Here is a 56,023-nt window from a genome sequence, read left to right as displayed (position 1 = left end):
GGGAGTTCGCTCCTTCCCCAAAGTGACGCAAGAGTAAGCCGCGTTCCCACCGGATGCACGGTGGGGCGATGCTGTTTTCGTACGTTTTGCGTTCGGCGAGTCGCCGTGCGTGCCTTTGTCTGAGGATGCTAGGTTTTGGGGGATATGACAGGCAAGCAGGCGGGTGAACGAGTCGTATCGGCGATTGCTGGTCGCGGTTCGGCGCAGGGCGTCTCCATGTTCCTGTCCGGCACCGATTCGGCCGAATCGATCTGGCAGACGATTCGCGCGCATCTGCGCGCCGAGTACGGCACCCGCACCTACGATAGCTGGCTGAAACCACTCGCGCTGGTCAGCGTCGATGCCGATACGGTGACGCTGGGTTCACCCACACACTTCACGGCGGACTGGATTCGCAATCACTTCGCCGAGCGGCTGCGGCTGCTTTGGGCGGCACAGTCGGCGACCATCCAGCACGTCCGCATCGTTGTCGAGAACGGTCTCAGGACCGCGATCGCGCCCGAGCTGGAGCAACCCTTGGCCGTCCCTGCGGCCGTGCGTGAGGCGCCGGCATTCGGCGTTGCGCTGGAGCCGCGCTATACGTTCGATAGCTTCGTCGTCGGCAAGGCGAACGAACTCGCCTATAACGCCGCGCGCACGGTTGCCGAGGGTGGGCCGATCGATTTCAACCCGCTGTTCCTCCATGGCACCACCGGGCTCGGCAAAACGCACCTGATGCACGCCATCGGCTGGCAGATCCGCAATTCCATGCCCGGCGCCCGCGTCGTCTACATGTCGGCCGAGAAGTTCATGGTCGAGTTTGTCTCGGCGATGCGCGACAAGGATACGCTGTCGTTCAAGCAGAAGCTGCGCACCGCCGACCTGCTCATGATCGACGACGTGCAGTTCATCGCGGGCAAGGATTCGACGCAGGAAGAGTTCTTCCACACGATGAACGAGATCATCTCGGCGGGGAAACGGCTGGTCATCACCGCCGACCGTTCGCCGCAGAACCTCGAAGGCATCGAGAACCGTATCCTCTCGCGCCTCGCATGGGGCCTTGTCGCCGACATCAACCCCGCCGACTACGAGCTTCGGCTCAGCATCCTTCTCGAAAAGATGAAGCGGATGCCGGGCGCGACCGTGGGCGAGGACGTGATCGACTTCCTCGCGCGGAAGATCACCTCCAACGTGCGCGAACTCGAAGGCGCGCTTAATCGCATCGTCGCTTACTCGACGCTGGTCGGGAAGCCGATCGACCTCGATTTCGCGCGGCAGGTGCTTGCCGACGTCCTGAAGGCGCACGACCGCAAGGTCACGATTGACGAAATTCAGCGCAAGGTGGCGGATTACTACGCGATAAAGCTCAGCGATCTTCTGTCAGCGCGCCGTGCGCGCGAAGTGGCGCGGCCGCGTCAGGTGGCGATGTTCCTCGCCAAGCGCCTGACGCCGCGTTCGCTCCCCGACATCGGCCGCCGCTTCGGCGGGCGCGACCACACCACCGTGATGCACGCCGTGAAGCGCATCGAGGAACTGCGCGCCGACGACAGCGAGCTCGACGCCGACATCACGCGGCTAACGCGCATCATCGACGCTTGAATTCGCATTTAGCCCCTCCCTCTAAGGGAGGGGGCCGTGCCTCAATCCTTCAGGTAGAACTCTACCGTCGTCACCACGCGCACCTTCTGTTCGGGTGATGCATCGGCCGGGCCGCCTGAGTCGCCGTCGCGTGACTGGATCGAGAAATAGCCCTGGCTCGCCGAGCGGATGCCGCCGACGCTCGCGCCAGAATCCTTGGCGAACTGTTCGGCGCCTTTGCGCGCGTCCTTGGTGGCTTCCGCGATCATCGCGGGTTTCACGTCATTGAGCTTGGTGAAGCTGTAGGCGATCGAAGGCCCGCCGTCTTCGAGCGCGACGCCGCGCGCGAGGAGTGTGGCCTGCCCGGCGTGCGCGGTCTTGGCTTCGGCGATCTTCGTGGTGCGCAGGCGGAACTGCTGGCGCACCTGGATCTGGTCGATGCCGTTGTTGTTCCACTGGTTTACGCTGATGCCCGCCGGCTGGATGTCCGTACCGCTGAAACCGTGCTCGCCGAGATAGGCGCGGATCGCGTCCGCGTCGCGGGCGGCATCGGCCTGCACGGCTTCGAAATTATTGCCCGTTGAAAGCGTGCGGATCGTCCACGTCGCGAGGTCGGCGGTCACGTCGCGCTCGGCGAGCCCGCGCATCATAACGGCACGGTCGGCAAGGCGTGCGCGCTTCAGCCCGTCGCCGAGCAGATAGCCGCCGAGGATGACGCCGATCGCCAGCACGGCGGCGGCTATGATGAGTGATGAGTTGCGGTTGGTCGTGTCAGCGGCCATTGTATGCCCCCATAAGCGGTTTCGTCGCATTCTATCGCGTCTTGCCGCTGCACAACAGCTGAACGAAGAAAGGGCTCCATGCCGCGCGCCGATTTCCGGTTCTCGTTCCCCAAGCGCGTCCGCTACGCGGAATGCGATCCGCAGGGTATCGTCTTCAACTCCCGCTATCTCGAATATCTCGATATCGGCATCACCGAGTACTGGCGCGCCACAGGCATCTACGCCTTGTCGGCCACCGGCATGGGGCCGGACTTCCACGTCGCCCGCAACCTTGTCGAATACAAGAAGCCGGTGCTTCTCGATGAGATGATCGACATCTGCCTGCGCTGCCGGCGGATCGGCAGCAGCTCCATCATCGTGGATTTCGAGATTCATGGCGCGGGGGCGGATGATCTGCGTGCGGTCGGCGAGCAGGTGGCGGTGAACGTCGCAGAATCGCGCGGTGCACCCGCGCCGGTGCCGGACTGGGTGGTCCGCTGTTTCGAAGACTATGAAGGGCGCCCGCTCAGGGCGGAAAAGGCAGCCGCATGAAATATCTCCACACCATGGTGCGCGTCAGCGATCTCGAAGCGAGCCTTGCGTTCTACGAGCTTCTCGGACTGCGCGAGATTCGCCGCATGAACCACGAGGCCGGACGCTTCACGCTCATCTTCCTCGCCGCGCCGGGCGACGAGGATGCGCAGGTCGAGCTGACCTTCAACTGGGACCCGGAAGTCTACGCCGGCGGTCGCAACTTCGGCCACCTCGCCTATGAGGTCGATGATATCTACGCGGACTGCCAGCGCATGATGGATGGCGGCATCACCATCAACCGCCCGCCGCGCGATGGCCGCATGGCCTTTGTGCGCTCGCCGGACGGCATCTCGGTCGAACTGCTGCAGAAGGGAGAGGCGAAGGCGCCCGCCGAGCCGTGGGCCTCGATGCCCAACACGGGCGTCTGGTAGATGGCCATGCTCGAGATCGTCCGCATCCCGGTGCTTTCCGACAACTACATCTGGCTCGCGCACGACGCGGCGAGCGGCGAGACGGCGGTGATCGATCCGGCGGTCGCTGAGCCTGTGCTGGCTGAAGCTGCATCGCGCGGTTGGCGGATCACGCAGATCCTGAACACGCACTGGCACCCGGATCACGTCGGCGGCAATGCCGAGATCAAGGCCGCGACTGGCTGCACCGTCACTGGCCCGGTGGGCGAGGCGGCGAAGATCACGGGTATTGATCGTGCTGTCAGCGAAGGCGACTCTGTGGCGATCGGCGGGGCCGAAGGCCGCGTTATCGACGTGCCCGGCCACACGGCGGGGCATATCGCCTACAGCTTCGACGGCGCGCTGTTCTGCGGCGACACGCTGTTCGCGATGGGCTGCGGGCGGCTGTTCGAAGGCACGGCTGCGCAGATGTTCGACAGCCTCGGCAAGCTGATGGCGCTGCCCGATGAGACGGGTGTGTACTGCGCGCACGAGTATACCGAATCGAATGGGCGCTACGCGCTCACCGCCGAGCCTGAGAACACGGCGATCGCCGAGCGTCAGGCGGAGGTTCTCGCGATGCGCGCACGTGGGGAGCCGACCGTGCCCTCCACCATCGGTCTCGAACGTGCGACGAATCCATTCACGCGCGCCCAGGATGTTGCCGAACTCGCGGCGCGGCGCACGGCGAAGGACAATTTCCGATAGAGGACGTGGGTTTCATGAAGCGACTGGCTGGATTTGCGATGGGTGCCGTCATGCTGTCCTCTGCCGGTTTTGCGGCTGAGCCTGTGCTGAAGGATCAGGGAGACCGCGCTTCAGGCGTGCTGCACGCCACGCGCTCCGCCGTGCTTGGCGTGAACGGCATGGCGGCAACCAGCCAGCCGCTCGCAACGCAAGTGGCGCTCGATGTGCTGAAGCAGGGCGGCAGCGCCGTCGATGCGGCCATCGCGGCGAACGCGGCGCTTGGCCTGATGGAGCCGACCGGAAACGGCATCGGCGGCGATCTGTTCGCGATCATCTGGGATCCGAAAACAAACACGCTTCACGGCCTCAACGCTTCGGGCCGCGCGCCTTCAGGGCAAAGCCTCGGCCAACTGAAAGCGCGCATCGCGAAGCTGCCGCGCGCGGTGGGCGACCGGGACGGCACGGTGCCGGATTGGGGTGCGCTCTCGGTAACGGTTCCGGGCGCGGTCGACGGCTGGTTCGAAATGCACGGCAAGTTCGGCAAGCTGCCGATGCAGCGTGTGCTCGCGCCCGCCATCCGTTACGCGCAGCAGGGTTTCCCGGTCACAGAGTTTATCGCCGACGGTTGGGCGCGCGGCATCGCGAACTTCGAGAAACTCGCGAAGGCAGGCGCGATCGAAGAGATCGAGAACATGCGCCGGGTCTACATGCCCGGCGGCGCGGCGCCGAAGGAAGGCGAGGTGTTCAAGAACCCCGATCTCGCGCTGACGCTGATCGAAATCGCCGAAGGCGGTCGCGACGCCTTCTACAAGGGCAGCCTTGCGCAGGCGATGGACCAGTATTTCCGCCGCATCGGCGCGCCTCACCGACTCGCGGATTTCGTCGCGCATCAATCCGAATGGGTCGATCCCGTTTCGGTCAATTATCGCGGCTACGACGTATGGGAACTGCCGCCCAGCGGGCAGGGGATCGCTGCTCTGCAGATGCTGAATATCCTCGAAGGTTACGACCTGAAGGCGATGGGACGTGCATCACCGGATTTCTGGCACGTGTTCGTCGAGGCGAAAAAGCGTGTCTTCGCCGACCGCGCGCGTTTCTATGCGGATTCCGCTTTCGTGAAAATCCCGCTCGCGCAGCTCCTTTCCAAGGACCGCGCGGCAAAGCAGCGCGCGACGATCGACATGGCGCACGCGGCGAAGACCGACATGCCCGGCCTTTCCATCGAAGGCGCGGGCAAAGACACGATCTACATGACGGTCGCCGACAAGGACGGGATGATGGTGAGCCTCATCCAGTCCAACTATCGCGGCATGGGTTCGGGGCTGGTGCCGGACGACGGGCAAGGCCGCACGCTCGGCTTCATGTTCCAGGACCGCGGCGCCCAGTTCAATCTCGATGCGAAGCAAGCCAACGCCTACGCGCCCGGAAAGCGGCCTTTCCACACCATCATCCCGGCGTTCCTCACGAAAGGCGGCAAGCCGCTGATGAGCTTCGGCCTGATGGGCGGCGCCATGCAGCCGCAGGGTCACGCGCAGATCGTGGTGAACATGATCGATTTCGGCATGGGCGTGCAGGCAGCGGGGGACGCGGCGCGCTTCCACCACGACGGCTCCACCGATCCTGAAGGCGGCGCGCCGATGACGGATGGCGGCGTCCTTGAAATCGAATCGGGTGTGCCGCAGTCGGTCGCGGAAGCGCTGCGCGCGCGCGGCCATACCGTGCGCTACACGACCGGGCCGTTCGGCGGCTATCAGGCGATCTGGCGCGATCCGGACACGCACGTCTACTGGGGCGCCTCTGAAATGCGCAAGGACGGGCAGGCGGCGGGCTACTAAACCCCTTGTCGCTCTGCTAGTTTCGGCCTGCGGGGATCAATGGAGATTGAACACATGCGTAGCCTGTTTCTGCTCACAGCGGTCGCTCTTGCGGGATGCGCCGCGAACGATGGCCCGGCGCGTCAGGAGGCGCTTGCGGCTGTCCCCGGCAAGGCTGTCGGCGAACCCGTGACCTGCATCCAGTTGCGCGATGTCGATCGCGTGGAAGCCGTGAACGACTATGTCGCCTTCTTCCACATGCGCGGCAGCCGCATCTACCGGATGGACTTCCCGCAAAGCTGCCGGGGCCTGAAGCACGATGCCTTCCGGCACAGCACATCGATCGCGCAATACTGCCGCGGCGACATCATCACGACGTTCGATACGACCACGAAGATGACGACGGGAAGCTGCGGCCTGTCCTCGTTCACGCCGTGGGAACTGCCGCCGAAGGGCGAGTAGGGTTACTCGGGGTTCCTGAGTAGCGCGGCGTCGGCGGCCTTGCCGGCAGGCGTGCCCGGCGCGGCCCTCACGGCAGCGTTCCACAATGCGCGCGCCTTTGCATAGTCGCCGTCCATCGCTGCCATGTTGCCAGCCTCCACCTGCACGTCGGGGTCGCTTGGCGCGAGGCGCAGTGCGTTGGCGAGCGCCGGGCGTGCATCGGCCAGTCGCTCCTCGCGCCGGGCAAGCACGCCGAGCAGAAGCCATCCCGCAGCCTCGTCCGGCGCCAGGGTGACCGCCTCTTCAAGATCGACGCGGGCGCCGGGGCTGTTGCCCTGCGCTTCACGGGCACGGGCGCGGTCGATCAGCAATTCGCCCTTCGCCTTGCCGCCGCGCCGCGCCGCGAGGACGAGCGCGTTGCTGAGCACAACCTCGGCGCGCGCATATTGTTCGGCGAGCAGCAGCGCGTTGCCTGCCTGCCCGTATAGCTCGGCGGCGGCGGGGTTGCCCTGCGCCTCCGCCACGCGTGCCGCATCCTCGAACGCCCGCGCCGCGTCCGCAGGGCGGTTCGCGCCCATGTAGGCAAGGCCGAGGCAGTGGCGCGCCGGAACGCCGCCGGTGCCGTTCTTCCACTGCGTCGCCGCGTCGATGGCGCCGGGCACGCCTTCGTTCGCAGCGCGCACGCAGTCCGCATACAGCGCCTGTTCGCTTGGCGTCGTGGCGGCATCGGGCGAGGCAGGCAGCGGCGCGACGACCTGCATCAGCATCAGGGCGGCAAGCATCGGCATCTACAGGTCCTCGATCACGCGCAGCAGCAGGGCAATGTCCTGCGGCCGCGACAGGCGGTGGTCGCCGTCCTTCACCAGCAGCGTCTGTACGTCGGCTGAACCGAGCGCCTCGGCAAGCCGGAGCGAGACGGACCATGGCACGTCCGGGTCGGCCTGCCCGTGCAACAGACGGACGGGGCAGGTGAGCGGGATCGGCGTGGCGAGCAGCCGGTTTGCTTCGCCCGAGCGCCAGAAGGCGGCGGTGGTGACATAGGGCTCTTCCGAATAGGCGGATGGCTCTACGAGGTCTTCGCCGCGTGCGAAGGCGGCCTTCTGAGCGTCGGAAAAGCCCCAGTCGGTGAAATCAGGCGCGGCCGCGATGCCGACGAGCGCCGAGATACGCTCCGGGATGGCAAGCGCGACGAGCAGCATCAGCCAGCCCCCCATCGATGAGCCGATCAGCACCAGCGGGCCTTCCGGCGCGGCCGCCGCGATCACGTCGAGCACGTCGTCGCGCCAGCGCGTCAGCGTGCCGTCCTTGAAGGCGCCGCCGCTCGCGCCGCAGCCCGAATAATCGAGCCGCAGGCAGGCACGGCCGTTTTCGGCACACCACGCGTCAACGGCGAGCGCCTTGCCGCCCTCCATGTCTGACATGTAGCCGGGCAGGAACACGAATGTCGGGCCGGTTCCCGTGCGGTGCGCATAGGCAAGCGGAATGCCGCCGCGCGACGTGATCGTGGGCATGGAACTCCTGTCGTCAGTCTTGCCGGTCGGGATCGTTATGGCAGATATCGACGAGCGCGTCCCATTCGTCGCGGGACAGCGCGGGGGTGTAAGCCTCGCCCTTGGCGCCCTTGCGGAACGCGGCGGCACGCCCCTTAGAAATCGGATGCGAGGAGAGGTAGACGAGCATGTCCGCGCCGCCGATCGTGTCCTCGGCCTTCGCCAGCCGTTCGAAAAAGCCTGCGGTCGGCGCGGGCGATATGTGCGCGCGGTTCATCATCGCGATCGATTCGGCGTCGGCGTCGCCCTCCGCATCGCGGCTGTAGCTGAGCGAGAGAAGGCCGTGGACGTTGCCCGCGACATCGCCGCCGAGCGTCGTCAGCACAAGGCCGAGCCCAAGCTCGCGCACCATTGCCTCGGCGACGTCGCGGTTTTCTATGTGCGCGATCTCGTGTGCGAGCACGCCGGAGAATTCCTCGGGGCTCTTTGCCTCTTTCAGCAGCTCGTTGAAGATCACGATATTGCCGCCCGGAAGTGCGGCGGCATTGACGATGGGCAGATCAACGACGCGGACGTTGAGCCCCTTCACATCGGGCGCGAGCCGCCGGGTGAGCGCGTCGAGCGCGGCCTGACCGCCCGGGCCTGTGCAGAACTTGCCGCCGAAATCGCCGACCATCGCATCGCCGTAGCTCTTCATCACGCGGTCAGGCACCAGCGGGGCCAGCCAGTGCGGCAGCTGGTAGACCGCGAACAGCACCGCCGCCGATACCGCAAGGCCGATGGCGCTCGCCCGCCACAGGCCGATGCGGTCGATCCAGCCGCCGTAATGCGCCGCGTTCGGAAGCAGCGCGGCGATCTCGTCGGTAGCGGGTTCGGGAACACCGAGCCGCCAGCCGAGCACATCCTTCCGTCCGTAGACCCGCTCTTCGGGGCGGCTTTCGATGAAGACGAGATCGGCGGGGGCGACGCGCGTGTCGCCGTCCTCCCCCGCAATCTCCAGCGTTCCGTCGCGGGCGCCGAGCGTCACGCTCCGGCGCAACGCGGATTCACCATCATACAACCAAGCGTTCGTCATCCGGCGTCAGATTGCCCCGATGTCGAACGCGTCCGCAAGGCCTTCCGCATCGCTTCTGATGCGCGTGGTGGACTGCGTAAGCGCCGCAAGGTCGACCTCGCCCTGCACTTCGAGGTGCCGAACATAGAACGACCAGTGCCGGTAGCCGAGGTACATGATGCCGAAGCCGAGCGTGAACACCACGAGCGCGATGTTGCCGAGGATCAGCTTCACCCAGTCCATCGTGCGCGCATTGAACGCAAAGCTGAGGTTCCCGAGCGTCATTTCCCCCACCACCTTGCGCATGAACACGGCATAGTAGGCGAGGCTGACGAGCGAGAAGAGGGCGTAAAAGCCGATCACCGCAAGGAAGAACGTTCCCATCATGCCCGCCATAACCCGCGGATCGGGATTTGTGCCTGCCGTGAAGATCGTGCCCATACCGAGCGCGAAGACGAGAATCCCCCACAGAACGGGTGTGGCATAGATGAGCAGATAGCGCCCCATTAGGCCCTGCACGGCAGGTCCATCGCCGGTTTCGAAGGCATGGGGGCCGAAGCTCATCTTGCCCCAGCGCTCCCGCCACAGCTTCACCATCGCCCACGGGACGAGGAGGCCGAACGTTATGAACCCGATGATGTATTTCAGCATGGCCGAACCGGCATAGCTCCAGCCGCCGTCATCACTGCCGCCGCGGATGCCGTGCCAGTAGGTGCGGCTCAGCCGGTAGCGGAGGGCGCGGAACAGGGCGAGGCCTGCCAGATAGAAGATCGCCAGATAGAGGCCGAGGGCGAGGATGGACGCGAGCGCGCCCTGACCGCGCAGGATCAACGCCTGCAGGCCGAATTGGAAGAACAGCAGGATCGGCAGAAAGATCGCCATCACGATCAGGAAGCCGATAAACATCTCTTTTCCGGTGCCCGCCCATTCGAGCCGTTCGTCGATGAACTGCGTGCGGCTCCACAGATATTTACGCTCGCGCGTCTTCGCCCAGAATCGGTAGATTCCGAGCGTGACGATGATGAGCAGCAGGTTGGTGAGCGCAATCGGCAGGAATTCCTGCCAGCGGCCGTGGAAAGTAACGCCATCGGCAAATTCACCGGTTTTCATATCAACCGGAGTCGTCTCGTCCATGAATACAATCCCCCGTATTCGGAAATACTTGATATGCTGCGCTTATTATCAACGTGTGACAAGTGACTCCGCGCCGGGCCACGCCGCAAAGCGCCTGTTGCCAGCATCGCCTGTGAAAAGGCATAAGCCCCGCGTCATTCACTCACGCAAAGTCCAGAAACAGCCATGTCCGAAATGATCCGCCTTACCCTGCCCGATGGTTCCGTGCGCGAGATGCCGCGCGGCACGACGGGCGGCGACGTGGCGCGTTCGATCGGCCCGGGGCTGGCGAAGGCGGCTCTTGCGGCGAAGGTGGACGGTGAGGTGATCGACCTCGAACGGCCCATCGAGCGCGACGCCGCGCTTGCGCTGGTGACGGTGAAGGACGAGGCGGACGCGCTCGAACTCGTGCGCCACGATTTCGCACACATCCTCGCCGAGGCGGTGCAGAACCTGTTCCCGGGCACGCAGATCACCTTCGGTCCGGCGACCGAGGATGGCTTCTACTACGACCTCGCGCCGGTGCGCCCGTTCACCGAGGAAGACCTGCCGACGATCGAGGAGGAGATGCGCCGCATCATCCGCGCCGACCAGCCGCTGCGCCGCGAGGTTTGGGACCGCGACGCGCTGATCGCGCGCTGGAATGAAATGGGCGAGACGTTCAAGGCGCAGTGGGCGGCAGAGCTGCCCGCGGGCGACGAGATCAGCGTCTACTGGTCGGGCGACAAGTGGTTCGACATGTGCCGGGGACCGCACCTCGCCTCCACCGGCAAGCTCGATCCGCAGGCGTTTAAGCTCACCCGCGTTTCGGGCGCCTATTGGCGCGGCGATCAGAAGAACGCGATGCTATCTCGCATCTATGGCACCGCGTGGCTCAACAAGAAGCAGCTCGACGCCCACCTCCACATGCTGGAGGAAGCCGGCAAGCGCGATCACCGCAAGCTGGGGCAGGAGATGGACCTGTTCCACCTGCAGCAGGAGGCGCACGGCAGCGTCTTCTGGCATCCGAAGGGCTATCTCATCTGGCGGCAGCTGGAGGCGTACATGCGCCGCCGCCTTGATGCGGGCGGCTATGAAGAGGTGAAAACCCCTCAGATCATGGACGCGCGCCAGTGGGAGCAGTCCGGCCACTGGGGCAAGTACCGCGAGAACATGTTCGTCATCCCCGACGAGGTGCCGAACACCGAGGACGAAGGCCCGGTGATCTCGCAGGACGCGGACTGGATGGCGCTGAAGCCGATGAACTGCCCGGCGCACGTGCTGATCTTCCGGCAGGGCATCAAGAGCTACCGCGACCTTCCCATCCGCATGGCGGAGTTCGGCTGCTGCCACCGGAACGAGCCGCACGGCGCGCTGCACGGCATCATGCGCGTGCGCCAGTTCACGCAGGACGACGCGCATATCTTCGTGCGCGCCGACCAGCTTGTCAGTGAGGTCGCGAAGTTCGTTGACCTGCTCGACACGGTCTACAAGGATCTCGGCTTCGACAAATACGCGATCAAGCTCGCGCTCCGCCCTGAAAAGCGCTTCGGCAGCGAGGAGATGTGGGACTGGTCTGAGCAGTCCATGCGCGACGCTGTCGCCGCCACTGGGCGCAACACGGCGGAGTTCGGCTGGGAGGAACTCCCGGGCGAGGGCGCCTTCTACGCACCGAAGCTGGAGTTTCACCTGACGGACGCCATCGGCCGCACCTGGCAGGTCGGCACGATCCAGACCGACACCGTGCTTCCAGACCGGCTCGACGCGAGCTACGTGGGCGAGGACGGCGAACGCCACCGCCCGATCATGCTGCACCGCGCGATCCTTGGATCGTTCGAGCGCTTCATCGGCATCCTCATCGAGCATCACGCCGGCCGCTTCCCGCTGTGGCTCGCGCCCGTGCAGGCGGTGGTCGCGACCATTGTCTCGGACGCGGATGGCTATGCCCACGACGTGGTCGAAAAGCTCCGCGCCGCCGGCCTCCGCGCAGAGGCGGACGCGCGCAACGAGAAGATCAACTACAAGGTCCGCGAGCACAGCCTTGCGAAGGTCCCGCACCTCCTCGTCGTCGGCAAGCGCGAGGCGGAGGAAGGCACGGTCGCCGTTCGCACGCTGGGCGAAGAGCGCCAGAAGGTCATGCCGCTCGCCGAGGCGATAGCATGGCTGCAGGCCGAGGCGACGCCGCCCGATTTGCGCTAGCCGCCACGCGGCGCCCGCCCGATGATGCAGAGGGCGGTAGGCGCCTGCGGCGTCAGCAGGATCCGGCGTTCGCGCATCCATGCGACAAGCGGAGGATCCGATTTCCGCAGTGACGTGCCGCTCAGCACTGTTGCAATGGTCTCGGGTGATGCCATGTTTTGCGCCTGCACAGCACACCCCCGCGGTGCCAGTACGAGAACGGACGGGCTGTCCGGGGAGGCGTACGGGAGCGTTTGCGCGGCAGTGTTAAGCGCCAGCATTCGAAGTGTGCTGATGCCGCCCGCAAGCGGTTGCTGAGCATCGGCAATCATCCGCGTTGCAGCGCGATCAAGCGCGAGCAGGTCGAGCGCGGCGTATTGGACGGAGGCTGCGCGCGCCAGGAAGAGCAGAAAAAGCGGAGCGAGGATTGCCCCGGCGGTAAGGACCGGGAGGCGCGCGCACAGTGCGGCGATGTTGATACCCGCTGCCACGCACAAAAGTGTGATACCCGGCAGGAACATGCGCGGCGTCGGGTCGATCCCGAGACCGTAGACGAGAATGACGAAATGACCGAAGGCACCTGCGAAAAGCAGCGGCGTCCAGCGCGGGACCGGCGCCCGAACGAGGCGGACCAGAAGCTGACTGCCGATCGAAATGACCAGCGTGAGCGCGATGGAGGGTGAAAAGAAGAGACTGACGAGACCGTTGACGGTCCAGTGGATGTCCGGTCCGAACCGAACCGGCCATGCCGCGATCAGTGCGGGATTGAAGAAGGGGAAGGCGCCGCGATGCTCTGCGGCGAGCGCTGCCGACGGGATCGCGGTATGGTTGAGTTCCAGCGCCCATCGCAGCAGCGGATCGCCGTGAAAGACGCCATGGAAAGCGGCCTCGGCGAGAATGGGAATCGCCGCCGCTAGTCCCCATTCGACAAAATTGCGCCAAGGCCGGTGGCGCCATGCCGCGAAAGCCCACCCCGCGATAATAAGGGCAATAGGTGCGGCTGCCGTCGCGCGTGCGCCGAACGCGAGGCCCGCGCATAGCCCGCTTGCAACCAGGAGCGGCCCCCGCTCCCCCCGCGAAAGCAATAGCAGCCCGGCACTGAGTACGCTCCAGCCAAGCTCTGCCATGTCGGCGTTCGGCCGCACTGCCCGGTCCACAAAGACAGGCGTGAGAACAAGCATCAAGCAGGCGATAAGGGTGGCAGGCAGGACGGTTATACGCCTCACGGACAGGAAGAGGGTGATCAGCACCACGGAGGTGGCCAGAAGCGAGGGCAGCCCAACCGCGAGATGGCTCTCTCCGAAAAGCGCCGTTGTCGCGGCCAGCGGGCTGACGATCGCATAGCGCGCTGCCCAGTGCGTTTCGGGAAGGCACAGCAAATTGCCCCGGAGGCAGCGGGCAGCGTCTAGATACTGCCAATCATCGCCGCCGCCGCCCCGGAATCCGTGCCAGTTCAGCGCAAGCATTGCCGCCATAACGCCCGCAATGAGGAATGCTGCCGCGATCGTGGGCCACGGTACGGCGACATCTGGATCGGACGATGTCTGAAGGCGTATGCTCGACTGCATGGCTGCCCCTTGCCACGGCGGCATTCTCTTTTTCCTTAAAACGGGCCGAAATTTTTCCGCACGCCTGTTGCAACGGCGCTCTTTTCGAAAGCGCGGGGAGCGACTACATAGGCGCCTTCGATTTTCGCCAATTGTTATGGAGAGACTGCTATTCGACCGCCTCTGACTCGGCGCCCTCCGGTGCCGCAAAACTTTTCGGGCCCTCGCTACAACGAGTTCATCCAGTCCCCGAAAGTCCGTGTCATCGATCACGAAGGTGAAAACCTCGGTGTGATGCTCACAGCAGAAGCGATTGAAGCGGCAGCCGAGGTGGGCCTTGATCTCGTCGAGGTCTCGCCGAATGCCGATCCGCCCGTCGCCAAGTTCCTCGACGTCGGCAAGTACAAGTACGAGGCGCAGAAAAAGGCGAACGCTGCCCGCAAGAACCAGAAGACGCAGGAGATCAAGGAGATCAAGATGCGTCCGAACATCGACGACCACGACTACGAAACCAAGATGAAGGCGGTTCAGCGCTTCATTGAGGAGGGCGACAAGGTCAAGATGACGCTGCGGTTCCGCGGCCGCGAGATGTCGCACCTTCAGCTCGGCATGAAGCTGCTGGAGCGCGTGCAGCTGGATGCGGCCGAATACGCCAAGGTCGAGCAGCATCCGAAGCTCGAAGGCCGCCAGATGCTGATGGTGATCGCGCCCAAGCTGTAAGGGCTGCCCCCTCCTTCAGGGGAGGGGGCGCTCTCGTGTCAGGCTGCGGCCTGCGCCTGTTCCCACGTCGGATAGTCGGTGTAGCCCTCGGTGCCGTTCGTGTACCAGAGCTTGTAGTCTTCGGTCGCGAGTGGGTGCCCGTCCTTGATGCGTAGCGGCAGGTCGGGGTTCGCGATGAACGGACGACCGAAGGCGACGGCGTCAGCCTTGCCGCTCTCGACCATCTCCGCCGCCATCGCGGGCGTGATGTCGTTGTTCAGCACCAACGGACCATCGTAGAGCTTCCGGAATGACGGCGATACGAGCGGCACGTCCGATTTTCCGAACGTGCCTTCGGGGCGCTGCTCGCGGAGTTCGACGAAGGCGAGACCCCGCCCGGCAAGCTGGCGCGCGACGATGTCGAACAGCGTCGCGGGGTCGCTGTCGTCGGTGCCCTGCGTCTCGCCGTTCGGCGAGAAGCGGATCGCCGTGCGGTCGGCGCCGATTTCCGCGATCACGGCATCCAGCACCTCGTTCAGGAAGCGCGTGCGGTTCTCCGGGCTGCCGCCATATTCGTCCTCGCGGGTGTTGGAATTGTCGCGCAGGAACTGGTCGATCAGATAGCCGTTCGCGGCGTGGAGCTGGATACCGTCGAACCCGGCGCGGATCGCGTTGCGGGCAGCGGCGGCATAATCGGAAACGATTCCCGCGATCTCGTCCTTCGTCAGGACGTGCGGGACGACATAGTCCTTCTTGCCTTCATAGGTGTGGGCATAGTGCGGCGCCTGGATCGCACTTGATGAAACCGATTCCATGCCGCTCACCGACGGGTGTACGAGGCGGCCCATGTGCCAGAGTTGGCTCACGATCTTGCTGCCTGCCGCATGTACCGCTGCGGTCACCGGCTTCCAGGCTTCGATCTGCGCTTCCGACCAGATGCCCGGCGCGTTCGGCCAGCCAAGGCCCTGCCGCGAAATGCCCGTCGCTTCGGCGATGATGAGGCCCGCGCCTGAACGCTGGGCGTAGTAGTCCTTCACGAAGGCTTGCGGGACGCCGTCGCGGTCTGCGCGCGCGCGGGTGAGCGGGGCCATCAGAATGCGGTTGTCGGCGCTGATGGCGCCGAACTGAACGGGGTCGAAGAGTGTCGGCATCACGAACCTTCCTGCTTTTGTCATTCCACAGCGTAACTTGGGAACGCGGTATGGCGACGACAAACAAGTTTAGGTATTGCCGCGCCAATGAAAACTCCCCGCTTCGCCTTCCCCCTGTTTCTGACAGGCAGTGCAATGCTGTCGGCGGGGCCGCTGCTCGTACGCCTTGCCGACGTGGGGGTGGTTCAGTCGGCATTCTGGCGGCTCGCCCTTGCCGTGCCGCTGCTCTACGGGCTCGCCCGCGTTGCGGACCGGCAGGCGCCGCTGCTACCGCCCCGGCGGAGTGTGCCTTGGCTGATCCTTGCCGGCTTCTTCTTCGCGGCCGACCTCGTCGCCTGGCATCTCGGCATCGGCTACACGGTGCTCGCGAATGCCACGATCATCGCGAACAGCGCGGCCTTCCTGTTCCCCATCTGGGGCTATTTCGTCATGCGCCGCTGGCCGACGCCGATGGCCGCATTGGCACTGGTGATGGCGGCAATCGGGATCGGGCTTCTGATGGGCCAGTCGGCGAGCCTGTCCGCCGATCATCTTCTCGGCGATCTGCTCTGCTTCGTCGCGGCGATCTTCTACACGGCCTATCTCGTCGTCATCGACCGGGCGCGGGACGGTCTTTCGGCGATGGCGACGCTTGCACCTGTAACGCTGGTGGGTGCGCTGTTCATGCTCCCGCTCGCGCTGCTGGCGCCGGGCGCGTTCTGGCCACAGGACTGGGTGCCGGTGATCCTGCTCGCGCTCGGTAGCCAGGTGATCGGGCAGGGGCTCATCGTTTACGCGTTGCCGCACCTGCAGCCAGTCGCCAGCGGCGTGGGGCTCCTGATCCAACCCGTGTTCGCCGCGGTGTTCGGCTATGTCTGGTTCGCGGAAGTCTTGACGCCGATGGCCGCCACGGGCGTCGCCATCCTGTTCGCGGCGATCATGCTGGTCCGGCGGCCGAGTGCAGCGCAGCCGCCGGTGGAAAAGCGCGTGCCGCCGGTGGGCGGCGGCGCTACGCCGTCTGGAGAGCCGCCGTCCGTCTGAGGGCTTTTGCCTGAAGCACGGCGAACACCAGCACGGCCGCGGCCTGCACGATCACGAACTTCGGTACGCCCGCCGATGTGACGCTCGCTGAACTGTCGCTGGAAACGCTCTTCCCGGCCGACGAAGAAATGCGCGCGGCGCTAGTCGGCCATTGCTGAAGCGGCGGCGCGGATCTCGTCGTCGCTCATCGCCTTGATGTTTGACATGAACATCCACGTGTAGCCGGACGGGTCGATGAAGGTGACGCGGCGCTCGCCATAGAATTGGTCGGCGGGCTCCTCGGCCATGATGCCGCCGGCTTCCAGCGCCTGGTTGGTGAAGGCATCGACATCGTCGACATAGACGCAGAAGCTGACCGGCGAATGATCAAGCGCTTCGGAGCGCGGGCTGCGGATTGGGCTGCCGCCGGTGCCTTCGGGCGCACACATGAAGAGCAGCTGCCCCTTGTAGCGGAACTCGGCGTGGATCGGCATATGGCCGGGGCCGTCAATCACCAGCCCCAGCTCGAAGCCGAACACCTTCTCGTAGTAACGGCGATTGTCCGCCCAGTCGGTGAGCACGAGATAGGGGGTCAGCCACGGCGCATCCTGCGGCTTCGGGTTGAATCGGGTCATCGCTGGCTCCGGCGTTGGGTCTGACCCACATCCTTGCACCGCCTTTGTGACGGATACGCGACACGCAAAAAGAAGCGCCCGCCGGTTTGTTCCGACGGGCGCCTCGTCACCCTCCCCGGTGATCAGGTAAGCTGATCAGGTGCGGCTTACGCCGCGTCCTTCTTGAACTGATCGGCTTCGGTCGATTCGGCGAGCGCCGTGGTCGAGCTTTCGCCGCCCGCGAGCGTCGTGGCGACCATGTCGAAATAGCCGGTGCCGACTTCGCGCTGGTGGCGCGTCGCGGTGTAGCCGTTGGCTTCCGCGGCGAACTCGGCCTGCTGCAGTTCAGAATACGCCGCCATGCCGCGATCCTTGTAGCCGCGCGCCAGCTCGTACATGCCGTAGTTCAGTTGGTGGAAGCCCGCCAGCGTCACGAACTGGTACTTGTAGCCCATGGCGCCCAGCTCGCGCTGGTACTTGGCGATGGTGTCCTTATCGAGGTTCTTTTCCCAGTTGAAGCTCGGCGAGCAGTTGTACGCCAGCATCTTGTTCGGGAACGCCTTCTTGATCGCTTCGGCGAAGCGGCGGGCGTCGTCGAGGTTGGGAACCGAGGTTTCCCACCACAGGAGGTCGGCGTGCTCGGCGAAGGCGAGGCCGCGCTTGATGCAGTGGTCCACACCGGTGCCGTCCTTCAGGCGGAAGAAGCCTTCGGGGGTACGCTCGCCGGTCAGGAACTCGCGGTCGCGCTCGTCGATGTCGCTGGTGATGAGCTTGGCGCTCTCCGCGTCCGTACGGGCGCAGATCACGGTCGGCACGCCGCAGACGTCGGCGGCGAGGCGCGCGGCGTCGAGGTTGCGGATGTGCGCCTGCGTCGGGATCAGCACCTTGCCGCCAAGGTGGCCGCACTTCTTTTCGGAGGCGAGCTGGTCTTCGTAGTGAACGCCCGAGGCGCCCGCCGCGATGTACGCCTTCATGATCTCGAAGCAGTTCAGCGGCCCGCCGAAGCCGGCCTCGGCGTCGGCGACGATCGGCGCGAACCAGTCGCGCTTGGCGCCACCTTCGGAATGCTCGATCTGGTCGGCGCGCATCAGCGCGTTGTTGATCTTGCGGGCAAGCTCAGGGCCGGCGTTCGCGGGGTAGAGCGACTGGTCGGGGTACATCGCGCCCGCCGTGTTGGCGTCGGCGGCGACCTGCCAGCCCGAAAGGTAGATGGCCTTCAGGCCGGCGCGCACCATCTGCATCGCCTGGTTGCCCGAAAGCGCGCCCAGCGAATTGATGTAGGGCTCGGTCTTCAGCAGCTCCCACAGCTTGTTCGCGCCGCGCTCGGCGAGCGTGTAGGCGATCGGGAACGAGCCGCGCAGACGCTCCACATCGGCGGGCGTGTAGGGGCGCTTGATGCCGTCGAAGCGGCCGGCGGGGGCTGAAGGGATCAGCGATTCGAAGGTCGGCTGGGCACTCATCGTGTATGACTCCGTGTTAACCATTCACAGTCTTTTTACATTGCAGTGCGGAAACGGGGCTTCCAATCGGACCTTCCGAATCGCAGTGCCTTGCAAATCTGCTATTGATGCCTTGTCTCGTTTCTCGTACTCGCTTCAAGGGGATCATGTAAAAAACGTGTGTAATTGTCTGTAAATTTCGTGTTTCAAATGTAAAAAAGTAAAAGAGACATACAAATGGCCAGCGTTGCAATCGACACCGCCGAACCGCGGGGAAAGCTCTTCGCCGGCCCCCGTGTGCGCCGTTTGCGCAGCCAGCTCGGTCTCACGCAAACGCGCATGGCCGAGGAGCTCGGCGTCTCGATTTCCTATCTGAATCTCATCGAACGCAACCAGCGCCCGCTGACCGCACAGTTCCTGCTCAAGCTGTCGCATCAGTATAATCTCGATCTCCGTCAGCTCACCGGCGCCGACGACGACCGCCTCGCGCTCGACGTCGCCGAAGCGCTCGCCGACCCGCTGCTGAAGGGCCTCGATGTCGGCCGCGCCGAAGTGCAGGAATTCGTCGCGGCTTCACCCGGCATCGCACAGGCAATCGTGCGGCTGCGAAGCGCACTCCGCGACGCGCGCAGCAACGGTGCGGGCGCCGAAGCGCCGCAAGGGGACGGGCCGCTCGAGCTCGTGCGCGCGTTCATTCAGGACCGCCGCAACCATTTCCCGGAACTCGAAACCCGCGCTGAATCTCTGGCGGACGAACTGCGCCTCGCCGCACCGGATTTCTTCGCGGCCGTGAGCGATCGCCTGCGCGCGCGCCACGGCCTCACCGTGCGCATCCTGCCCGCCGAGGTGATGCCCGAACTGCTCCGCCGCCTCGATCTCCACGGTCGCCAGCTCCAGCTTTCGGAGCTGCTCGACCCGGCCTCGCGCAGCTTTCAGGCGGCCTACCAGCTTGCGCTTTCCGAAAGTCGCGGAGAGATCGACGCGATCGTCGCGCGCGCCGGGATGCCTGATGCGGCGTCCGAGCGGCTGCTCGTGCAGAACCTCGCCAATTATTTCGCCGCTGCGCTGATGATGCCCTACGGCCGCTTCCACACGGCCTGCGAGACGACGGGCTATGATCTCGACCTTCTGCAGGCGCGGTTCAGCGCCGGACTGGAGCAGGTGGCGCACCGGCTGACCACGCTGCAGCGCCCCGGCGCGCGCGGTATCCCCTTCTTTCTCGTCCGCGTCGACCGCGCCGGCAACATCTCCAAGCGGTTCTCGGCAGGAGGCTTTCCGTTCTCGCGCCATGGCGGCAACTGCCCGCTTTGGACGCTGCACAAGGCGTTCGAGCGGCCAGGGCAGATCCTGCGCCAGCTCGTCGAGATGGAGGACGGCACGAAGTACGTGTCGATCGCCCGCACCGTGCGCGCGTATGCACAGCCCTACGGCGGCGTCCGCCCCGAGTACGCGATCGCGCTCGGCTGTGAAGCGCGGCACGCGCACAGCCTCGTCTACGCGCGCGGGCTCGATCTCGGCGGCAGTGAGGCGACACCGATCGGCCTCGGCTGCGAACTGTGCGAACGCCCGCACTGCCGCCAGCGCGCCCGCCCGCCCGCGAACAGCAGCCTCATCATCGATGAAAAGCAGCGCGGCCCAAACCCGGTGCGGTTCGGCCACACGGGCTGAACATGCGCCGAGCCGTAACGGCGGCTTTGCTTTTCAAGACGACGCAGGCTAACCCGCTGGAGCGTCCGCAACTCAGGGGCCAATGAATGCGTATTGCGATGATCGGGACAGGCTATGTTGGCCTCGTTTCCGGTGCCTGTTTTTCCGAGTTCGGCCACAGTGTCACGTGCGTGGATCTCAACGCCGCGGTCATCGAGAGGCTGAAGGCGGGCGAGATCCCGATTTTCGAGCCCGGTCTCGATGATCTCGTCGCGCGCAACGCCAAAGCGGGGCGCCTGACGTTCACGATTGATCTTGTCGAGGGCGTGAAGGATGCCGACGCGGTATTCATCGCGGTCGGCACACCCAGCCGCCGTGGGGACGGGCACGCTGACCTTACGTATGTCTATGCAGCAGCGCGCCAGATCGCGGAGGCAGCACCCGATAGCTGCGTCATCGTCAACAAGTCGACGGTCCCGGTGGGAACGGCGGAGGAAGTGGAGCGCATCGCGCGCGAAGTGGCGCCCGGAAAGGCGATCAGCGTCGCGTCGAACCCAGAATTCCTGCGCGAGGGCTCAGCGATCGAGGATTTCATGCGCCCGGACCGCGTTGTCTGCGGCGTTGCCGACGATCAGGCGCGCGACGTGCTGAAGGCGATATACCGCCCGCTATCCTTGCGCGAAGTGCCAATCCTGTTCACCGAGCGGGCGACTGCCGAAGTCATCAAATACGCAGCGAACGCCTTCCTCGCCGTGAAGATCAGCTTCATCAACGAGATCGCCGACCTCTGCGAAAAGGTGGGCGCCGACGTGCAGGGCGTCGCGAAGGGCATCGGGCTCGACAAGCGCATCGGCGCGAAGTTCCTGCATCCGGGGCCGGGCTACGGCGGCTCCTGCTTTCCCAAGGACACGCTCGCGCTCCTGAAAACCGCCGAGGACAACGCTGTTGCGCTCCAGATCGTCGCGGCGACTGTAAAGGTGAACGACGAACGCAAGCGCGCGATGGCCGACCGCATCATCGCCGCCTGCGGCGGATCGGTGGCCGGCAAGACCATCGGCATTCTCGGGCTCACGTTCAAACCCAACACTGACGACATGCGCGATGCACCAAGCCTTGTTATCATCCCGGTGCTTCAGGCGGCGGGCGCCAAGGTGAAGGCGTTCGATCCGGAAGGGATGAAAGCGGCGGCTTCCTTGCTACCCGGCGTCGAGATGGGCGGCAATGCATATGAAGCGCTGGAGGGGGCAGATGCGGCGGTGTTGCTGACGGAATGGAACGAGTTCCGGGCGCTCGATTTGAAGCGGGTGAGGGGACTGCTCAGAATAGCAACGATCATCGACTTGCGCAATGTGTACAGAGATGGCGAAATGGCGGCGGCTGGAATAGATTACGTTTCAATAGGTCGTGGAAAACTACATTACGTATCTTGAGCTGGGGAAGCTGCCATATTGTTAGCGACTTAGGTTTAGCAACCGGCAAACGGCATGATGGAATATAAATTTCGTATACTCGGAAATGCTAGATGGATAGAGTGTGATGAATATGAACAGTGCGGAATATTTTGGAGAACCTGTTCGTTTTGATCATCTGTTGTCGGCTGTTTTTCGTCGAAAAAAAATTATTTTTTTAATTGTAATTGTTTCATTATCTGCAGCGATTGCTACTTTTTTATCTGTAACGCCCGCATATCGTACTGAAATTATTCTACGAGTAAATCCGGAGCTCAACTCTATTGATAATGCAAGTGGTTTGTCGAGTACGTTGGGCGCCTTGGACTTGCTTCCCATCTCTTCCAGCACCGACACGCTAAGCCAGCACCTCGCAATCTTGAATTCGCGGGCGTTTCTTGGGGCGTTCCTGGCTGAACGCCGCCTTGTAGGAGAGGCTTCGAATTACGGCCGATTTGTGAAGGTCGTTCCATCCCGATTGAAGGCTGCCGAGCGCTTTCAAAGTAAGATCATGGAGGTCGAGGTCGATCGCCTAACGGGCTTGGTGCATCTTCGGATCGAGTGGCCTAATGCGAACGGTGCCGCCGAAATGGCTACAGCCCTTGTAGAGAGGTTGAATACGCATTCGCGAAGGGTGGCAGTGCTTTCGGCGGAGCGAAAGCTGGCCTATTTATCCGAGCGATTGGACACAGATCTCGGTGTAGAACGTAGAAGTTTGCTTGTGCACCTTATTCAGGTCGAAGAGCGGAAATTACTTCTCGCGAAAGGCGAGCCGGAATTTGCCCTTATAACTATTGATCCGGCATTTATACCGGAAAATCCATCTTCGCCTAAAATTCTCGTCTACATTTTTTTTGGGATTTCGATAGGAATTTTTTTAAGTATCGGAATCATATGGATTTTGCCAAAAGGGTCTAATTCTGGTCACGCCTTAGAAGCGGTCAATTAAATCTTGGGGCAGGGCGAGAGAAATATTGGTTTTTCTCAGAAGCTGGTTTTGCTGGCTATTTTGACTATGCCATTTATTAGCGTTCCTATATTTCCATCAAGTTATCGACCCCTAAGCGTTTTGTTTCTTGTTCTGCCGTCTTTTCTGATTTTAATATATTTTTTTCGGGAGAAGAACATTTCTCTCCTCAAAGAGGATTTGAGTCTTATTTTGTTTTTTTTGATCAGTGTTTGCATATCAGTTGGTTTAGGGGGCTTAAACAACGGCGACTGGAGTGATGTTGCGTTTGAAAATAGTTTGCTGGCCATTGGAGTTTTGTCATTTTTCTGTTTCAGAAATGCTGTAATTTCTTATCAATCAAGTAAAATTGTTTTTTTGATTCACAAGACTGCGTTGATTTTGCTCGCGTTGGGATTTTTCGAAATTCTAGTTTTGTACGGTCCGTTTCCTTCTTCCTTACGCGATGTTATCATGTATGCAATGAACGGTGAGATATCTCCTCGTGTTCAATTGACTACTTCTGAGGCTGCTTGGGCTGGGCGCATATTTATTCCAACGGCACTTGTCCTCGCATTGGCGTGGTGGGTGAGGCGAACATTTTTCGATGCTTTGTTTGCGGGTCTGGCCGTAATCCTTATCATTCTCACATTCTCGGTGGAGACTTATTTGACGCTTGCTGCAACAGGCGTTGTCTTTTCGATATTGTTTCCCGAGCGCGTTCGCTGGAAACCGGTTCTTATCGGAAGTGCGGTGACAATAGGCCTCGTAGGCATCGGTGTCCCTTCGCTTCTCGCCGCATCGCAAGCTCCAGATGCGCCTTACTACCTCACGCGCCTTCAGAAGGTCGCTAACCTACCAGCGACAGATTTAGTTTCTTTGGCCCAACTCGACGAATCTGTGTTTATACGGGTAAATTATCCTTTGATTTCCTTTCAGATTTTTATGGATCATCCGTTATTTGGCGTCGGTAATGGTCAGTACGACGATTATTTTCCTCGTTATTTGAGTGCGCTTGGCAAGGCGCCCTGGCAAAACGATCAGATCGTCGCTGATGTGGTAAATGGCACGGGTGACCCTCGAAATCTTTTGGGAAGAATTTTGGCTGAAAATGGGATAATTGGTGCCACACCGTTCATTGTATTTATTTTTTTGATTTGGCTTGGTTTGAAACGGGCGGATTTCTCGCCGGCGGTCCAGATTGGCCAGCTTTGGTTAGCCTTTAGTATCGCAAGCACATTGCAATTTGGAAGTCTCGTCTATTTGCACAATTGGTTTTTTTGGGCGTTTGGGAGTGCGGTTGTCCTTTGCGCGCAAAGGCAGCGATCCAGCCTAACTGAGGTTGCGGGTGGGCGATGCTGAAGAAAATGACGGCGGGTGCCGCGCTTATTGCTGCCGGGAATGGCGCATACGCTGCAAGCCAATGGTTCCTCACAGTTGTGGTTGCCCGCCAATTCGGAGCGGAGGGTCTGGGAACGCTTGCACTCGCGCTCGCTATCACCGCGCCTCTACAGGCGCTCGCTAATCTGGCAACCCGGCATGTTTATGTTGTGGACAAAGGGGCGCCCGATGATTTTATCGTTCTCATCCACACACGTATTTTCCTTTATGGTGTTTTCCTTGTCGCTATTGCGCTCACGGCGCTCTGGAGCACCTACGTTGCGGGAGATGTTGGCTGGATATTGGTAGCGGCAGCGCTCCTGCGAGCGTCTGAAGGAGCCGCCGACGCTTGCAACGCGCCCCTGAACAAGGTGGGTAATCTCTCGGGTATCGCCAGTTCGTCTTTCCTCCGCTCTTTGGCTTGCACGGCAGGCTTCGTCCTAGGCGTCTTCGTGTTTCACGAGGTCGTCCTTGCATTGCTGTTTGCCAGTACGGGGGCATTCCTGATGGTCATCCTTCATGATTTGCCGAGAGGGGCAAAAGCGGCGGGCGTCAGAGTCCGTGCGCTTTTGAACGCCCGCATATCCGTTAAGCCAATGAGAGAACTTGTTAGGCGGGCGCTGCCACTAGGTTTCGGTCACGCTCTCGTGATTCTCCAACCCAATATTCCACGCTACGCTCTGGAAATGGCGGGAGGGCGAGCGAGTTTAGGAATCTTTTCGGCCTTTGCCGTATTCGTGGCGATAGGCAATTTAGCAGTTACGGCCATAAATCAAGCTATATTACCATCGCTCGCAAACGCCTTGCGCGCGCACGATTGGAAGCAAAGCAGAATTCTGTTCTGGTTGTTGGCCGGATTTAGCGGTGCGATAGGTGCTATCGGTCTGATAGCTGCGCTTGCCTTTGGACCGTGGCTCATACTGTTCATATACGGACCTGAATTCGCGCAGAACGACATTTTTTTCTCGCAAATGATGGCTTTCGCAATAGTTGCTTATCTAAGCGCCTGTGTTGGCAACCTTGCGACGGCGACTGGGCAATTCCGAGGGTTCGCCCTAGGCTATGGCGTTGTAACACTTCTGTCGGCGATATTGAGCTTCAAGCTGATCCCGGCGATGGGTATATCGGGCGCAATTTTGATAGCAGCGCTCATTTCCCTGCTGAACGGGATGGTCGCATATGGATTTTACAGGAGATGGAGGCGGAGCCTTGAACCACTGGCGTGAACGACTTCAGTCTGACTATCTTGAACATTATAGCCAGATTAACGCCTCAATCGACGGCGTTTCGCTGACACCCAAATTATCGGCCGAACTTTCATTGATGTTCGATCATCTGCTGGGACAGCCAATGGGACAGACCGTACTGGATCTCGGCACGGGGACGGGCGCTGTGACCGCCTGGCTCAGTAAAAAGCCTGGGATTGTAGCGACGGGCGTCGATAGCTCTGTCACGCAGATTGAGCAGGCCAAAAAGCTCTTTCCAGATTGCTCATTCAAGAAAGCGGATGGTCTCACCTATTTGCTGGAAAATCCAAACCAGTTCGATGCAATAATCTGCAACGATGTGGTTGAGCATTTACCAACGCTGGAGATTACGCTCGATTTTCTTTCTGCTGCTCAGCATGCGTTAAAGCCTGGAGGTTGGTTCTTTTGCCGCGTACCAAATGCGGCGAGCCTGATTGGGATGCATTCCCTGTTTGCTGATTTGACGCACTATCGCCTGTATTCGTCGAACACGCTGCTGCAGTCACTAAATTTGACGGGTTTCATTGACGTGCGTGTGGAGCCTGTTCGCGCGGCCTCTCTCTCCGGAAAGTTGCGCTTGGTTGTTGAGCATGCTCTCCATTCAGTACTTTATGCGATTTGCGGACGCCGTTTCGAGAAGCATTTTACACGAAACATATGCGCTATCGGATTCTCTTCGAAACGACATGCTACACAATGACGTCACTTCTATTCGACTTGAGCGCGACCCAGCACCCCAAAGGCTCACGACATGGAGGTGCGGAATATGCAAAAGCCGTTCTCCGCGCAATCCTCCACATGGGCGCTCATCAGGACATCGGTGGGTTCGTTCGTGATGACTGGCCGGAGGATCCCGAAGTAAGCCTACTGACGGATCAAGCTGGGATTAAAATTCTTCGCGGTTCGTCTTTTGAGGATGCCGGTGCTATTGCTCGAGAACTAGGATATGAACACTTCTTTTCTGGAGTGCCGTACCATTTCCATTCAACTGACTTTGGTACGACCGATATAACTCTTGCTCTTCACGGACTAAGATCCATTGAATTGCCATCAGATATATACGAGTACCTTTATAGGCCGACGTTTTCAGGGATTCTGAAATGGATTGGGAAATCTCTTTTGACGGAACATTATAAGCGGGTGCGGCTAGCCGAATTGCACAAGTTGTTGAATGTAAAGGCCGGTCGTATAAACATTATTTCGTCATCCTATCATAGTTCGTCGGTTCTCTATGACATATTGGGTAGAAATTCATCTGTTAGTAGGGTCACATGCTATTGTCCGCCTAGCGCCGTGCAGACCCTGGAGACGCCGTCAGATGCTGATAAGAGAGTTATTGAACTCGGGCTCGATCCTCGGAAGTATATCTTGCTGGTTTCGGGCGCGCGTTGGGAAAAAAATTCCTATAGAGCTCTTCGAGATCTTACATCTTTGTTTTCCGAACATCCTAGTATATTTGCAGGTTTTAAGATCGCGGTAAGTGGAGGCTTGCCGACACTATTACCTCAGGTGGACGCCTCGAACATCGTAGGCCTTCCGTACGTGAGCGTGTCTGATTTGGCCGGTTTGTATGCTTCCAGTTATTGCTTCGTCTATCCCACGCTTAATGAAGGGTTCGGCTATCCGCCATTGGAGGCTATGGCGCATGGGGCCCCTGTGATCTGCTCGTCAAGTACCTCCACGACCGAAGTGTGTGGAAAGGGTGCCAGCTATTTTGATCCACGGCGGGGAAGCGAATTGCGGGCGCGCGTTCTCGAGCTCGCGCTTAATCCTGACCGGCGGCTGCTTTGGCAAGAGGCGGGACGCGCACACGAACGCGCATTCCGTCCGTTGCAAGAGCGAGACCTGCTTCAGGTTGCCCATCTGCTGCTGGCCGCAAAAGAGGTGGCTCTGTGATGCAAGTTCCTAGTTTACTCCTCATCACGCCGCGTTTCCCTTTCCCGATGATAGGGGGGGATAAGGTTCGTATTGGACTGATGGCGCAACAACTTGCTCGTAATTTTGAAGTCACGCTTCTTTCGCTTTGTGAATCTAAGGAAGAAATGTCTGCGGAGGTGCCGGACGGGCTTTTCAGCCGTGTTGAACGATACTATCTGCCGCGCTGGCGCTCGGTCCTTCAGGCCGCGATTGCTCTGCCTACCAGTGTGCCATTGCAAAACGCTTATTATCGTTCCAAAGCTTTCGATCGGCGGGTCCGTCAACTGTCAGAAGAGCATGATGTCATTTTAGCTCATTTAATTAGGGCGGGACAGTACATTGAAAATATTGATCATCCCATAAAAATACTCGAGATGACTGATGCAATATCTCTTAATTATACTCGTATAAAAAGTAAAACCAAGAAGGTTGGTTTTAAGGAAAGGGTTTTTTCTATAGAAGCAAAAAGGCTTCGGGAATACGAATTAAAGACTACCTCAAAATTTTCTCATATATCGCTTATATCAAGAGTTGATGCTGATTGGATCAGTAATGGTGATATCGGCGTTTATACATGTGCATTTAACTTTGATAAGTCGTTATTTGAATATGATCGCGACGGGTCAGATATAATCTTTATAGGAAATATGCATACCGTTCAGAACATGGATGCGGCTATGTACTTTGCCAAAGAGGTTTTACCCTTAGTTAGGCAGGCCTATCCGCTTACATTTAAAGTTATTGGCGCTGGCCCATCCGAGAATCTGGAAAAACTTGCTGCGCTGCCGGGTGTTGCCGTGACTGGGCGCGTAGCTAGTGTCGCTGAGGCTGCCAAGAGCGGCATATGCGGTGTGTGCATGTTGAGGACGGGTGCCGGCGTTCAAACCAAAATTCTCGAATACATGGCGCTGGGGCTGCCCGCGGTCGTCAATTCCATGGCATTGGAAGGGCTGGAAGCGCGCCCTGGGGCAGATGTGTTATTGGCCGATGCGCCTCGCGACGCTGCAGGCGCGATCATAAGACTCTCTCGTGAGAAGGCCGAATGCAGACGTCTCGCGGAGGCCGGCGCCCGGTATCTTCAGGCAGTACACACTCCTGAAATTGTATTAAGGCCTTTGATCGCCAAGATTAATTTACTCCTCTCGGAGGAAAGAACAGGGCGTCAATAGCTTTCTGGAACTGGAGCTGGGAATATCTGGCTTTAGCCATTCGCTCATTGTGATCCAGCCTGACCTCCCAGCTCTCAGCATCCAAGCTTACGGCGTTTTCGATAAACTCTGAAAATGCATCTGGATTGCTTGGATCAAACAGGCATTCGGCGTGAATGCCGGTGTCCTTGTTCTCCCGAATAGAAGACGCAATAATCGGCTTCCGGGAAATCATCGCCTCAAGAAGGACGTTAGGTGTTCCTTCGGCAAGTGATGGGTGGACTATTAAATAATTACCATTATAAATTTCATTTACTAATGTTTGGCCGTTTAACGAGACGCTGCATTTAGATTTTTCAGCGATTTTTGATAACTCATCATAGTAAATTCCGCCGCCCTCTCCATATACGTTTATGGTCCATTTCGAATTTTTCGATAATGCCATAATGGGCATTGCGATATTTTTATACGGATCATATCGGCTCAGAATTGCAAAATTTCTTCTAGGGGATAAGTCAGAATTCCACTTTATAGGTTCCACGCGATTTCTAATTAAAGTAATATTTTTGAATCCATTCCCTTCAAAAAAATCCTTCAAACTATCGCCATTTACCACAAAATTATCGGCAAGTTTTGCAATCTTATAGAGGCTCAGGCGTCTTATTGTTCTTTCAGACAATATTCTCTCAGAAAATATAACTCGTTTTCCAAATAATTTTAGAATTGGAATGATCGGCAGAAAGTATGCCGTATAAAAATAAACAGTATTAGCGTTCTTAAGGCCTAGAAATAACTTAAATAAAGCCTTAATCCAGGAGGCGGGATTCCTATTAAAATTCAAAACGTCGTTTTTGTGATATATGATCGTGCATCGGGAGAGTATTTTATTGTCAAACTCATTGTCATCGATGCCGCGAATTGACCTTGAGGAGAGTATGTGGATTGTCGGTGAAGTGCCCGACTGGACTAACGCCTCGATCAGATATCGAAACTGTTTTTCAGCGCCACCATGGTAAAGGAATGGGGCGGCCAAATGTATCGACTGTAATGAGGGGTTGTTAAATTTTTCCGGATTCACATCACAGCCCTAATTGGGAACTTACCAGCGTTTTTAAACTTTCTTCAATTGAAGTAGCGGGTTGCCAATTTGTAAAATTTCGTATTCTCTGGGAGCTTCCGACTAGTAGCGGAGTGTCGTCTGTAGATAGAAGCGAAGATTCAAATATAACCTCTCGCTTTTGCTCTAGATGTTTCATTGAAATACTAGCGATATCTGCAACAGATCGGCCGATTTCCGAGCATACATTGAATATCCTCTCCTTAGGATTTTCTAGAAACAGAAGACATAGGTAGGCATCGACAATATCGGACACATCGAGATAATCTCGAATGCTGTTTTGGCCTTTCATTATAAGGGGCTCCCCCTTTGGAAGACTTAGCAGGCGTGCGATAAGCGAGGGGACCATGAGTGCCGATGGCATTCCGGATCCGATATGGTTAAAGGGCCGCGCTATCCGTACGTCAAAGGTCCGACCCGCGATGGTTGCCACTTCCTCGGCCAGAAGCTTGGAGATGCCATATCTACCTTTGGGATATGTGTCAGAGGTTTCCGAAAGTGGGGTTTCAGCAGATCGATACACGTGCGCGGAACTGACGAGAAGTAGCCGAGTTGGCGGTACGGCCTCGATAAGGCCCTGCGTCATCGCGGCGTTCCATGCGATATCTTGCGGAGCGCCGAAGCTGGCGGGAACGCTTTGCGCCGCAAGATGGATGATGCCGCTGAAGCTTTGATTCAAGGGCGCTAGGGTCGCAGCGTCCAGAAGATCGGCAGTTATCCAGGAGACTGTCGCTGGAAGCCAAGAAGGCTTCTTTTCCCTTCCCATCGCGGTTACGGTGTGGCCATCCCGAACGAGACGTTTGACAACGTGCGTGCCGACAAAGCCGGCCCCTCCTGTAACGAGAATATGGTGCTTACCCGACGACATCACCGTCCCGTGAAGGGTTCGCTACTGCGGGCCTCGGCTTGCGCGAGTTTCAAATCATGATCGGTCATCATCGTAGCCAGCTCGGTGATATTCGTTGATGAGCGCCAATCAAGCTGGGCGGCAGCTTTACTTGGATCGCCGAGAAGATAGTCTACCTCTGCCGGTCGAAAGAAGCGTGGATCGACAACGACATATTTGCTCCAGTCGAGATCCAGGCGGTCAAACACCTTTTCCAAAAAATCTCGAATTGAGATGCTGATTGCTGTCGCTACGACATAGTCACCTGGGGCATCCTTTTGAAGCATGCGCCACATCGCATCCACGTAGTCTCCGGCAAAGCCCCAATCTCGCTTCGCATCCAAATTGCCGAGTCTTAATTCCTTTTGTAAGCCAAGCTTTATTCTTGCAGCCGCTCTCGTGATCTTTCTTGTCACGAATTCTTCACCGCGCCTGGGGCTTTCGTGATTGAATAGAATGCCGTTTGAAGCGTGCATGCCATAGCTTTCACGGTAATTAATTACCTGATAATGTGCATAAACCTTCGCGCATGCATATGGCGAACGGGGTTCGAATCGCGTCATTTCACTTTGTGGCGGCTTCGCTGACCCGAACATCTCCGAAGACCCGGCCTGATAGTACCGAATTTCCTTGCCGGTATGGTCCATATGGTTGCGGATCGCCTCAAGCAAACGAACGACGCCCGTGCCCGTCACATCGATCGTATATTCCGGCTGATCAAAACTGATTTTGACATGGCTTTGCGCAGCGAGATTGTAGACCTCATCCGGCGCAGTCTTATCAATTATATGTCGAAGGGAATTCGCATCGGCAAGATCGCCGAAGTGGAGATGGAAACGATCAGAAAGGCTTTCGTCAGCGAGCAAATGATCAATGTGGCCCGTACGCGGCGTACTGGCACGTCGTATCATGCCGTGAACAACGTAGCCCTTTCCGAGCAGAAGTTCGGCAAGATAAGATCCATCTTGCCCGTTGATACCCGTGATGAGAGCAACCTTGTTCAATCGCTTATCCTTCGGCGGCGTTTGGACGACTGCATTAGTAAAAGGTCGTGATGGTGTCGAGCACTACCGCCGCAGTGAGTGAAGCCACCTCGGTGTCTTTAGGCGGCATTCGCTAAATTTGAACGGGAAAGCGGGCTACAGGGGTAAATCTGCACGCCACGAAAGCTGGTGGAGCCGAGGGGGATCGAACCCCTGACCTCTACAATGCCATTGTAGCGCTCTCCCAGCTGAGCTACGGCCCCACACGTCTTGCTTGCGGCCCGGTCTGGTCCCGGGCGGCGGGCATTTAGTTCAGAAGCCGCACGGTGCGCAAGCGCCTTGTGCGGCTCCCCTTCAAAAAATCAGACGTCTTCGCCCGATTCCTTGGTCACGGCGACTTCGCCGAGGTCGTCGTCGCCGCCCAGATCGTTCTCGTCGTCCGGGTTCACGTCGTCGTCGTCAACATCGACGTCGAGATCGTCTTCGTCGAGCGCGGTTTCGGTGCTCTCCGGATCAGCTTCCTTCTTGGCCACCTCGAAGGGCAGCGGCTGCTTGGACTTCAGGATCGGCTCGGGCGCCCAGGCGGTCCCGCATTCGATGCAGGTGACGGGATCATCGGCGCCAAGATCGTAAAAGCGGGTGCCGCATTTCGGGCAGGTACGCTTCGTTCCCCATTCGGGCTTCACCAAGATATGTCTCCGGACGTTCGTATTTCGTACAGCTGTCTGTCGTGTAGCCGCTACCCAAGCGCACAAAAGGGCGCCGTACGGGGCGGATTCGCGGCCGGTGCCTTGCCATGCGCGTGCGGCGCTGTCAAAACCTAATCGCGCCGGGGGCCTCCGGGCGCGGCCGCTGGTGCTGTGCCGGCAGCTTCCCATAGCCGTTTCCTCAAGGATAAAGGGGCCGACCGCTGTCCGCCGCTACACCCATGCCGCTTTCGCTTGTTGCCGAGGGGCCGCTTTCCGGCCGTGTGCGTGTGCCGGGCGACAAGTCGATCTCGCACCGCGCGCTGATGCTTGGCGCGCTCGCGGTCGGTGAAACCGTGATCGATGGTCTCCTCGAAGGCGAGGATGTTCACGCCACGGCCGCGGCGATGCGGGCGATGGGCGCTCATGCGGAGCGGGATGCGGAGGGGCGCTGGCGCGTGCAAGGTGTCGGTGTGGGCGGGCTGTTGCAACCTGCGGGCGTGCTTGAAATGGGGAACAGCGGCACCTCGACGCGGCTGCTTGCCGGGCTTGTGGCCAGCCACGCGATTCGCGCGACCTTTGTGGGCGATGCGTCGCTGTCGAAGCGGCCGATGCAGCGGATCATCACGCCGCTGTCGCAGATGGGCGCGCGGTTTTCCGGGAACGGCGACCGCTTGCCGATGACGGTGGAGGGCGCCTGTCCCGCGCTGCCGATCGAATATCGCCTGCCGGTCGCCTCTGCGCAGGTGAAGTCCGCGGTGCTTCTCGCCGGGCTCAACGCGCCGGGCATCACGCGCGTTATCGAGAGCGTGCCGACGCGCGATCATTCGGAGCGGATGCTGCGCGGTTTCGGCGCGGATTTGACCGTGGAAACGCTGGCGGATGGCGCGCGCCTTATCTCCGTGCGCGGTGAAGCAGAGCTGAAGCCGCAGCGAATCACGGTGCCGGGGGACATTTCATCTGCGGCGTTCCCGCTCGTGGCGGCGCTTGTGGTGCCGGGCAGCGAGGTCGTGATCGAGAATGTCGGCCTCAACCCCACGCGCACGGGCATCATCGATGCGCTCGCCATGCTCGGCCTTGAGGTCGTGGTGGAGGACAAAGGCGAGGCAGGCGGAGAGCCAGTAGGCGCGCTTCGCGTCCGCCATGCCATGCTGAAGGGCGGCGAGGTCGATCCAGCGATCGCGCCGCTCATGATCGACGAATATCCGATCCTGATGGTCGCGGCAGCCTTTGCAGAGGGCACCACGGTGATGCGCGGGCTGGAGGAGTTGCGCGTCAAGGAATCGGACCGTCTTGCCGTGATGGCTGCGGGGCTTGCGGCCTGCGGCGTGCCGGTCGAAGAACTGGAGGACGGCATCATCATCCATGGCAGCAGCGGCGCGGCGGTGCCCGGCGGCGCGACTGTGGCAAGCCACCTCGATCACCGCATCGCGATGAGCTTCGCGGTGCTCGGCCTCAATGCAAAGGCGCCGGTGGTGGTGGATGATGCCCGCCCGATCGCGACGAGCTTCCCGGATTTCCTGCCGCTCATGCAGCGCATGGGCGCCGCCGCGCGCTAAAACTAAAAGAGGTAAACCAGCGCGAAGGCTGTTCCGGCAACGTAGGCGGTGAGGAAAAACCGCAGATCGTTGATCAATGTCGCACGGGAAACGCGCGCGCGAATCTGCACATACTCGTGTTCGTGGCCCACGAACGCTCTCCCAACGCTTGGCTGTTAACGAAGGTTACCAAATCGTTAACAATTGGGAAGAGGCAAAGTTGCGCTCTACACCCAAGCGCGAATGCGAACGACTTGCAGAAAGGAAGAAACTCTGCTAATCGTTCGCATTATTGGCTTTTGGGATGGTCCAACGATGATCCTGTGCGTGTGCAATGCCCTGCGTGAAAACGATGTCCGTGCCGCTGCGGGGCCCAAGGGCTGCCCGGTGGAAACCTATGCGCGGCTGGGCGCGCGCCCGCAGTGCGGCCAGTGCCTTTCCCATGCGCGCCGTCTGCTGAAGGGCGGTCGCGGCGCCTGAGCAGCAGGCCTGCTAGTGCTTCGCATCATCTCAACCCATTGTTGACGCTGAATTTTCCGGGGCGCATCATGGCGCCCTATTCCTTATGCAAGACCCAAGGAGGCGCGCCATGAAGGGTGACAAGGACGTCATCAAGCATCTGAACGCGGCGCTCAAGAACGAGCTGACGGCGATCAACCAGTATTTTCTGCACTACCGGATGCTGGACAACTGGGGCGTCACGCGTCTCGCGAAGTATGAGTACGGCGAATCCATCGACGAGATGAAGCACGCCGACACGCTCGCGCAGCGCATCCTGTTCCTTGATGGGCTGCCGAACTTCCAGCTCCTCGGGCGGTTGCGTATCGGCGAGTCGGTCGAGGAGGTGCTCAAGGCCGATCTGGAACTTGAACGCGAGGCGATCCCGCCGCTGCGCGATGCCATCCAGCACTGCGAGAAGGTTCGCGACTACGTCAGCCGTGAAATTCTGGAAGATATCCTCGAAAGCGAGGAGGAGCACGTCGACTTCCTCGAAACGCAGCTTTCGCTGATCGAAGCGATGGGCATCCAGAACTACATCCAGCTTCAGACGAAGCCGGCTGAAGACTGAGGCGTTCAGGCGTTCAGGCGGCCGGGCGCCGCGCGCCATGCAGCTCGTCGTAAAGCCGCCGGGCGATCCGTTCGGCGGCTTTGCCGTCTCCGATCCGGGTGGATGCTTTGGCCATGCTGCGGTGGGCGTCGTCGTCGTCCAGCAAGCGCGTTGCGGCGGCAAGGATGCTGTCCCGCACCGTGTCCACGATAAGCGCTGTTCCTGCCTCCACCACCTCGGGACGCTCGGTAAGGGCGCGCGCGATGAGTGTCGGGATGCCGAGCGCGGAGGCTTCCTCCTGGATGCCGCCCGAATCGGTGATGATGAGGTGCGCCGCGGCGAGTGCAGCAACGAAGGCGGGGTAGGGCATCGGCGGCACCAGCCGTGCGGTTGGACAGGCTTCCAGCGGCTTGTATATTTCGGGCGGACAGCCGGGATGGCGGGGGAGGAGCACGTCCACGTCCCCGCGCGATGCAATCACCGCGAGCGCGTCAATGATCTCGGGAAACGCTGTCTCACGGTTTTCCCGCCGGTGCAGTGTGGCGAGTATCAGGCGCCGACGTCTTCGCGGGGGAGGGGGCAGGGCTTGCAGCGTTTGGTGCAGCGCATCGACGACCGTGTTGCCCGTCACTTCGATCGCCTTGCCCGGCACGCCTTCGGCGCGCAGGTTCGCTTCTGCGCCCGGCGTGGGGGCGAAGTGCAGCGTCGCCAGCCGCGCGATCAGTGTGCGATTCAGTTCTTCGGGATAGGGTTGGGTAAGGTCGAAGCTGCGTAACCCGGCTTCGACATGCGCAACCGGGATGCCCAACTGCCGGGCTGCGATGGCGCCTGCGAGCGCGGAGGTCGTATCGCCCTGCACAATCACCCACGCAGGCTGCTTATACGCGAGCCGCAAGGCAAGGGCGGAAACCGCGCGCTGTGTCAGTTCGGCAAGGGATTGTCCGGGGCGCATCAGGCCCAAATCCACATCGGCCTCGATGCCGAAGGGGGCCAGTGCCGCGCCCGCCATTTCCGGATGCTGTCCAGTCAGGCACACGCGAACCGGCAGGTGCAGCGCGCGCAGTGCGAGCACGACCGGCGCGAGCTTGATCGCCTCCGGCCGTGTGCCGATGACGAACTTCACCGAACCTCCTGAAGTCACGAAGGCCCCCGCCCGCTGTTCACATCGTGTTTCCTCGCTCTATAGGAGCGGCATGACCGCGCCCAATGAAAATCGTTTCGACATCGTTATAGCCGTGGATGGTCCCGCCGCTTCGGGGAAGGGCACGATCGCGCGGGCGCTCGCCGCGCATTTCGGCCTGCCGCACATGGATACCGGTGGCCTCTACCGCGCCGTCGGCCTCGCGGTGCTGCGCGCCGGTGGTGATCCTGCCGACGCTGCACTGGCGGCCACATATGCAAGAACTCTCGATGTGAAGGTGCTCGATGACCCGGCGCTGCGCGAAGCGACGACGGCGCGGGCCGCTTCGGTTGTTTCCGCGCATCCCGAGGTGCGGGCGGCGCTTCTGGAATGTCAGCAGGCGTTCGCGCGTCAACCTGGCGGCGCGGTGCTCGACGGGCGGGACATCGGGACGGTGATCGCGCCGGATGCCGACATCAAGATCTTCGTGACCGCGCGGCTTGATGTGAGGGCGAAGCGGCGGCAGGCGGAGACGCCGGAGCGCGATCTTGCGCTGGTAGAGGCGAACCTTGCCGAGCGAGACAAGCGAGACTCCGCGCGCGATGCCGCACCGCTACGGCAGGCGGATGACGCGATCCTGCTCGATACGTCCGACATGGATCGGGACACGGCGATCGCGCGCGCGATCGCGCTTGCCGAGGCGCGGCTTGCGGAAAACGCGGCTTTGCGATAGAGCGGCGCCGCTTTTCGTGGTGGCAGCCTTCAGGATGCCGCCCGTTTTCCGCGTTCCATGAACCCGGAAATGAAGGGCCAAACGCAAGGTTTTGCGAGCGCAGGCTTTTGCAGGGGAGCGGACGGGCATGGGGCCCGGACGGGTCTCCAGACCGCCGGAAACAACCGGTCGGCCAGTAAACAGACACGAAGGAAAACTGATACTTATGGCAACCAACCCCACGCCGAGCCGCGACGATTTCGCGGCGCTCCTCGAAGCGAGCCTCGGCGGCAGCGAATCATTTGAAGGCCGGGTCGTCACCGGCACCGTTACGGGAATTGAAAACGACATGGCCGTCATCGACGTCGGCCTGAAGTCGGAAGGCCGCGTGCCGCTGCGTGAGTTCGCAGCGCCGGGCGAGAAGGCTGAGATCAAAGTCGGCGACCAGGTCGAAGTGTATGTCGACCGCGTCGAGAACGCCTATGGCGAGGCCATGCTGTCGCGCGACCGCGCGCGCCGTGAAGCCGCTTGGGACAAGCTCGAATCCGAATTCCAGGAAAACGCCCGCGTCGACGGCATCATCTTCGGCCGCGTGAAGGGCGGCTTCACCGTCGATCTCGGCGGCGCAGTTGCGTTCCTCCCCGGCAGCCAGGTCGATATCCGCCCGGTGCGCGATGTCACCCCGCTGATGGGTATGCCGCAGCCGTTCCAGGTGCTGAAGATGGACCGCAAGCGCGGCAACATCGTCGTCTCGCGCCGTGCTGTGCTGGAGGAAACCCGCGCCGAGCAGCGTTCGGGCCTCATCCAGACGCTCGCCGAAGGCCAGACGGTCGACGGCGTCGTCAAGAACATCACCGACTATGGTGCGTTCGTGGACCTCGGCGGCATCGACGGCCTGCTCCATGTCACCGACATGAGCTACAAGCGCGTCGGCCACCCGTCGGAAGTTCTCGGCATCGGCGATACGGTGAAGGTGCAGATCGTCCGGATCAACCGCGAAACGCAGCGCATCTCGCTCGGCATGAAGCAGCTTGAATCGGATCCGTGGGAAGGTGCCGCCGCCAAGTATTCGGTCGGCCAGAAGGCTACCGGCCGCGTCACCAACATCACCGACTACGGCGCCTTCGTGGAGCTGGAAGCGGGCGTCGAAGGTCTCGTCCACGTCTCCGAAATGTCGTGGGTCAAGAAGAACGTCCACCCGGGCAAGATCGTCTCGACGAGCCAGGAAGTCGACGTTGTGGTGCTCGAGGTCGATGAGGACAAGCGCCGCATCAGCCTTGGCCTCAAGCAGGCGCAGCAGAACCCGTGGGAGGCGTTCGCCTCTCAGTACCCGGCCGGCAGCGTCGTTGAGGGCGAAGTCAAGAACACCACCGAATTCGGCCTGTTCATTGGCCTCGACGGCGACGTCGACGGCATGGTCCACATGTCCGACATCGCGTGGGGCGTGAACGGCGAGGAAGCGCTGGAACTGCACCACAAGGGCGAGACGGTGAAGGCCGTCGTGCTCGACGTGGACGTGGAGAAGGAGCGCATCTCGCTCGGCATGAAGCAGCTCGATTCCGCATCGGGCGGCGGTGGCGGTGCCACGGTCTCCAGCGGCGGCGGCGTCAACAAGGGTGAAACCGTCACCTGCACCGTTGCGGCGATCACCGATGGCGGCATCGAGGTCACGCTCGGCGACAGCGGTTCGACCGGCTTCATCCGCCGCGGCGATCTCAGCCGTGACCGTGACGAGCAGCGTCCGGAGCGCTTCCAGGTCGGCCAGAAGGTCGATGCGCAGGTGATCGGCTTCGATCGTTCGAAGAAGCCGAACCTGTCGATCAAGTCGTTGCAGATCTCCGAGGAGAAGGAAGCCGTGAAGCAGTACGGTTCGTCCGATTCGGGCGCGAGCCTCGGCGACATCCTCGGCGAAGCGCTGAACAAGGCCAAGGACGCGAAAAAGTAAGCGACGCGCCTTTGTGAGCCGTTTGCGGCCCGTCAGTTCCGCTACTGACGGGCCGCTTGCTTTTTGTTAACTTGCTCAAGCTGTTGTATGATTTGCACGGACCGAGTCGGGGGATAGTGGACCCGGGCCGTGCTGGGTGGCCCACAAGGTGTTTTGAACAAAAAATTGGGGCTCGAGAAACGGGGTGAGAGATGATTCGATCTGAACTCGTCGCAGCAGTCACGGAAATGAACCCGCATTTGTCGCAGCGGGATGTCGAACGCGTCGTGTCGACCATTTTCGATTCGATTTCGGAGGCGCTTGCCGAAGGACGCCGCGTGGAACTGCGTGGCTTCGGCGCCTTTTCCACGCGAGGCCGCGATCCGCGGACGGGGCGCAATCCCCGCACCGGCGAAAAGGTGGCCGTGGATGCGAAGCGCGTGCCGTATTTCAAGGCCGGCAAGGAACTCCGCGAGCGGCTCAACAAATAGGCTGTGCGGCGCTTCAGCCCATGCCGGGCTGCAAACGGCGGCTTCCTGCGCGTGTCTTGGCTCAGCGTTAAATACGCTGTGCGCGGATTCTCGGAATCCGCCATTCTCGCCTCGGCCTGAACTGAATCCTCGCGCGCCCTGAAACAATCGCTGTCCGCAGCGTCTCGGGCGCTGATGATGGTTTATGCGCCATCGGTGCTGGCATCGTGTCCGCCTGTCCGTTAAGCAGGGGTCATGCGCATCGTCACGCTGATCTTTTACTTCCTGTTCGGCGCACTGCTGGCATGGTTTGCCGCCCGAAACTGGGATTTCGTCACGCTGAAGCTGTGGGGCGACTACGAGCTGGCGATCCGGCTCCCCGTTCTGCTGCTCCTCATGTTCCTCGCGGGTGCGTTGCCGCTTGCCATTCTCCGCTACGCCAGCCGCTGGCGCTGGTCTCGGCGCGTTCAGAAGCTCGAACGCGCGCTTGGGGATACTCAACCCGCGGCGCCGACCGTAACCACGACGGATCCGGCCCCGCCGCCCATCGCGCCGCTATGACGAACCCGGTATTCTGTGCGGTCGATACGGCCGACAAGGAACACGCACGGGCGCTTGCCGCGCGCGTCGCGGGGCGAGTCGGCGGCATCAAGCTCGGCCTGGAGTTCTTCATGGCGAACGGCCGCGAGGGCGTGGCTGCCGTCGCGGGGGAGGGCGGGGTGCCTGTCTTCCTCGATCTCAAGCTCCACGACATTCCAAATACCGTGGCGGGTGCCGTTCGTTCGCTCGCCTCGTGCCCCTACGACATCCTCACCGTCCACGCGGGCGGCGGCAGTGCCATGATGCGCGCGGCGAAGGACGCAGCGCGTCCCGGCGCGAAGGTCGTGGGCGTTACGGTGCTAACCAGCATGGACGAGGACGATCTGGCCGCCACGGGCGTGATCGGCACGCCCGCCGATCAGGTCCGCAGGCTTGCTGTGCTGGCGCGGGGCGCGGGGCTCGACGGGATCGTGTGCTCGGCGCACGAAGTCGCCGCGATGCGCGCGGCGTGGCCGGAGGGTTTCTTTGTCGTCCCGGGTATTCGCCCGGCGGGCAGTGCCGTCGGCGACCAGAAGCGCGTGATGACGCCGCGCGAGGCGATGGACGCAGGCGCAAGCATTCTCGTCATCGGGCGGCCGATCACCGGCGCCGACGATCCCGGCGCGGCAGCGAACGCAATTTCCCAGAGCCTTTGAGCATGGCGCGCATCAAGATCTGCGGCGTGCGGGACCGCGCCGCGATCGATGCCGCCGCGGCCGGGCGTGCGGACTATGTGGGCTTCGTGTTTTTCGCGAAAAGCCCGCGCAATCTCTCGCTTGATGAGGCGGGCGGGCTTGCGGGCGTGGTGCCGTCGGGCATCCGCCGTATCGGCCTGTTCGTGAACGCCGACGACGAGGCGATCGGCGCGGCTGTGCGCGCCGCGCGGCTCGATGGCGTGCAGCTTCACGGCGACGAGGGGCCGGACCGCGCGGCGGCGATAAAAGGACGTTTCGGCGTCGAGGTGTGGAAAGCCCTGCCGGTCACCACGCGCGCCGATCTCGCGGCGGCCCGCAGCTATGCAGGCGTGGTCGACCGCATCCTCTTCGACGCGAAGACACCGCCCGGCGCTGCGCTTCCCGGCGGCATGGGCGTGCGCTTCGACTGGCGGTTGCTTGCCAGGGACAACGGAGGCTTCGATCCGGGGGCGCCGTGGGGGCTGGCGGGCGGACTTGACGCCTCGACAGTCGGCGAAGCCCTCGCTACGACGCAGGCGCCGCTCGTCGACGTTTCGTCGGGGGTGGAGGATGCGCCGGGCGTGAAGTCCCCGGCGATGATCAGGGCGTTTTGCGAGGCGGTACGCGCACGATGACGGTTCAGAACAGCCTGAGACAGCAGCCGGACGAGCGCGGCCATTTCGGCGCCTTCGGCGGCCGCTATGTCGCCGAGACGCTGATGCCGCTGATCCTCGATCTGGAACGCGAATACCGCGCCGCGCAGACCGACCCGGCGTTCCGCGACGAATTCGAATATCTGCTGAAGCACTATGTCGGCCGCCCGAGCCCACTGTGGCTGGCGGAGCGGCTGACGGCGGAACTCGGCGGCGCGAAGATCTACCTGAAGCGCGAGGACCTCAACCACACTGGCGCGCACAAAATCAACAACTGCATCGGCCAGATTCTGCTCGCCCGGCGCATGGGCAAGACCAAGATCATCGCCGAAACGGGCGCGGGTCAGCACGGCGTCGCGACCGCGACCGTGGCCGCGCTCTTCGGCCTGCCGTGCACCATCTTCATGGGCGCGGTGGACGTCGCCCGCCAGCAGCCGAACGTGTTCCGTATGAAGCTGCTCGGCGCGGAAGTCGTCGCGGTGGAATCGGGCGCCAAGACGCTGAAGGATGCGATGAACGAGGCGCTGCGCCACTGGGTCGCAAACGTCCACGACACCTTCTACATCATCGGCACAGTGGCGGGGCCGCACCCCTATCCCGAGCTGGTAAGAGATTTCCAGTCCGTGATCGGCACCGAGGCGCGCGCGCAGATTCTGGAGGCGGAAGGCCGGCTGCCGGACATGCTGATCGCGCCCGTCGGCGGTGGATCGAACGCCATCGGCCTGTTCCACCCGTTCCTTGATGATACGGACGTCGAGATCGTCGGCGTCGAGGCGGCGGGCGAGGGGCTGGACGGCAAGCACGCCGCGAGCCTCGCCGGCGGCGTGCCCGGCATCCTCCACGGCAACAAAACCTACCTGCTGCAGGACGAGGACGGCCAGATCACCGAGGCGCACTCGATCTCGGCGGGTCTCGACTATCCCGGCATCGGCCCGGAGCACGCGTGGCTGCACGACATCGGCCGGGTCCGCTATGAGCCCGTGACGGACGCCGAGGCGCTCGCCAGCTTCCAGCGCCTCTGCAAGCTGGAAGGCATCATCCCGGCGCTCGAATCCGCGCACGCCATCGCGGCTGCGGAACGCATCGCGCCGACGATGGGCAAGGACAAGATCATCATCGTCAACCTCTCCGGCCGCGGCGACAAGGATATCTTCACCGTGGCCGAGGCGCTGGGGGTGAGGCTGTGAGCGGGCGCCTCCCTGCCGCTTTTGCGAGCGCCAAGGCCGATGGCCGCGCCACGCTTGTCACCTTCGTTACCGGAGGCGATCCGACGCCTGCTGACACGGGCGCCGTGCTTGACGCGCTCGTCGCGGGCGGGGCGGACGTGATCGAGCTCGGGATGCCATTCACCGATCCTATGGCGGACGGCCCCGCCATTCAGCGCGCGAACCTCCGTGCGCTCGGGGCAGCGACGACGACGGCCGATATTCTCGGCATTGCGAAGACGTTCCGTGCGCGCCATCCGCAGGTGCCGCTCGTGCTGATGGGGTATGCGAACCCGATGCTTCGGCGCGGTGCTGATTGGTTTGCCGCTGCCGCGAAAGATGCGGGCGTGGACGGCGTGATCGCGGTCGACCTGCCGCCAGAGGAAGACCGCGAGCTTGGCCCGTCGCTGCGCGCGGCGGGGATCGATTTCATCCGGCTGGCGACGCCGACGACGGACGCCGCGCGGCTGCCCGCCGTGCTGGAAGGCGCCTCGGGCTTCCTCTATTATGTTTCGGTCGCCGGCATCACGGGCCTCCAGCAAGCGGCGCAGGGCAGAATCGAAAGCGCTGTCGCCCGCCTGAAGGCCGCGACCGACCTGCCGGTGGCCGTGGGCTTTGGCGTGCGGACGCCGGAGCAGGCTGCCGCGATCGGCCGCGTGGCAGACGGCGTTGTCGTCGGCTCGGCGATCGTTGATATCGTGGCGGCACACGGCGCCGGCGCCGCGCCGCATGTGAAGGATTATGTGGCCGGGCTCGCCGCCGCGCTCGCCACCGCAAGGGAGAAGGCCGCATGAGCTGGCTCGAACGTATCCGCCCCGCGCTCAGTTTCCTTACGAAGAAGGAAACGCCGGACAATCTCTGGACGAAGTGCCGGGGCTGCGGCCAGATGAACTTCCACCGCGAGCTGGTGGACAACATGAACGTTTGCCCGCGCTGCGACTTCCACGAGCGCATCGGCCCGAAGGAGCGCTTCCAGCAGATCTTCGACGGCGGCAAATATGCGCGGCTGGCGATCCCGTCGGTGACGGAAGACCCGCTGAAATTCCGCGACCAGAAGAAATATACCGACCGCATCAAGGCCGCGCGCGCCGCGACCGGCGACCCCGAGGCGTTCGCGATCGCAGAGGGCCAGATCGAGGGCACCGCCGCAATCGTGGGCGTGCAGAACTTCGCCTACATGGGCGGATCGATGGGTATGGGCGTGGGCGAGGCATTCATCGCCGGGGCGGAAGCCGCGCTCGATGCCCGTGTGCCCTACGTGGTGTTCACGGCGGCGGGCGGCGCGCGGATGCAGGAGGGGCTGCTCAGCCTGATGCAGATGCCGCGCGCGACCGTGCTCACCTCGCTGCTGCGCGAGGCGGGGCTGCCGTACATTGTCGTCATCACCGATCCGACGACGGGCGGCGTCACCGCGTCCTACGCGATGCTCGGCGACGTTCACATCGCGGAGCCGGGCGCACTCATCGGCTTCGCGGGCCAGCGCGTCATCGAACAGACGATCCGCGAGAAGCTGCCCGAAGGCTTCCAGCGCGCCGAATATCTGCACGAGCACGGCATGGTCGACATGGTGGTGCACAGGAAGCGGCTGAAGGCGCAGCTCGGCAGCCTGCTCGGCGTGCTCACCCACGCGCCTGCGAAAGCCGCATGAGCGAGGACAATATGTTTAGCCCCTCCCTGGATAGGGAGGGGATGGGGAGGGTCTCCGGCACCGTCGGCGTGTCGACCCCCACCCTGCCACCCCATTTCCAGAGGGAGGGGCACGTTTCCTGATGGCGACCGAGGGGGCCCGGTCAGACAATCCCGCGCTCGATGCCCTGCTCGTCGAGGCGAAGGCGCTGCATCCCAATCTGATCGACCTGACCCTCGGCCGCGTCGAACGGCTGCTCGGCAAGCTCGGCAACCCGCATCACCACCTGCCGCCGGTGTTTCACGTGTCAGGCACGAACGGCAAGGGCTCGACGGCGGCATTCCTGCGCGCCTGCCTCGAAGCGGCGGGCTACCGTGTCCACGTCTTCACCTCGCCGCATCTCGTGCGCTTCAACGAGCGTATCCGCCTTGCCGGGCGGCTCATCACCGATGGTGAGCTGATCGAGCTTCTGAATGATGTGATCAGTGTCAACAACGGCGAGCAGATCACGTTTTTCGAGCTGACCGCGGCGGCCGCGTTCACGGCCTTCTCGCGCACGCCCGCCGACGCCTGCGTCATCGAGGTCGGGCTCGGCGGCACTTGGGACGCAACGAATGTGCTCCCGACGGCGGCGATCTGCGGCATCGCGCAGCTCGGGCTCGATCACCAGCAGTTCCTCGGCAATTCGATCCTCGACATCGCGCGCGAGAAGGCGGGCATCGCCAAGAAAGGCGTGCCGCTCGTCACCTCACGCTACCCGCAAACGGTTGCTGCGGCGATCGGCGAGGTGGCGGGGCCGAAGGGCGCCCGCATCATCGCGCGTGGCATCGATTGGGATGTGGGCATATATCAGGACCAGCTTCACTACCGCGACGCTAAGGCGAAGCTGACGCTCGGGATGCCGCGCCTGCCCGGCGCGCACCAGATCGACAATGTCGGCCTCGCCGCCGCGATGCTGCGCCACCAGAGCGCGCTTGCCGTGCCGGACGCGGCGCTGCGTGCCGGACCGGGCTGGGCGGAATGGCCCGCGCGGCTTCAGCATCTGGAAAGCGGCCCGCTTGTGGCGCACCTGCCGCAGGGCAGCGAGCTCTGGCTCGACGGCGGCCACAATCCCTCCGCTGCGCGTGTCCTCGTCGATGCCTTCCGCGCGCAGGATATCGCCGCGACGCCGTTCCACCTCGTGCTCGGGATGCTGCAAAGCAAAGACGCGGCAGCCTTCCTCAAGGCCTTCGCGGGCCGCGTGACGGCGGTGCATACCGTGCCGATCCCCGAGCACGAGTGCGTGTCCCCCGAAACACTCGCGAAATTCGCGAGCGATGTCGGACTTCCCGCGACGCCCGCCGCATCGGTCGACGAAGCACTCCGCCGCATCGGCCACGCCGCCGACCGCAAGGCACCGCCCGTGGTGCTGATTGCGGGCTCGCTTTACCTTGCCGGCGACGTGCTGAAGATCAACGGGCCGCTTCCCGCTTAATCCTCCGCCTTCTCCGTTCCCGCCGTACCGATCGATGCGTCGATGAGACCGGCGCGCATCATCAGCCAGAAGAGGAGGATGCCGGGGAGCGCGATGGCTGTGGTGAACAGGTAGTAGTTCACATAGCCGAACGCTTCGATCAATGCGCCCGCTGTCGTTCCCGTCATGAAGCGGCCGACGATGCTGGCGAAGGCGGAGATGAGCGCATACTGCGCCGCTGTGAAACGAAGATCGGTGAGCGCGGAGAAATAGGCGACGACGCAGACGCCGCCGATGCCGCTCGCGAAATTTTCGAAGCCGATGGCAAGCGCCATGCCGGTGTTGCTGTGTCCGGCAGCGGCGAGCAGCGCGAAGCTGAAGTTGGACACCGCCATCAGGATCAGGCTGAAGAGCACCGAGCGTTTGAGGCCGAGCCTGGCATAGAGCACGCCGCCCACGAAGATGCCTGCGAGCAGCGCCCAGAAGCCGACGCCAACGTCGTAGATCGCAATCTCGGTATTCGAATAGCCGAGATCTTCGAACAGCAGGCGGAGCGTGAGGTTCGCGAGCGTGTCGCCGATCTTGTGGAGGAGGATAAAGAGCAGCACCAGCCACGCGCCGCTGCGTTGCAGGAACTCGGCGAATGGGCCGATGATCGCGGCGCCGAGCGTCTTCAGCGTCTTTCGCGCAGCAACTTCCTTGTGGCGCGCGGGTTCGCCCATGATGAGCGCGGTGAATGCGGCCGGAAGCGCGAAGACGGCGCACAGCATATAGGCGGCATCCCAGCCAAGGTTCCACTGCATGGGATCTGCGGCGACGAGTGCAAGCGCGCCCGCGCCCGCCGCGCCGATGCGCCAGCCGTATTGCGACATGCCCGCGCCGACGCCGAGCTGGCGCGGTTCCAGCAGTTCGATGCGATAGGCATCGATGACGATATCGAACGTCGCGCCGGCGACGCCCACGAAGATCGCGGCGAGCGCGACGGCCATGATGTCCGCCTTCGGGTCCATAAGCCCGAGATTGATGACCGCAACGATGACGAGTGCGGACGTGAACAGCATCCACGAAACACGCTGGCCGAGCCGCCCGAGCAGCGGCAAGCGCACGCCTTCCACGACCCAGGCCCAGAGAAACTTGAAGTTGTAGGCGAGGAACACCAGCGCGAAGGTGGTGACGCTTTTCTTGTCGATCCCGTCCTGCGCGAGCCGCGTGGTAAGCGTCGCGCCGATCATCGCATAGGGAAAGCCCGACGACATGCCGAGGAACAGCGCAGCGAACGGCGCGGCTTCGAAATAGGGGCGGACACCTGCGGGAAGGCGGTCCCGAACCGATGCCAAATTGCCCGCCATGCGTGCTCCTTCATGCTGACCGGGTGTGTGTGTAAGCGAGAAATGGCTGCACGGGAATCTCCCGCGTTTGCGCTAGGTGTCGGATAGGCGTGGGCGCGGTAGAATGGCAGGCATGGACGCTCCTTCACCCCCGCGCCGTCCGACCGCCGACCAGCTTGCGCTGGCGCGGGCGATCGCGGACGGCAAGGCCGCGCACGACGATCGCACGGCCACCGTTCCCGCCTCCATCTATGTCGATGACGCGCGGTTCCGGCTGGAGCGCGAGCGGCTGTTCGGGCGGCTTCCGGTGGCGGTCGCGGTGTCGGCGCTGCTGCCCGAGGCGAACATGGCGGTGCCGCACGACGGGTTCGGCGTGCCCCTGCTCCTCGCGCGCGACGGCAAGGGCACGGTGCGCGTGTTCCTGAACGTCTGCCGCCATCGCGGCACGCGGCTGATGGACGGCGCAGACGCGCAGAAGGCGCCGCGTATCGTCTGTCCCTATCATGCTTGGGCCTATAGCTGCGACGGACGGCTGGCGGGCGTGCCGCGCGCCGACACGTTTCCGGGGCTGGACAAGGCGGAGCGCGGGCTTCTGGAACTGCCCTCGCGCGAGGCGGGCGGCATCATCTGGGCGGGGCTGGAGCAGGATCGGGCCTACGATTTCTCGTATGTCGAGGGGCCGCTTGCCGCCGATTTCGATGCGCTCGGGCTTGGCGAGATGTATCTCTACAATCGCCGCACGCACGATGTGCCCGCGAACTGGAAGCTGATCATGGACGCGTTCCTTGAAAGCTACCACGTGCAGCGCCTGCACGCGAAAACGATCGCGCCGTTCTTCGTGGATGGGATCACGGCGGGCGACCTCATCGGCCCGCACGCGCGCTCCGCAGTGGCGCGCGCCGATTATCTTGCCCAGGTCGACCTTGAAGATTGGGCGGCGCTGCGCCGTGTCGTGACCTACGCCTATCAGCTCGTGCCCGGCACGGTGCTGGTGTTCTCGCCCGACTATGTGAACCTGATGACGCTGATGCCGCAGGCGGCCGGGCGCACGCTGGTCGAGGACTTCATGCTGATCCCCGAAAAGCCCGCGACCGCGAAGGCTGAGGATCACTGGTGCCGGTCGTGGGAGTTGCTCGACGGCGGCGTGTTCGGCACCGAGGATTTCGGCGCCGCTGCGCGCGGCCAGCAGGGGCTGGAAAGCGGCGCCGTGTCCGAATTGCTGCTCGGCAGACTCGAACTCGGCATCCGCCGCTTTCACGAAACGGTGGAAAACCTCATCGCATAGGTTCGGGGGTAAGCAGCGGCGGGTCGGTTTCGCCCTTCGAAACGACGACGGCGGCGGCGAGATCGCCGGTGACGTTCAGCGTCGTGCGGCACATATCCAGGAAACGGTCGACGCCGAGGATGAGGCCGATGCCTTCGGGCGGGACGCCGACCATGCCGAGAATGAGCGCAACGACCGGCAGTGAACCCGCAGGGACGCCCGCCGTGCCGATGCCGCCGAGAATGCACACCAGCATCACCACGACCTGCTGGCCGAGGCTGAGATCGACGCCGAAGAACTGTGCGAGGAACAGCACGGTGACGCCTTCGAACAGCGCGGTGCCGTTCTGGTTCGCCGTGGCGCCGATGGTGAGCACGAAGCGCGAGACGCGGCGCGGCAGCATCAGCTTGGTTTCAGCAACGCGCAGCGCCGTGGGCAGTGTTGCGTTCGACGAGGCTGTGGAGAAGGCCATGACGATGGCTTCCTCCGATCCCTTGAAGAAGCGCGCCGGCGACATGCCGCCGAGGAACTTCACGGCCAGCGAATAGACGACGAGCATGTGGAAGCCGAGCGCCAGCACCACGACGCCCACGTAAGAGGCGAGGCGGGCGAGCAGATCCCAGCCGAACAGCGCGGCGAGATTGAACATGAAGCAGGCGACCGCATACGGCGCGAGGCGGATGACGAGGTTGATCAGCGTCATCGTGACGTCGAACAGGCCTTCGATCGCGCCTTTCAGTCGCTCCGTGCCCGGCGTGTTTGCCAGCACCATGCCGATGCCGAACATCAGCGCGAAGAACATCACGGCGAGGATGTCGTTGTCCGCCGCCGCGCGGATGACGTTGGAGGGCACGATGTTGATCAGCGCATCCATGCCCGAAGGCGCGGTGCGCGAGCTCTGCACGATGGAGGCAGCGCCGTCGCCCGCATCCGCAAGCAGACGCTGCGCGACCGCCGGATCAATGCCGTCGCCGGGGCGCAGCACGTTCACGAAGACGAGACCGATGACGACAGCGACGGAGGACACGCCGATCGTGTAGGCGAGCGTTTTCCAGCCGATGCGGCCGAGCGAGCGGATGTCGCCCATTTCGGCCACGCCGAGCACAAGCGCTGAGAACAGCAGCGGGATCACGAGCATGAACAGCAGACGCAGGAACAGCTGGCCGATGGGGCCGGTCACATAGGTCGTGATGGTATGAACCCACGCGGCGTCGGCGCCTGCGGTGAAATGCACGACAAGGCCCGCGGCAAGACCGAACGCGAACCCGATCAGCATTTTCACATGTAACGGCATCAACTGCTCCCTCTGCACGCGCGGTGACGATAGACGAGGCTTCCCGCAATGAAAATCCAGCCGGACCAAAGGCGACGATAACCTTGGCCTATGGGCTTGAAGGTCAGTTCACCGGCGCCCTTCGCCGATAGCTGAGCGCTTCGGCGATATGGATGCGCGCGACGCTTTCCGCGCCCGCGAGGTCGGCAAGCGTGCGGGCGACGCGGAGCACGCGGTGGTAGCCGCGCGCGGTGAGGCGCATCGATTCGGCGGCCTGCATCAGCAGCTTGCGGCCGGGCTCGTCGGGCGTTGCGGCGTCTTCGAGGAGCTTGCCGTCGGCCTCCGCATTGGTGCGGACGCCGTGCGCTTCATAGCGGGCGGTCTGCAGCGCGCGGGCGGCGGCGACGCGCGCGGCGACTTCGGTCGAGCCTTCGGCGGGCGGGGGCAGCGCGAGATCGGCGGCGGAGACGGGCTCGACCTCGACGTGGAGATCGATGCGGTCGAGCAGCGGCCCGGAGAGTTTGGACTGATAGTCTGCGGCGCATCTCGGCGCGCGCGCGCAGGCGAGCGCGGGATCGCTGAGATGGCCGCAACGGCAGGGGTTCATCGCCGCGATCAGCTGCACGCGCGCGGGGTAGGTGACGTGGAGCGCGGCGCGCGCGATGCTGACCTCGCCGGTCTCGAGCGGCTGGCGCAGCGAATCGAGTGTTTGGCGCTGGAACTCCGGCAGTTCGTCGAGGAACAGCACGCCGAGATGCGCGAGGCTGACTTCGCCCGGCCGCGCCTTCGCACCGCCGCCGACGAGTGCCGCCATCGATGCCGAATGGTGCGGCGCGCGAAAGGGACGCGCGCGGATCAGCTTGCCGCCGTCAAGCGCGCCCGCGACCGAGGCGACCATCGAGACTTCAAGCGCCTCGCGCGGGGAAAGCGGCGGCAATATGCCCGGCAGCGCGGCGGCGAGCAGCGACTTGCCCGCGCCGGGCGGGCCGGACATCAATAGATTATGGCCGCCCGCCGCCGCGATTTCGAGCGCGCGCTTCGCGGTTTCCTGGCCCTTCACGGCGGCAAGGTCGGGCGCGACGGCAGCGTCTTCGGCAACCGAGGCCGTCGGCGGGCTGAGAAGCTGCGTGCCTTTCAGATGGTTGAGCAGGCTGAGGAGATCGGGTGCGGCGAGCACGTCGCAGCCCGCCCACGCCGCCTCGCCGCCCTGCGCGGCCGGGCAGATGAGGCCGAGTTCGTTCGTGGACGCGTGGAGCGCCGCGAGGAGGACGCCGGGCACCGGGCTCACCCGCCCGTCGAGCGCGAGTTCGCCCACCGCCGCGTAGCCCGCGAGGGCTTCGAGGTCGACGACGCCCATCGCGGCGAGCAGGCCGAGCGCGATGGGAAGGTCGTAGTGGCTGCCTTCCTTGGGGAGGTCGGCGGGCGAAAGGTTGACCGTGATGCGCTGGAACGGAAGCGCGAGGCCGATCGCGGAAAGCGCCGCGCGCACGCGCTCCTGGCTTTCGGCCACGGCCTTGTCGGGCAGGCCGACGATGGTGAACTTGGCTCCCCCGCGCGCGATCTGCACCTGCACATCGATACTGCGCGCTTCAAGCCCGATGAACGCGACTGTCTGCACGCGCGCAACCATGACCAGCTTCCCCCGTTGATGCATCGAAACGATCCACCGTGGGACCCCGGTAAAGTGCGCCAACATCATCGTCAAACCCTTGGGGTTACGGCCTCTTTTTTGACACGCCGTGGGCGCACTCTGCGCAGCAGAGACGATTCGCACGCGCCCGAGGATTCCCCGTGACCACGCCTTCCCCACCCCCGCGCAAGCCGCGGCGGCCGCGCTCGCTCGCGCGCCGCGGCGCGGAGATGACAGCGGGCGTGATGCTGATGATCCTGTCGCCGATCATCGGCGGGCCGCTGATTCCTGGGCCGTTCGGCTTCATCGGCTCGGCGATCGGGCTCGCGCTCGTGCTCAGGAACTCGCATGGCGCGCGCAAGCGCTATGTCGCGTTCAAGCGCCGTTATCCGAAGATCGCGCACTGGGTGGACATGGGGCTTCGCCGCCGCAAAAGGCCGCGTCCAGAGTAAGCGTGACCACGCTTTCCGTTGACTTTGGGCGCGCGCTTGGCCTATGCGCTCGCCCGAAGGTTTCGGTCGCGATTGCGCGAGCACGCGTGCGCGGCCGTTTTTATTGATTCGATTCGCAAGAAGGCATGTCCGATGAAGCGCACCTACCAACCGAGCAAGCTCGTCCGCAAACGGCGCCACGGCTTCCGCACGCGCTCGGCGACGCCGGGCGGCCGCAAGATTCTGGCGGCCCGCCGTTCGCGCGGCCGCAAGCGGCTGTCGGCGTAGCTCCGAAGCCGGAGCGGCTCCGTGCGCGGCGCGACTTTCTCGCCGCGAACAAAGGACGCCGCGCCGTGACTGACGGCTTCATCCTGCTGGCCCGCGACCGCGCCGATGGCGGCGGTGTGCGTGTCGGCTTCACCGTCACCAAGAAGATCGGCAATTCGGTTGTCCGCAACCGGTTGAAGCGCCGCCTGCGTGCGCTGGTTTCCGAATCGATGCCTGCGCTCGCATCTCCCGCCCATGATTATGTGCTGATCGGCCGCGAGGCGGGGCTCACCCGCGATTATGTCGACTTGACCGCCGATCTGGCGCGCGCCGTGCGGAAGGTCGCGAGATGATCGGTAGGCTGGTCGCCCGGATGATGATCCTCGTGGCGCGCGGCTGGCAGCTCAGCTTTTCGGTGATCCTGCCGCCGACGTGCCGGTTTGCGCCGTCGTGCTCGGCCTATGCGATCGAGGCGATCGAGCGGCACGGCCCTATCAAGGGTGGCGCGCTCGCGCTTCGTCGGATATTGCGCTGCCATCCGTGGGGCGGTTCGGGGTTCGATCCCGTCCCCGGGCCTGAAACCATAACGAAGTCGAGGCCCTGCTGCGGGCCGCAAGAAGGTGGTCGAGCTTGAGCGATAATCGCAACATGTTTCTGGCGATCCTGTTGTCGATCGTCGTGCTGTTCGGCTGGGCTGCCGTCTCGGAGCGCTTCTTCCCGACGCCGAAGTCGAACGAACCGGTGAGCGCCGCGCAGAAGGCGGATGGCGCGGCGCCAGTCGCGGAGGCCTCCACTGTCTTGCGCGACCGGGCGGCCGTGATCGCCGAAGCCGAGCGTGTTGCGATCCGTACGCCCGCGCTTTCAGGCTCGATCAATCTCACCGGCGCGCGCATCGACGACCTTTTGCTTCTGCGCCATGACGAGACGCTCAAAAAGGACTCGCCGAACGTCCGTCTGTTCTCGCCTTCGGGAACGCAGGGCGCCTATTTCGCGGAATTCGGCTGGACCGGGTCTGCGGGCCTGCCGACCGCCGAAACGCGCTGGACGGCAAGTGCGCCGACGCTGACTCCCGAACAGCCGGTGACGCTGTCGTGGACGAATGCCGCAGGCCAGACCTTCCTGATCGCGCTGTCGGTGGACAAGGACTATCTGTTCACCGCGAAGCAGAGTGTCGTGAACAAGGGCGCCCAGGCGCTCGTCGCGCGGCCCTACGGCCTCGTCGCACGCGTCGGCACAGGGCCGGACAAGAGCACGTTCAATGCCCACACAGGGCCTATCGGCGTATTCGGCGGCAAGACCAACTACGAAAACAATTACGATGACGTCGATGAGGCGCCAGCCGGTCAGATCGATTTCCGCTCGAAGGGCGGCTGGATCGGCTTCACCGACAAATACTGGCTTTCCGCGCTGATCCCCGCGAACGACGCGACATTCGACGGCAATTTCCGCAGCGGCGGCGACCAGCGGTATCAGGCGGGCGTGCGCGGGGAGCCGCTTGCAGTCGGCCCCGGCCAGACTGCCGCGACGACCACGCGCCTGTTCGCGGGCGCGAAGGAAGTGGACGTCCTCGATCGCTATCAGGATGATCTCGGCATCCCCCGCCTCGGCAGCGCCATCGATTGGGGCTGGTTCGAGGTGATCGCGAAGCCGATCTTCCACCTGCTCGACTGGCTGTTCGAGAAGACCGGCAACCTCGGCGTCGCCATCATCGGCCTCACCATCCTCATCCGCTTCGTGCTGTTCCCGATTGCGAACAAGCAGTACGCCTCGATGGCGAAGATGCGGCAGGTGCAGCCGAAGATGAAGGCGCTGCAGGAGCGCTACAAGGACGACAAGCTGAAGCTCCAGCAGGAAATGATGGAGCTTTACAAGACGGAGAAGGTGAACCCGCTCGCGGGCTGCCTGCCGATCCTCCTCCAGATTCCGATCTTCTACGCGCTCTACAAGACGCTGTTTCTTGTCATCGATATGCGGCACCAGCCGTTCTACCTGTGGATCAAGGACCTTTCCGCGCCCGATCCGCTGACGCCGGTGAACCTGTTCGGTCTGCTGCCGTTCACGCCGCCGCCGTACATCGGCATCGGCGTGCTGCCGATCCTGCTCGGCATCACCATGTGGCTCCAGCAGAAGCTCAATCCGCAGCCGCTCGACGAGATTCAGCAGAAGGTGTTCGCCATCCTGCCGTGGATGTTCATGATCATCATGGCGCCGTTCGCGGCGGGTCTGCAGCTCTACTGGACGGTGAACAACATCATCTCGATCGCGCAGCAGTGGGTGCTGATCCGCAAGCATCCGGCGCCCGCGCCGGAACCTGCCAAAGCAAAATGATCGGCATCAGCCCCCGGGAGGCGAACCGACTGTTCACGGGGCCGATCGCCTTCGTGAAGTCGGCGCCGACGATGGACGACCTGCCCCCGGCGAACCTGCCGGAGGTGGCGTTCGCGGGGCGTTCCAATGTCGGCAAGTCGTCGCTGCTGAATGCGCTGACGGCGCGAAAGGGCCTTGCGCGCACCTCGAACACGCCGGGCCGCACGCAGCTTCTCAACATCTTCGATGTCGGCGAACCCGCCGTGCTGCGCCTCGTCGATATGCCGGGCTACGGCTATGCCGAGGCGCCCAAGAAGATGGTGGACGCGTGGAAGCGCGCGGTCTTCGATTATCTGCGTGGCCGTGCCAACCTGAAGCGCGTGCTGCTGCTGATCGACAGCCGGCGCGGCATCGGCAAGGTCGACGAAGATGTGATGGACATGCTCGATAGCGCTGCCGTCTCCTATCAGATCGTGCTCACCAAGACTGACAAGGTGAAGGAAAGCTGGGTGGCGAAGCTGCGCGAGGATCTTCCCGCGCTCCTGAAGCGGCATCCGGCATCGTTCCCCAGCTTGCTCGCGACGAGTTCCGAAAAGAATCACGGCATCGAAGAGCTGCGCGCAGCGGTGCTCGGGGCGGCGAAGGACGACACGGGCATATGAAGCTGGTGATCGGCAACAAGCGCTACTCATCCTGGTCGCTGCGCGGCTGGCTGGCGGCGAAGCAATCGGGCCTTGCGTTTGAAGAGGTCGTGATCCCCATGGATACGCCCGAATTCGCCGCGGCGAAGGCGGATGCGTCGCTGCTGCCCTCGGGCACCGTGCCCGTGCTGTGGGACGGGGACATCGCGGTGTGGGAAAGCCTCGCGATTGTCGACTGGCTCGCCGACCGCGTCGGCCGCGACGTTTTCTGGCCGAAGGATGATGCGGCGCGGGCGCTGGCGCGCGCGATCGCAGCGGAGATGCACGCGGGTTTCATCAATCTGCGCAGGCATTGCCCGATGAACACCGGGCGGACCTATCCATCGTTCGCGCTGACGCCCGAGGTGGAGCGCGACATCGGCCGCATCGACGCGCTGTGGCGCGAGGCGCTGCACGGATTCGGCGGTAGCGGTGGCCCGTATCTGTTCGGCGCGTTCGGCGCGGCGGACATCATGTACGCCCCCGTCGTCACGCGCTTCCGCACTTATGACGTGCCGCTCTCCGATGCGTCGGACGCCTATGTGAACGCTGTTCTCGCGCACCCCTTCATGCAGGACTGGTACGCGGGCGCGGATGCCGAGGACTGGCGGCTCGACCGGATCGAGTACTAGCCCGCGAACGACCCGCCAGGACAAGCTCGCGGACAGCTACCGCGCGATGGTCCAACGCGCTTCAACTTGCGGTGGCGGGCAGGGCGGCCAGCGCGCGCACCACACCGGAACTGCGCTCAGGCCGCCTGCGACGCCTTGCTTTGCAGCCCGAGATATCTGTGGGCCTCGGCCCCGCTGACCGGGCGACGGCCAACCGAGATTGCCAGGTCAGCCGCAGCTTTAACGAGCGCGGCGTTATCGAGACTCGTGGTGCAGCTGACGTCCTCCTCGCCGACCCGAATATGGCCGCCTTGTTCGATGGCGTAACGAACCACCTCACTGTCGAGGATGTTGTCTCCCTGTACGGAGATCATCCAAGGAAGGTCCACACCCTCAAGCGCCTCGAGATAAGCGTCGAGCGCCTTGATCGTAGGCGCGAGAGCATTACGCACCGTAGGCTCTTTGTTTGACCACACCTTGTGGCGCCCACCAAACCAGATCTTCACGATGGTGCCGGCCGGCAGCAGACCCCGCTTGGCGTACTCGCGAATCCAGTAGCATGTCGCAGGCGTGTAGATGCCGAGCGAAAGCGGAACCTGATGCGCGTTCGCGAACATCACCAGTTCGTGCGCTTCCGAATACGTCGAACCGCTGACCCACTGGTTGTTGGGCAAACCATCCGCATTCGCGTTGGCAAAGATGGTCAGGCCCATCTCGATCGTCACCATCGTCAGGCAACCCGCCGCGGCCAGCGCCGGATAGTGCTTGTGGTTCTCGGCATGGGTCGTCCCGGTGAACAGCGGGGCTGGGTAGATCAGTGCGTGCGGGTGTGTGGAAAGGATTTCCTCGCTCATTCGGATGATCTGCTCGATCTGTTGATCGGTCGGAAGATGCATGTCGTAATGATGATGGATGATCGTCGCACCGGCATCGAGCGACGCACGCGCGCCTTCGAGTGACGGGCCATAGAGACTGCGCTTGCCGGCAGTTTTCCCGTTATCGGGCTCGCTTTCAGAACCGTAAAGTATCGCTGCGTTGCCTTCCGGCTTCTCCGAGGAAACCGCGGCTTCGATGATGATCGGCGTTTCAGCACCTGCCATGATGATCAATCCTCGCTCGAAATCCGTTGCGCGACGCCCTTCTACCATCTGCAAATCTCGTCTGCGCCAGCTACGGCGCCGAACTGCGTCTACGGGCAACGGCTATGCGAGCGAGAGAGCAGTCGATTTGCCTCGCCGTGCAGGTTGTCCACCCGTGCACGAAGCACGAACCCGCTGCGCGGGAGTGGTGCTAGTGGTGAGGTAACAGCAACGCCGCG

At 62.6% G+C, this 56,023-nt stretch carries 55 protein-coding genes, 1 tRNA gene and 2 pseudogenes; 38 read left to right on the top strand and 20 right to left on the bottom strand.

Annotated elements, in window-relative coordinates:
- Positions 1-216 precede the first annotated feature (216 nt).
- The gene (gene dnaA / locus AAC014_RS05985) at positions 217-1,578 is read left to right on the top strand and encodes a chromosomal replication initiator protein DnaA (protein ID WP_339706571.1); all 1,362 of its coding nucleotides are present in this window, start codon (positions 217-219) and stop codon (positions 1,576-1,578) included.
- Positions 1,579-1,619: 41 nt separating this feature from the next.
- Here the strand turns inward: dnaA and AAC014_RS05980 are convergent, their stop codons facing one another.
- Entirely contained in the window at positions 1,620-2,339 is a 720-nt protein-coding gene (locus tag AAC014_RS05980; protein WP_339705526.1) for an SIMPL domain-containing protein, read from the bottom strand.
- A 78-nt stretch (positions 2,340-2,417) separates the two neighbouring features.
- Between AAC014_RS05980 and AAC014_RS05975 the strand changes: the two genes are divergently transcribed.
- From AAC014_RS05975 to AAC014_RS05955, 5 genes are read left to right on the top strand one after another with little or no spacing between them, the layout of a single operon-like run.
- The gene (locus AAC014_RS05975) at positions 2,418-2,870 is read left to right on the top strand and encodes a thioesterase family protein (protein WP_339705523.1); all 453 of its coding nucleotides are present in this window, start codon (positions 2,418-2,420) and stop codon (positions 2,868-2,870) included.
- On the top strand, positions 2,867-3,283 hold the full coding sequence (locus AAC014_RS05970) for a VOC family protein (RefSeq protein ID WP_339705520.1): 417 nt from the start codon (positions 2,867-2,869) through the stop codon (positions 3,281-3,283). The genes AAC014_RS05975 and AAC014_RS05970 overlap by 4 nt, the downstream gene beginning before the upstream one ends.
- A gap of 6 nt (positions 3,284-3,289) precedes the next feature.
- On the top strand, positions 3,290-4,009 hold the full coding sequence (gene gloB, locus AAC014_RS05965) for a hydroxyacylglutathione hydrolase (RefSeq protein WP_339706569.1): 720 nt from the start codon (positions 3,290-3,292) through the stop codon (positions 4,007-4,009).
- Positions 4,010-4,023: 14 nt separating this feature from the next.
- Entirely contained in the window at positions 4,024-5,823 is a 1,800-nt protein-coding gene (locus AAC014_RS05960) for a gamma-glutamyltransferase family protein (RefSeq protein ID WP_339705517.1), read from the top strand.
- Positions 5,824-5,877: 54 nt separating this feature from the next.
- Positions 5,878-6,264 (top strand): DUF6491 family protein, encoded by a 387-nt coding sequence (locus tag AAC014_RS05955; protein WP_339705514.1) that lies wholly within the window; start codon positions 5,878-5,880, stop codon positions 6,262-6,264.
- Between the two features lie 2 nt (positions 6,265-6,266).
- Here AAC014_RS05955 and AAC014_RS05950 read toward each other — a convergent pair whose 3' ends face one another.
- Genes AAC014_RS05950 through AAC014_RS05935 form a run of 4 tightly spaced genes read right to left on the bottom strand, consistent with a single transcriptional unit; the run spans position 6,267 to position 9,921 of the window.
- Positions 6,267-7,031, bottom strand: a complete 765-nt coding sequence (locus AAC014_RS05950) for a tetratricopeptide repeat protein (protein ID WP_339705511.1) — start codon at positions 7,029-7,031, stop codon at positions 6,267-6,269.
- Positions 7,032-7,754, bottom strand: coding sequence for an alpha/beta hydrolase (locus tag AAC014_RS05945; protein WP_339705508.1), 723 nt, complete (start codon positions 7,752-7,754; stop codon positions 7,032-7,034). It lies immediately after the preceding gene.
- A gap of 13 nt (positions 7,755-7,767) precedes the next feature.
- Positions 7,768-8,760 (bottom strand): M48 family metallopeptidase, encoded by a 993-nt coding sequence (locus AAC014_RS05940; RefSeq protein ID WP_339705505.1) that lies wholly within the window; start codon positions 8,758-8,760, stop codon positions 7,768-7,770.
- Between the two features lie 54 nt (positions 8,761-8,814).
- Positions 8,815-9,921: a YjgN family protein gene (locus tag AAC014_RS05935; RefSeq protein ID WP_339705502.1), complete on the bottom strand. Its 1,107-nt coding sequence runs from the start codon at positions 9,919-9,921 to the stop codon at positions 8,815-8,817.
- Between the two features lie 165 nt (positions 9,922-10,086).
- Between AAC014_RS05935 and thrS the strand changes: the two genes are divergently transcribed.
- Positions 10,087-12,078 (top strand): threonine--tRNA ligase, encoded by a 1,992-nt coding sequence (thrS, locus tag AAC014_RS05930; protein WP_339705499.1) that lies wholly within the window; start codon positions 10,087-10,089, stop codon positions 12,076-12,078.
- Here the strand turns inward: thrS and AAC014_RS05925 are convergent.
- Positions 12,075-13,625 carry a glycosyltransferase family 39 protein gene (locus tag AAC014_RS05925; protein ID WP_339705496.1) on the bottom strand — a complete coding sequence of 517 codons (1,551 nt, stop codon included), beginning with the start codon at positions 13,623-13,625 and terminating at the stop codon, positions 12,075-12,077. The two genes, thrS and AAC014_RS05925, sit on opposite strands and share 4 nt — an antisense overlap.
- Positions 13,626-13,805: 180 nt before the next feature.
- On the opposite strand from AAC014_RS05925, the gene infC reads away from it, so the two are divergent.
- The gene (infC, locus tag AAC014_RS05920; RefSeq protein WP_293783614.1) at positions 13,806-14,324 is read left to right on the top strand and encodes a translation initiation factor IF-3; all 519 of its coding nucleotides are present in this window, start codon (positions 13,806-13,808) and stop codon (positions 14,322-14,324) included.
- Between the two features lie 38 nt (positions 14,325-14,362).
- Here infC and AAC014_RS05915 read toward each other — a convergent pair whose 3' ends face one another.
- Complete coding sequence (locus AAC014_RS05915; RefSeq protein ID WP_339705491.1) at positions 14,363-15,454, bottom strand: alkene reductase; 1,092 nt, start codon at positions 15,452-15,454, stop codon at positions 14,363-14,365.
- A gap of 87 nt (positions 15,455-15,541) precedes the next feature.
- On the opposite strand from AAC014_RS05915, the gene AAC014_RS05910 reads away from it, so the two are divergent.
- Positions 15,542-16,474 (top strand): DMT family transporter, encoded by a 933-nt coding sequence (locus AAC014_RS05910; RefSeq protein WP_339705488.1) that lies wholly within the window; start codon positions 15,542-15,544, stop codon positions 16,472-16,474.
- 140 nt (positions 16,475-16,614) lie between these two features.
- Here the strand turns inward: AAC014_RS05910 and AAC014_RS05905 are convergent, their stop codons facing one another.
- Together AAC014_RS05905 and aceA are read right to left on the bottom strand one after the other, a co-directional pair.
- Entirely contained in the window at positions 16,615-17,088 is a 474-nt protein-coding gene (locus AAC014_RS05905; protein ID WP_339705485.1) for a VOC family protein, read from the bottom strand.
- Between the two features lie 146 nt (positions 17,089-17,234).
- A complete protein-coding gene (gene aceA / locus AAC014_RS05900) occupies positions 17,235-18,527 on the bottom strand; it encodes an isocitrate lyase (protein ID WP_121049608.1) in 1,293 nt (430 codons plus the stop codon).
- 216 nt (positions 18,528-18,743) lie between these two features.
- Here aceA and AAC014_RS05895 point away from each other — a divergent pair, with 216 nt between their 5' ends.
- The 8 genes from AAC014_RS05895 to AAC014_RS05860 all read left to right on the top strand — a co-directional run bounded on the left by AAC014_RS05895 (position 18,744) and on the right by AAC014_RS05860 (position 28,260).
- Positions 18,744-20,174, top strand: coding sequence for a short-chain fatty acyl-CoA regulator family protein (locus tag AAC014_RS05895; RefSeq protein WP_339705475.1), 1,431 nt, complete (start codon positions 18,744-18,746; stop codon positions 20,172-20,174).
- An 86-nt stretch (positions 20,175-20,260) separates the two neighbouring features.
- Positions 20,261-21,583 carry a UDP-glucose/GDP-mannose dehydrogenase family protein gene (locus AAC014_RS05890; RefSeq protein WP_339705472.1) on the top strand — a complete coding sequence of 441 codons (1,323 nt, stop codon included), beginning with the start codon at positions 20,261-20,263 and terminating at the stop codon, positions 21,581-21,583.
- A 106-nt stretch (positions 21,584-21,689) separates the two neighbouring features.
- Positions 21,690-22,550 (top strand): Wzz/FepE/Etk N-terminal domain-containing protein, encoded by an 861-nt coding sequence (locus AAC014_RS05885; protein WP_339705469.1) that lies wholly within the window; start codon positions 21,690-21,692, stop codon positions 22,548-22,550.
- A gap of 3 nt (positions 22,551-22,553) precedes the next feature.
- Positions 22,554-23,909: an O-antigen ligase family protein gene (locus AAC014_RS05880; RefSeq protein ID WP_339705466.1), complete on the top strand. Its 1,356-nt coding sequence runs from the start codon at positions 22,554-22,556 to the stop codon at positions 23,907-23,909.
- On the top strand, positions 23,903-25,153 hold the full coding sequence (locus AAC014_RS05875) for a hypothetical protein (protein WP_339705463.1): 1,251 nt from the start codon (positions 23,903-23,905) through the stop codon (positions 25,151-25,153). The genes AAC014_RS05880 and AAC014_RS05875 overlap by 7 nt, the downstream gene beginning before the upstream one ends.
- Positions 25,137-25,874, top strand: coding sequence for a methyltransferase domain-containing protein (locus AAC014_RS05870; protein ID WP_339705460.1), 738 nt, complete (start codon positions 25,137-25,139; stop codon positions 25,872-25,874). Before AAC014_RS05875 ends, AAC014_RS05870 begins: the two co-directional genes overlap by 17 nt.
- A complete protein-coding gene (locus AAC014_RS05865; RefSeq protein ID WP_339705457.1) occupies positions 25,871-27,070 on the top strand; it encodes a glycosyltransferase in 1,200 nt (399 codons plus the stop codon). Before AAC014_RS05870 ends, AAC014_RS05865 begins: the two co-directional genes overlap by 4 nt.
- Positions 27,070-28,260 carry a glycosyltransferase gene (locus AAC014_RS05860; protein WP_339706567.1) on the top strand — a complete coding sequence of 397 codons (1,191 nt, stop codon included), beginning with the start codon at positions 27,070-27,072 and terminating at the stop codon, positions 28,258-28,260. The genes AAC014_RS05865 and AAC014_RS05860 overlap by 1 nt, the downstream gene beginning before the upstream one ends.
- On the opposite strand, the gene AAC014_RS05855 is transcribed toward AAC014_RS05860, so the two are convergent.
- From AAC014_RS05855 to AAC014_RS05835, 5 genes are all read right to left on the bottom strand, one after another.
- Entirely contained in the window at positions 28,220-29,317 is a 1,098-nt protein-coding gene (locus AAC014_RS05855) for a glycosyltransferase family 4 protein (protein WP_339705454.1), read from the bottom strand. The genes AAC014_RS05860 and AAC014_RS05855 overlap by 41 nt on opposite strands.
- Position 29,318: 1 nt before the next feature.
- Positions 29,319-30,224, bottom strand: coding sequence for an NAD-dependent epimerase/dehydratase family protein (locus AAC014_RS05850; protein ID WP_339705451.1), 906 nt, complete (start codon positions 30,222-30,224; stop codon positions 29,319-29,321).
- A complete protein-coding gene (gmd, locus tag AAC014_RS05845; RefSeq protein WP_339705448.1) occupies positions 30,224-31,246 on the bottom strand; it encodes a GDP-mannose 4,6-dehydratase in 1,023 nt (340 codons plus the stop codon). The genes AAC014_RS05850 and gmd overlap by 1 nt, the downstream gene beginning before the upstream one ends.
- Before the next feature lie 166 nt (positions 31,247-31,412).
- Positions 31,413-31,488 (bottom strand) — tRNA-Ala (locus AAC014_RS05840).
- 99 nt (positions 31,489-31,587) lie between these two features.
- A complete protein-coding gene (locus AAC014_RS05835) occupies positions 31,588-31,914 on the bottom strand; it encodes a TIGR02300 family protein (RefSeq protein ID WP_339705445.1) in 327 nt (108 codons plus the stop codon).
- A gap of 239 nt (positions 31,915-32,153) precedes the next feature.
- Between AAC014_RS05835 and aroA the strand changes: the two genes are divergently transcribed.
- The gene (gene aroA, locus AAC014_RS05830) at positions 32,154-33,470 is read left to right on the top strand and encodes a 3-phosphoshikimate 1-carboxyvinyltransferase (protein WP_339705442.1); all 1,317 of its coding nucleotides are present in this window, start codon (positions 32,154-32,156) and stop codon (positions 33,468-33,470) included.
- Positions 33,471-33,472: 2 nt separating this feature from the next.
- Here aroA and AAC014_RS05825 read toward each other — a convergent pair whose 3' ends face one another.
- Positions 33,473-33,601, bottom strand: coding sequence for a hypothetical protein (locus AAC014_RS05825; protein ID WP_339705440.1), 129 nt, complete (start codon positions 33,599-33,601; stop codon positions 33,473-33,475).
- 163 nt (positions 33,602-33,764) lie between these two features.
- On the opposite strand from AAC014_RS05825, the gene AAC014_RS05820 reads away from it, so the two are divergent.
- The gene (locus AAC014_RS05820; protein WP_339705437.1) at positions 33,765-33,929 is read left to right on the top strand and encodes a (2Fe-2S)-binding protein; all 165 of its coding nucleotides are present in this window, start codon (positions 33,765-33,767) and stop codon (positions 33,927-33,929) included.
- 109 nt (positions 33,930-34,038) lie between these two features.
- Positions 34,039-34,518 (top strand): bacterioferritin, encoded by a 480-nt coding sequence (bfr, locus tag AAC014_RS05815; protein ID WP_339705434.1) that lies wholly within the window; start codon positions 34,039-34,041, stop codon positions 34,516-34,518.
- 13 nt (positions 34,519-34,531) lie between these two features.
- Here bfr and wecB read toward each other — a convergent pair whose 3' ends face one another.
- A complete protein-coding gene (gene wecB / locus AAC014_RS05810) occupies positions 34,532-35,620 on the bottom strand; it encodes a UDP-N-acetylglucosamine 2-epimerase (non-hydrolyzing) (RefSeq protein ID WP_339705432.1) in 1,089 nt (362 codons plus the stop codon).
- 100 nt (positions 35,621-35,720) lie between these two features.
- Here wecB and cmk point away from each other — a divergent pair, with 100 nt between their 5' ends.
- The 10 genes from cmk to AAC014_RS05760 all read left to right on the top strand — a co-directional run bounded on the left by cmk (position 35,721) and on the right by AAC014_RS05760 (position 44,935).
- Entirely contained in the window at positions 35,721-36,350 is a 630-nt protein-coding gene (gene cmk / locus AAC014_RS05805) for a (d)CMP kinase (protein ID WP_339706565.1), read from the top strand.
- A gap of 205 nt (positions 36,351-36,555) precedes the next feature.
- Entirely contained in the window at positions 36,556-38,274 is a 1,719-nt protein-coding gene (rpsA, locus tag AAC014_RS05800) for a 30S ribosomal protein S1 (RefSeq protein ID WP_339705430.1), read from the top strand.
- 191 nt (positions 38,275-38,465) lie between these two features.
- Positions 38,466-38,744 carry an integration host factor subunit beta gene (ihfB, locus tag AAC014_RS05795; protein WP_293783544.1) on the top strand — a complete coding sequence of 93 codons (279 nt, stop codon included), beginning with the start codon at positions 38,466-38,468 and terminating at the stop codon, positions 38,742-38,744.
- A gap of 234 nt (positions 38,745-38,978) precedes the next feature.
- Entirely contained in the window at positions 38,979-39,284 is a 306-nt protein-coding gene (locus tag AAC014_RS05790) for a hypothetical protein (RefSeq protein ID WP_339705422.1), read from the top strand.
- The gene (pyrF, locus tag AAC014_RS05785) at positions 39,281-39,958 is read left to right on the top strand and encodes an orotidine-5'-phosphate decarboxylase (RefSeq protein WP_339705419.1); all 678 of its coding nucleotides are present in this window, start codon (positions 39,281-39,283) and stop codon (positions 39,956-39,958) included. The genes AAC014_RS05790 and pyrF overlap by 4 nt, the downstream gene beginning before the upstream one ends.
- A 2-nt stretch (positions 39,959-39,960) precedes the next feature.
- Entirely contained in the window at positions 39,961-40,611 is a 651-nt protein-coding gene (locus AAC014_RS05780) for a phosphoribosylanthranilate isomerase (RefSeq protein ID WP_339705416.1), read from the top strand.
- Positions 40,608-41,816 (top strand): tryptophan synthase subunit beta, encoded by a 1,209-nt coding sequence (gene trpB, locus AAC014_RS05775; protein WP_339705413.1) that lies wholly within the window; start codon positions 40,608-40,610, stop codon positions 41,814-41,816. Before AAC014_RS05780 ends, trpB begins: the two co-directional genes overlap by 4 nt.
- Complete coding sequence (trpA, locus tag AAC014_RS05770) at positions 41,813-42,628, top strand: tryptophan synthase subunit alpha (protein ID WP_339705410.1); 816 nt, start codon at positions 41,813-41,815, stop codon at positions 42,626-42,628. The genes trpB and trpA overlap by 4 nt, the downstream gene beginning before the upstream one ends.
- A complete protein-coding gene (gene accD, locus AAC014_RS05765) occupies positions 42,625-43,482 on the top strand; it encodes an acetyl-CoA carboxylase, carboxyltransferase subunit beta (RefSeq protein ID WP_339705407.1) in 858 nt (285 codons plus the stop codon). Before trpA ends, accD begins: the two co-directional genes overlap by 4 nt.
- 121 nt (positions 43,483-43,603) lie before the next feature.
- The gene (locus AAC014_RS05760; protein WP_339705404.1) at positions 43,604-44,935 is read left to right on the top strand and encodes a folylpolyglutamate synthase/dihydrofolate synthase family protein; all 1,332 of its coding nucleotides are present in this window, start codon (positions 43,604-43,606) and stop codon (positions 44,933-44,935) included.
- Here the strand turns inward: AAC014_RS05760 and AAC014_RS05755 are convergent.
- Positions 44,932-46,263 carry an MFS transporter gene (locus AAC014_RS05755; protein WP_339705401.1) on the bottom strand — a complete coding sequence of 444 codons (1,332 nt, stop codon included), beginning with the start codon at positions 46,261-46,263 and terminating at the stop codon, positions 44,932-44,934. The genes AAC014_RS05760 and AAC014_RS05755 overlap by 4 nt on opposite strands.
- Positions 46,264-46,375: 112 nt before the next feature.
- On the opposite strand from AAC014_RS05755, the gene AAC014_RS05750 reads away from it, so the two are divergent.
- Positions 46,376-47,527 (top strand): aromatic ring-hydroxylating dioxygenase subunit alpha, encoded by a 1,152-nt coding sequence (locus AAC014_RS05750; RefSeq protein ID WP_339705398.1) that lies wholly within the window; start codon positions 46,376-46,378, stop codon positions 47,525-47,527.
- On the opposite strand, the gene AAC014_RS05745 is transcribed toward AAC014_RS05750, so the two are convergent.
- Together AAC014_RS05745 and AAC014_RS05740 are read right to left on the bottom strand one after the other, a co-directional pair.
- Positions 47,517-48,800 carry a dicarboxylate/amino acid:cation symporter gene (locus tag AAC014_RS05745; RefSeq protein WP_339705395.1) on the bottom strand — a complete coding sequence of 428 codons (1,284 nt, stop codon included), beginning with the start codon at positions 48,798-48,800 and terminating at the stop codon, positions 47,517-47,519. The two genes, AAC014_RS05750 and AAC014_RS05745, sit on opposite strands and share 11 nt — an antisense overlap.
- A 103-nt stretch (positions 48,801-48,903) precedes the next feature.
- On the bottom strand, positions 48,904-50,409 hold the full coding sequence (locus AAC014_RS05740) for a YifB family Mg chelatase-like AAA ATPase (RefSeq protein ID WP_339705392.1): 1,506 nt from the start codon (positions 50,407-50,409) through the stop codon (positions 48,904-48,906).
- A gap of 161 nt (positions 50,410-50,570) precedes the next feature.
- On the opposite strand from AAC014_RS05740, the gene AAC014_RS05735 reads away from it, so the two are divergent.
- The 7 genes and pseudogenes from AAC014_RS05735 to AAC014_RS05705 all read left to right on the top strand — a co-directional run bounded on the left by AAC014_RS05735 (position 50,571) and on the right by AAC014_RS05705 (position 54,726).
- Positions 50,571-50,861 (top strand): hypothetical protein, encoded by a 291-nt coding sequence (locus tag AAC014_RS05735; protein ID WP_339705388.1) that lies wholly within the window; start codon positions 50,571-50,573, stop codon positions 50,859-50,861.
- Between the two features lie 132 nt (positions 50,862-50,993).
- Entirely contained in the window at positions 50,994-51,128 is a 135-nt protein-coding gene (gene rpmH, locus AAC014_RS05730; protein WP_339706563.1) for a 50S ribosomal protein L34, read from the top strand.
- Between the two features lie 14 nt (positions 51,129-51,142).
- Positions 51,143-51,460: pseudogene (rnpA, locus tag AAC014_RS05725) on the top strand (ribonuclease P protein component); the annotation flags it as partial.
- 8 nt (positions 51,461-51,468) lie between these two features.
- Positions 51,469-51,678 (top strand): annotated as a pseudogene (gene yidD, locus AAC014_RS05720) (membrane protein insertion efficiency factor YidD); the annotation flags it as partial.
- A 59-nt stretch (positions 51,679-51,737) separates the two neighbouring features.
- On the top strand, positions 51,738-53,435 hold the full coding sequence (gene yidC / locus AAC014_RS05715; protein WP_339705385.1) for a membrane protein insertase YidC: 1,698 nt from the start codon (positions 51,738-51,740) through the stop codon (positions 53,433-53,435).
- Positions 53,432-54,076, top strand: coding sequence for a ribosome biogenesis GTP-binding protein YihA/YsxC (yihA, locus tag AAC014_RS05710; RefSeq protein ID WP_339705382.1), 645 nt, complete (start codon positions 53,432-53,434; stop codon positions 54,074-54,076). The genes yidC and yihA overlap by 4 nt, the downstream gene beginning before the upstream one ends.
- Positions 54,073-54,726, top strand: coding sequence for a glutathione S-transferase family protein (locus tag AAC014_RS05705; RefSeq protein WP_339705379.1), 654 nt, complete (start codon positions 54,073-54,075; stop codon positions 54,724-54,726). Before yihA ends, AAC014_RS05705 begins: the two co-directional genes overlap by 4 nt.
- A gap of 116 nt (positions 54,727-54,842) precedes the next feature.
- On the opposite strand, the gene AAC014_RS05700 is transcribed toward AAC014_RS05705, so the two are convergent.
- Positions 54,843-55,853 carry a 3-keto-5-aminohexanoate cleavage protein gene (locus tag AAC014_RS05700; RefSeq protein ID WP_339705376.1) on the bottom strand — a complete coding sequence of 337 codons (1,011 nt, stop codon included), beginning with the start codon at positions 55,851-55,853 and terminating at the stop codon, positions 54,843-54,845.
- Positions 55,854-56,023: the final 170 nt, after the last annotated feature.

The organism is uncultured Sphingosinicella sp. (assembly GCF_963974575.1).
GTDB lineage: Bacteria > Pseudomonadota > Alphaproteobacteria > Sphingomonadales > Sphingomonadaceae > Sphingosinicella.
The sequence above is the reverse complement of the archived record's forward strand: the minus strand, read 5'-3'. Positions and strand labels throughout refer to the sequence as shown.

Bases quoted from the DNA above. Each gene is read 5' to 3' on its own strand.
- dnaA (WP_339706571.1), top strand. From the start codon at position 217: ATGTTCCTGTCCGGCACCGATTCGGCCGAATCGATCTGGCAGACGATT.
- AAC014_RS05980 (WP_339705526.1), bottom strand. From the start codon at position 2,339: ATGGCCGCTGACACGACCAACCGCAACTCATCACTCATCATAGCCGCC.
- AAC014_RS05975 (WP_339705523.1), top strand. From the start codon at position 2,418: ATGCCGCGCGCCGATTTCCGGTTCTCGTTCCCCAAGCGCGTCCGCTAC.
- AAC014_RS05970 (WP_339705520.1), top strand. From the start codon at position 2,867: ATGAAATATCTCCACACCATGGTGCGCGTCAGCGATCTCGAAGCGAGC.
- gloB (WP_339706569.1), top strand. From the start codon at position 3,290: ATGCTCGAGATCGTCCGCATCCCGGTGCTTTCCGACAACTACATCTGG.
- AAC014_RS05960 (WP_339705517.1), top strand. From the start codon at position 4,024: ATGAAGCGACTGGCTGGATTTGCGATGGGTGCCGTCATGCTGTCCTCT.
- AAC014_RS05955 (WP_339705514.1), top strand. From the start codon at position 5,878: ATGCGTAGCCTGTTTCTGCTCACAGCGGTCGCTCTTGCGGGATGCGCC.
- AAC014_RS05950 (WP_339705511.1), bottom strand. From the start codon at position 7,031: ATGCCGATGCTTGCCGCCCTGATGCTGATGCAGGTCGTCGCGCCGCTG.
- AAC014_RS05945 (WP_339705508.1), bottom strand. From the start codon at position 7,754: ATGCCCACGATCACGTCGCGCGGCGGCATTCCGCTTGCCTATGCGCAC.
- AAC014_RS05935 (WP_339705502.1), bottom strand. From the start codon at position 9,921: ATGGACGAGACGACTCCGGTTGATATGAAAACCGGTGAATTTGCCGAT.
- thrS (WP_339705499.1), top strand. From the start codon at position 10,087: ATGTCCGAAATGATCCGCCTTACCCTGCCCGATGGTTCCGTGCGCGAG.
- AAC014_RS05925 (WP_339705496.1), bottom strand. From the start codon at position 13,625: ATGCAGTCGAGCATACGCCTTCAGACATCGTCCGATCCAGATGTCGCC.
- AAC014_RS05915 (WP_339705491.1), bottom strand. From the start codon at position 15,454: ATGCCGACACTCTTCGACCCCGTTCAGTTCGGCGCCATCAGCGCCGAC.
- AAC014_RS05910 (WP_339705488.1), top strand. From the start codon at position 15,542: ATGAAAACTCCCCGCTTCGCCTTCCCCCTGTTTCTGACAGGCAGTGCA.
- AAC014_RS05905 (WP_339705485.1), bottom strand. From the start codon at position 17,088: ATGACCCGATTCAACCCGAAGCCGCAGGATGCGCCGTGGCTGACCCCC.
- aceA (WP_121049608.1), bottom strand. From the start codon at position 18,527: ATGAGTGCCCAGCCGACCTTCGAATCGCTGATCCCTTCAGCCCCCGCC.
- AAC014_RS05895 (WP_339705475.1), top strand. From the start codon at position 18,744: ATGGCCAGCGTTGCAATCGACACCGCCGAACCGCGGGGAAAGCTCTTC.
- AAC014_RS05890 (WP_339705472.1), top strand. From the start codon at position 20,261: ATGCGTATTGCGATGATCGGGACAGGCTATGTTGGCCTCGTTTCCGGT.
- AAC014_RS05885 (WP_339705469.1), top strand. From the start codon at position 21,690: ATGAATATGAACAGTGCGGAATATTTTGGAGAACCTGTTCGTTTTGAT.
- AAC014_RS05875 (WP_339705463.1), top strand. From the start codon at position 23,903: ATGCTGAAGAAAATGACGGCGGGTGCCGCGCTTATTGCTGCCGGGAAT.
- AAC014_RS05865 (WP_339705457.1), top strand. From the start codon at position 25,871: ATGACGTCACTTCTATTCGACTTGAGCGCGACCCAGCACCCCAAAGGC.
- AAC014_RS05860 (WP_339706567.1), top strand. From the start codon at position 27,070: ATGCAAGTTCCTAGTTTACTCCTCATCACGCCGCGTTTCCCTTTCCCG.
- AAC014_RS05850 (WP_339705451.1), bottom strand. From the start codon at position 30,224: ATGTCGTCGGGTAAGCACCATATTCTCGTTACAGGAGGGGCCGGCTTT.
- aroA (WP_339705442.1), top strand. From the start codon at position 32,154: ATGCCGCTTTCGCTTGTTGCCGAGGGGCCGCTTTCCGGCCGTGTGCGT.
- AAC014_RS05820 (WP_339705437.1), top strand. From the start codon at position 33,765: ATGATCCTGTGCGTGTGCAATGCCCTGCGTGAAAACGATGTCCGTGCC.
- bfr (WP_339705434.1), top strand. From the start codon at position 34,039: ATGAAGGGTGACAAGGACGTCATCAAGCATCTGAACGCGGCGCTCAAG.
- rpsA (WP_339705430.1), top strand. From the start codon at position 36,556: ATGGCAACCAACCCCACGCCGAGCCGCGACGATTTCGCGGCGCTCCTC.
- ihfB (WP_293783544.1), top strand. From the start codon at position 38,466: ATGATTCGATCTGAACTCGTCGCAGCAGTCACGGAAATGAACCCGCAT.
- AAC014_RS05790 (WP_339705422.1), top strand. From the start codon at position 38,979: ATGCGCATCGTCACGCTGATCTTTTACTTCCTGTTCGGCGCACTGCTG.
- pyrF (WP_339705419.1), top strand. From the start codon at position 39,281: ATGACGAACCCGGTATTCTGTGCGGTCGATACGGCCGACAAGGAACAC.
- AAC014_RS05780 (WP_339705416.1), top strand. From the start codon at position 39,961: ATGGCGCGCATCAAGATCTGCGGCGTGCGGGACCGCGCCGCGATCGAT.
- trpB (WP_339705413.1), top strand. From the start codon at position 40,608: ATGACGGTTCAGAACAGCCTGAGACAGCAGCCGGACGAGCGCGGCCAT.
- accD (WP_339705407.1), top strand. From the start codon at position 42,625: ATGAGCTGGCTCGAACGTATCCGCCCCGCGCTCAGTTTCCTTACGAAG.
- AAC014_RS05760 (WP_339705404.1), top strand. From the start codon at position 43,604: ATGGCGACCGAGGGGGCCCGGTCAGACAATCCCGCGCTCGATGCCCTG.
- AAC014_RS05755 (WP_339705401.1), bottom strand. From the start codon at position 46,263: ATGGCGGGCAATTTGGCATCGGTTCGGGACCGCCTTCCCGCAGGTGTC.
- AAC014_RS05750 (WP_339705398.1), top strand. From the start codon at position 46,376: ATGGACGCTCCTTCACCCCCGCGCCGTCCGACCGCCGACCAGCTTGCG.
- AAC014_RS05745 (WP_339705395.1), bottom strand. From the start codon at position 48,800: ATGCCGTTACATGTGAAAATGCTGATCGGGTTCGCGTTCGGTCTTGCC.
- AAC014_RS05740 (WP_339705392.1), bottom strand. From the start codon at position 50,409: ATGGTTGCGCGCGTGCAGACAGTCGCGTTCATCGGGCTTGAAGCGCGC.
- rpmH (WP_339706563.1), top strand. From the start codon at position 50,994: ATGAAGCGCACCTACCAACCGAGCAAGCTCGTCCGCAAACGGCGCCAC.
- yihA (WP_339705382.1), top strand. From the start codon at position 53,432: ATGATCGGCATCAGCCCCCGGGAGGCGAACCGACTGTTCACGGGGCCG.
- AAC014_RS05705 (WP_339705379.1), top strand. From the start codon at position 54,073: ATGAAGCTGGTGATCGGCAACAAGCGCTACTCATCCTGGTCGCTGCGC.
- AAC014_RS05700 (WP_339705376.1), bottom strand. From the start codon at position 55,853: ATGGTAGAAGGGCGTCGCGCAACGGATTTCGAGCGAGGATTGATCATC.